The sequence below is a fragment of the Daejeonella sp. genome, from assembly GCF_030695525.1.
In the GTDB taxonomy this organism is placed as follows: domain Bacteria; phylum Bacteroidota; class Bacteroidia; order Sphingobacteriales; family Sphingobacteriaceae; genus Daejeonella.
In genome coordinates this window covers 1-49,868 of sequence record NZ_JAUYSS010000030.1, presented here as the reverse complement: position 1 = coordinate 49,868, position 49,868 = coordinate 1, and the positions used below count along the sequence as shown (strand labels likewise).

The window sequence follows — 49,868 nt, the reverse complement described above, 5'->3', positions numbered from 1 at the left end:
TTTGGCTCTTTTTATAAGCTGTATTTTGGTTGGATATCCCATATCTAGTCTTTTAACTAGATACTAAGGTCATAAAAAAAGACTTCAAATCCAATTATGAAGCCTTTTTTTTTTGTTATCTAGTAAATAGCCAAAGTCGAGACCCCAGCTAAAGCTGGGGCCTATGAGCAATCGAATTGGTCTCATATAACAATAGTATTATTCTATATTTCACGGGCTTCTAGTGCGTTTTTTTGAAACTTCTGCAGTATTGCAGCAATAAGCATCACAAGCACACAACCCACTACATTCAGCCATAAAAAAGCCATAATATCCATCATCCAGCAGCTAAATACTATGATTTCGGTAATGATAGCCGCGGTGAAGGTTGCTGATCCCCCGATCTTTTTAAGGTAAAAGGCAACTATGAAAATACCGAGAATCGTTCCATAGAATAATGATCCCAGAATATTAACCGCCTCAATTAAATTGCCCATTTTACTTGCGTAGAGGGCCATCATGATACAAAATATCCCCCAGATTATGGTTGTCCATCTGGATACAGAAAGATATTTTTCATCTGATGCATTCGAATTGACCAGCCTTTTATAGATATCAATAACAGTGGTTGAAGCCAGTGAATTTAATGCACTTGAAGTAGATCCCATTGAAGCCAGGAAAATGATCGCGATAAGCAAACCAATAAGTCCCTGAGGGAGATATTTAGTAACAAAGCTGAGAAAGACATAATTATTATCATTGGTTTCAGCTTCAGGATCATTCTTTTTCATCAGGTCTACTGCCTGCTGCCGGATTGCTTTGGTTTTTTTATCAGCAATTTCCAGAATAGTACGCTGGGAATTTATAGCAGCCTCATCCTCTGCATCCATTGCCTGTTCCAGGCGATTGATTTCGGCCTGTTTCTCTGTAAATGCATTGGAATAGTCAGTTTTTATCTGTTCCAGTTCCTTGTTATAGGGACTCTTTTCCAGCTTGCCGAGTTCATAACTATTAAAAAAAATAGGGGGTTGATGATATTGGTAAAACGTAAAAACAAGCACTCCAATCAAAAGGATCAAAAATTGCATAGGAATCTTTAAAAGACCGTTCATCAATAATCCGAGCCTGCTTTGTCCAATAGATGAACCGGTTAGATATCGTCCCACCTGACTCTGATCAGTTCCGAAATAGGATAACTGAAGAAAAAACCCTCCAATCAGTCCGCTCCAAACGGTATATTGATTATTCCAGTCAAAGGAAAAATCTATCGCATTTGTCCGCCCCATTTTACCAGCTATCTGTAAGGCTTTTCCAAATCCCACACTTTCCGGAAGCATTTTTACGACCAGAATTCCTGCGACCAGAATACCCGAAAATATGACAGCCATTTGAAGCATTTGAGTATAGGAAACCGCTTTGGTACCCCCATAAACCGTATAGCTGATTACAAGTCCGCCGATAAATAGTGTAGTTATTGTGGTGTCAATATCAAGAATAGTAGAGAGTATGATCGATGGTGCATAAATGGTAATCCCGGTTGAGAGTCCTCGCTGTACCAGGAATAATAAGGCAGTCAATGCCCTTGTTTTGAGGTCAAATCGATTTTCCAGGAACTCATATGCCGTATAAACTTTGAGTTTATGAAAAATGGGAACAAAGGTGATACTGAGTACGATCATGGCCAGTGGAAGGCCGAAGTAAAACTGAACAAAGGCCATTCCCGACGAAAATGCAAGTCCGGGAGCCGAAAGGAATGTGATTGCACTGGCCTGGGTGGCCATAACCGAAAGGGTTACACTATACCATGGAAATGCGTGATTTCCAAGCAGATAGCCTTCAATATTTTCTGTCCCGCGGCTCTTATAAATGCCATATACGACAATTATGAGCAGGGTAGTAAATAGCACTATCCAGTCAATCCCGCTCATTCATACGTTTTAGTGAACAGATAAAACAAGACAATAAGTAGTACCAGCCATACAATCAGAAGATAGTAGAACTGGTTCCATGTCTTTACAAAAGGTGGAAGATCCTGATCAGGCTTCTTCTCCATGCTGAACAACATTCATCCAGAAGCCTGCGGTTAGAAGACCCAATATTGCTCCCAGCACCATATAGCCAAAAGATCCTGTTACCACACAGGCAGTAAGGATGCCACATAATACGGCTGGAACGATGTAATAAGCACTATTAGATTTTGCAGAGTTTTCAGTTTTCATCTTAATTATTCTTTTTGTTTTGTGATCAAATTTACAAATAATCTATATGCACCGGGTATTCCGGCAGGTAATTCCCTGAAAAAAACCAGGGAAGTATATACAAATCTTCCTTTGCCATAATCAGCAACCAGCAGGGATCCGTCTTTAGGTGTTTCTCCCGGATCATTCATGCTTAAGATACGACTATATTTTGGATCGGCCTCCGCCAGGAAATACAATCCTCTTTCCTGAATCCATCCCTCAAAATCTTTAGCTGTGATCTTGTTCGGATAGTTTAACACCGGATGATCTTTTTCAAGAAATCTAACACTGGCATTCTCATCACTTACCCTGTCACGCGTGATTTTAAATGGATAAGGCCCAATATTCTGTACCAGTAACGGATTGCTAACATTGTATTGAATCAGCAAGGTCCCACCTTTGCTGACATATTCCATCAGTTTAGGCTGCATAACAGCTAATCTTTCATTTACATTATATGCCCGCACCCCTGTAATGATTGCATTGTATTGTGCTAGATCAGTATTCATAATCTCTGTTTCTGTCAGGCTAATTACCTGATAACCGATCTGTTGTAATGATTCTGGAATCAGATCGCCCGCACCTGCAATATATCCGATCTTTCTACCTCCCGTTTTAATTTCAACCCGTTCGATTTTTGATTCGGCCAGGGGAAATAGATTTTGGATTGGAATGTGTTCATAATTAATAATCCGGCTTCCCCGATTATAGGTCTGCCCCCCCGAATTAATACTTACTGTGAATTTTCCTGATACAGCCTGATTGCTGGGAATTATTGTAAACTGAACTGTTTTTTCATCTCCTTTTTTGGGCAAATTAAACTCAATTTTCTGGGGTTCAATTTTCCATCCGGAGGGTACCTGAGGAATCAGGCTGCCTTCGGTTTTTTCACGAAAGCTTTTCAGGAGGACAGTTATTGTTTTGGGGGTATTTTCGGAAAAGACATAGGCTTTATCAGCGATGCTGGCCGTAACAGCCGGTGCAACGATTAATGGCTGATATACTTCCCCCCGAACCTGATCGGTATATTTATAAATGGGAGGACGCTGGAATGAAATTACCTGATCTGAGATCCTGAAACTGAACTCAATTGGGGCTGAAGATGGTTTCTCCGGATGTCCAATTAATTGCTGATCATCAATTGTGAATATGCCTATCGGATGATTTTCGAACAGCCAGTAAGGTTCTGTGATTTCTTTTGCGAATACACTGCCCGGAATACTTTTTACGATACCTTCTTTCAGATCAAATTCCTGTTTTTGTCCATTGACACTCAGTAATTTAACAGGGATTTTGGATTGAAGTACGATATCAGACCGGAGTCTGATACTGTCACCCAATGCCTGAATTGGCTGCAAGGTGTACGACTCGAACCAAAGTCCGGAGGCTGCAGCAATCAAATCTTTCAATTCAGCGGTTTTTTGTTCCTTCCAATAGCCCTTAGGTAAGCCGTCAATTCCCTTTAGGATATTGATCAATATCGGAACAGAAGCCGATGGTTCATCCGTTTTAAAATTCTGCTCCGCGGCACTTATCATTCTACCGATTTCTTCTCCTCCCGGGATTCGGTTCCATGTTGAATTTATCCCCTCAAAAATGTCTTTTTTAGATAAAATACCTGCTGTATGTATAAAATATTCGACTGCCTGTCCGCGCTGTCTGGCACTTCCAAATCCCTGACTTTTATGATGGGTACGGCTCTCGGCAGCGATTTCGCCATAGCCTTTACCGAGCAAAGGATTATAAATTCCAACATCCAGTTTTAACTGATCTTCGGCAGTAGTATTCATTGATCCGAAATTGTAGGTATTCCAAACTATTCGTCTGGCTTGCCAGATGTCTACATATTTTAATTGTTTAGGGAAACGTTTAGGATCAGCTGCGGCGATAAATGCCTCGCGGGCAATAATTGCAGATGCGGCATGCTGACCATGGCCCGCACGTTCATCTTCAGGGAAGCGGGTGATGATTACATCCGGTTTGAACTTCCTGATTACCCAAACTGCATCAGCCAGGATTTGTTCTTTATCCCAGATTCGGAATGTCTCATCCGAATTTTTTGAATAACCAAAATCGATGGCCCTCGAAAAGAATTGTTCTGCACCATCCGTACGTCTTGCTGCAAGTAATTCCTGGGTACGTATGAGTCCGAGCAATTCTGACTGCTCATTTCCGATCAGGTTTTGGCCTCCGTCACCTCGGGTCAGGGATAGGTAACCTGTTCTGAACTTCTTTTCCTTAGCGAGAAAGGCCAGTAAACGGGTGTTTTCATCATCAGGATGTGCCGCAATATATAGTGCAGAACCCAGAGTATTCAATTTTTTGAGCCCAAGCTTAATTTCTGATGAATTGAGTTGAATAGAGCTTTGCCCGGAAACAAAAAACGGAAAAAACAGAAAGAGGATAAATCCTATTTTACGAAAGTTCATAATTTACGGTCGATAATATCCGAAAATATGGAAAAAAGTATGCCGGGAGGTGATGACACAAAAAATTTACCTTGAAAAGGATAAGATTCAGTTTTGCTTTTTGAAGTGCTTAAGCCAATAGAAGGAGAGGGTATTAATGAAAAAAACGGTCAGATATTGAATATCTGACCGTTTCCCCAAAAATTACAATTAAAAACTTGTAGATCCTTAAAGCTATTCCCCACCCCTCAGAGTACAATCACTGCATGTCTGAACTGCGTTTTTACTTTCGTAAGACAAATAGCCTTAAGGTTGATTAACCTTTATTTTATAAAATTACACTTTTTCATTATTTATCTAAAATAAGTTTTCCACATTTTTTACAAATGAAAAATACTAAAATCATTCATTTACAGGCTTTTAGCTATCTGTGCCGATTATTTCAGTATTTTTTCAAATAATTTCAGGGCTGGTTTATTCTCACCAGTCTTGCTTAAAGGCTCCAGGAATGCACTGTATATACAGGAATAAGAGTTCCTGGTTTCTTTCATAAGTTCAATTGGTTAGGCCAGTAAAAAGTAAATTAAGGTTAGAATTTCTTCCAGGGTTCGATATAAAATCAAGCTGGACTAAATCTAGATTCAATAATTTCTCTTGTTTTAGAAAGCAGGGTTTGTGCTTCTTCGGTCCTTAATGCTAGCGCACGCGTGTGTTTCTATATTTGATTCCTGGAACGCGCGTACCAGCGGGGACAGGCAGCCCGTTCCATTGGAAAAACAGTTTTGGTAAAATAAACCTTGCCGGAGGAGGTAGCTTCCGGCTATTTCCCTGTGGTTGGAGTCATCACCGGCCAATGATATGATCGTGCTTGGTACGGTGAGAACACCGACCAGAGGAGAACGCGATTTCTTGCCGGAAAACCCCGGAGGAAAGGGCTGAACTAGCTGCGTCTTAGCGAGAGCCGTTTTTAAACTTATTACCTGCTATCTAAATTGAATTCTGCTTTGAAACGGAGCTCAGTATTTCGTTCAAGTATGTAATATAATTTCTTTTTATCGGGACTAAACTCCATGATCCATCGGTTTGTTCTGGCTGCCGGAATTAAATTTGAGGTAAATTCATCTGCAGGAAAATACTGTGCTAGTCTGTTACTGATCTTTTGGTCAGAATCCCCACCATAGTTGGTAATACTATCAGGGCTACCATCGGTATGCCGATGGTCATGCTTCAGGCGGATTCCATCTTTCGTTTTTGTAAGCACCCAGGTTCTTGTTTGGTTTTCTCCAACATTAAAGGGTAGCTTTAATTCATTTCTCTTGCTTTTGTTAACCTTAAAACTCAGTACTCTGCCCCAAAAATCATTTGCTCTTGTTGTATCAGGCATATAAATGGCCTTACCATAAAAGGTTTTGCCTTCCAGGTTCCGCAGGACTTTAAAAAATTCCCTGTCCCCCTGTCCGAAAAGAAGATTGCTAAAAAGGAGCAGACCAATTGTACTGAAGAGCAGTTTCATAACTATTTTGATCTACTTACAATTCCACCCTTTTTACTGTCAACCTGCACCAGGTATTTCGCTGCATTCTGGATTATCCATCTGACAGTAACTGTTCCGTTTCCCGGGATATTGGGCACTTTTATGTTTTCAGGATCATTTTTTTGTTCTTCAGCAATGTTCAGATCACGGTTTGTAACGATCATGCCTGCCATCACTTTTGCTCCTTTTAGACTAACCAGATCAGGAACCTCAATCTTATACTTCAGATCCTGACTGGAATGTGTGGGCATTAAGCGCTTATTGGCAATGACGGCAGTCACTTCTTTTAATCCGGCACCTAAATCCTTTTCAGAGATTTCTTCGACAGAAAGTTTAGGGGTATGATAGGCATGATATAAGGTGAAAGCCATGTTTCGGTGGGCATCGCTTTCCAATAAAAATCCGGGATGCAGACGGCCAAAAGACTTCTTAAAACCACCAATTTCTATATCACCGTATTGTGGGTGTTTGAACGCTTTCCAATTGACAAAGGCATCATTAAAAAGCAGATGCCGGTCGAAAGAATACTGCTCAGATTGGGCATTTCTTTCGATAGTTTTGTTATACAACAGAAACTGTGTCCACAGCTCATTTGAAAAGGTATAAATCCCCCTTCCGCCGTAAAACCAGTCCAGTTCCCCTCCAAAAACAGAGTACAGATCTTTATAAACAACCAGATATTTATATCCCGGAATGAGTTCCTCACCTTTTTTGCCAAGGGCATCATAAACCTGAACATCCTGGGCATTATAAGTGTTTAAATCCTCCAATGCACCGGGTCCACGTAGAATCATTCCGCCATTATTATGGTATGACTGCCCTGCAGCAATGTTGGGATGTTTCATCACAAACTCAGAAATCGCGCGATTTTCAGGTAATGAGAATGGGTATTTATAGGCACCGTTTTGTATATGATTTGGCTGCCAGTTCCAAGCCCAGTCACGATTCGGGTCATAAAAACCTTCTCCGTCTTCATTAACCTCACCATCCCCGTCATTATCAATTCCCTCATAACCCAGTAATTCATATTCTCCCTGCTGATCAACTCCAATAGTAATCATTCTTCTTGGATCTTCAGGATCAGGCTTTAAACGACCATTCGGATTTTTCCGGCGCATGAAAACGATATGCCCGTCACCATCAAGGTCATCATAGCCATCTTCATTCAGTTCACCGTCGCGGTCATTGTCTATGGGGATCATCCCCGAGCGGGGAGAATGGGCAGTATTTGCCTTGTGGATAAAATTATCTCTGGCATCAGGGTTGATCGTGGGTGCGATGTAAAAAGTTTTATCTTCCAATAAGTCCTGAATATGCTTTGTATCTGCAAATGATTCAGCAAGATACCAGGCTGTGTATAGTGCGAATTCGCTACCCTGAATTTCATTGGAATGGATGTTCCCATCAATGTACATAGCAGGTTTTCTTGCAGGATCACCTTTTTTAAAATCAGAGATTGTCAGTACCCACATTTCTTTTCCAAGGTGTGATTTTCCCATTGATTCAAGCTTTACCAGATCAGGGTAGGCTTTTGCGAGCTTTTTACAGATCTCAGTAATTGCAGAGTAGTCATTATAACGGTTCCAGCTTACCTGAACTTTCGGGTTTGCGGGACTTCCCGAAGCCTTTAGGATTTGTTCAGGTTGCTGTGCCTGCAAAGCAATTGCCAGAGCAAGCTGGGGGAGGGTAAACAATATTTTTTTTATGATTGCTTTCATTATTTCTTTTTTTATCAAAACAAAGCCAGGGATTATAATGGGATTTCTACATTCTTTGTTCCGCTCGTCGGACTGCCAGCATTAATTGTCATCTTACCTGAACCTTTGATCAGCCAGGATAGGCTTTGATATCCCTGGCCCTGTATGGCATCAATGGTCTGGTTTTTGCGTCCACTGATAAGGGTTTGATTCGATTCAGTAATAATTTTAACGGATAGCTTCTTTACCCAATAACTTCGTTCTCCAACCTTTGTTTGGGTTGGTAAAATTCCTTTATTAATAAGACTGACGGTAACTCTTGTCAGGTCATTACCTAATTTCTCTTTTTTTATGTTTGTAATATCGATGTAGGGAGTATACTTGCTCAGTGCCAGAATAAAATCACTGTGCTTTTTCACCAAATCCTCAACCATTTTAAACGGTGGATTGTTTAAAACAAAAGGATCGATTCCTCCAAGTTCTACTGTTTGTCCGGGGAAATCAGGGTGTTCAATTTTTTTCCACTCTGTAAAATTATCTTTTAGTCCCTGACTATCCGCCCAACGAAGGTAATTGGCTACCGGATCATCAATTTTCAGCTCCTTAACTTTCTTTATTGTATCGGCTTTCGCTTTTGGTACCCACCATCCCGGGGTACTGAAACTATGACGTCCATAGTGAAAATAAGCCCATTGAGCAAAATCGCCACCTTCTGATGCACTTTTGGGAGCATCTTTTAAGCCAACTGTTTTATTATAAAGTTCAGAAACCAGGGTATTTGCCTTTGCATCAGCTTCAAAATAGCCGGTAATGATGCGCTTGGAAACAGCCTGTGCATTAAAAGCTACCGGTACTGAAAGGTTGTTATAGGGCCCGAAAGTTATTACCGAATAAATATTGAACATTTCAAACAGATTGTCGAGTAAAGTCCTGTTTTCAATTTCTGAGACCATATGCTCGCCTGATCCGGGGATAAAATTCGGGTAGTCATAACTCATATTCTTATTAAAATGAACTCCACCTTCAGCGTCTTCATTAAAACTTCCATCCTTATCATTGTCGGTACCTTCAGAAAAAAGCAGGTATTTGCCGGTTTCGCCTTTAGTTGGATCGGCAAGAATCATGGAACGGGGTTCTTCAGGGTTGATCCGGTACTTTCCTGTCGGATCTTCAATCCTGATCCAGCTTATTTTTCCATCTTTATTCAGATCATCAAACCCATCTTCATTCAGCTTTCCATCACGGTCGTCATCTGTAGGTTTTGCATTTCCACTTCTGGCATAGCGAATCTGTGCGAAGTATTGTTCAGTAGCATCAGGACTCATGTTAGGAAAAACATAAAATGTATTTTTCCCGAGAATTGCCATAATACTATCCTGGGCAGAATCTTTGAGTATTTTTTCTGCAAATCCTAAAGCCAGCTCGGTGCCCAGAAGGTGTGAACCCTCAACGCCTCCTACGATAGCAATGGCGGGTTTTTGCTCAGTATTGCCCTTGCCAATGCTTAGCATCCAGATATCTTTCCCCCCGAGTGTTTTAGTAAGGGATTTAACTTTTACCAGGGATGGATAGGTTTTAGCGAGTGAATTTATCCGCTCCGAAACCCGGGAGTTATTGCTGTAATCCTGTGCACTCAATTCTCCGAAAAAGAGAAAAATGCCCCACAGTACAACTGAGGTTTTGTAAATTATATTCATGTAAGAAATCGGTTAGTTTAGGCAGATAAATATAAACACAATTTCATTCTCAATTGGTTGCACAATTAAAGAATGAAAATAATTAAAAATTGCAATTACAAGGGACAAAAAGCAAATGGGTATCCGCCAATAAAATGGTTGGTTTTCAATTAGTATAAAATTTTATACTGACTTTAATTATATAAACTTTCAAATTAATTATGTAACAATATCAGCTATTTTGATAGGTACCTTTGATTTGTCAATACTTCTTTGGGAACTATTCCCCTTTTTTATTATTCACACTATTCTGATGATTTATGAAAACAAACACTTTAGTAATTACTGCACTTGCAATTACACTTGGTTTTTCAGCATGCCAAAATAATGCATCTAAAACTGGAACAGATCATTCTTCTATGGATAGTAATGAAATGGATATGGGTTCAATGTCGATGAATTCGGGCATGCAGACTGGAATGGACAAAATGATGACGGAAATGCATCAAATGGAAATGACCGGGAATATAGACAAGGACTTTGCAATGATGATGAAAAGCCACCATCAGGCCGCAGTTGACATGTCGGAGGTAGAACTTGAATCTGGGAAAGATGATGAATTGAAGAAAATGGCTCAAAAAATCATTGATTCTCAAAAATCTGAAATCAATGAGCTACAGTCTTTTATTGATAATCATAAAAATATTGAAAAAAATTATGATCCCTCAATGAAGGAACAGGGATTTTCGAAAGTGATGAATCAGAGCATGAAGATGATGATGGATATGGGTAAAATTGACGAAAATTCTTCAACTGACAAGCAGTTTACAATGATGATGATTCCACACCATCAAAGTGCTGTGAAGATGGCAGAAGGATTTGTTCAGTTTGGTAAAGATTCAAGATTAATCTCAATGGCGACAAAAATGATAGTGGACCAGAAAATGGAAATTGAGCAGTTTAAAAAATGGTCCGAGTAGTATTTATCTCTGATTTGCTATTGAGAATACCCATAAAGCTGATTAAACAGTAATTTAAATGTTCCATGTGTTTGAGCCCTGAATGTAATTTCAGGACCGAAGGCATAGAGTTTTCCCCTGCCAAGCTGCGCTTCGAATGCAGTTACCCCATCACGCAGGTAGGCCTGGCCCCATGCCCAGCCGCTTCGCAGTGGTGCCGGGTTTGAAAACCATAAGATGGGCTTAATTTTTCCACTGGCAATTGCTTCTGTTGAGATTTTGAATACCGGACTTCTATCAAAATAGATATCTGATTTTGCAGGCATTCCCCAGGCTGCTGCAATTTTATTATCTGTATCAGCCCTTAGAATACTCCCCGGAATATAATATTTTTCTGCAGGCAGACTTCGTTCCAGACCGTTTGCTCCCAGTTCAACCATTGCATTCCTTACCGGAAGGTTCAGGTGATAGGCTAGATTCGTACTGCTTCCAATGCTCACAATTTTTCCGCCAAGCTCTATGAATTTTTTTAATTCAGGGATTGATTTTTCGGCACTGATCCTTCCAAGCTGTTCTCTGAACTCCACTGGAATTGTTTCGGGATCAGGTCCAGGATTTGTAGTAATCCCTGTCCCAGGTCCAGGGAATGCTGGTATTGCCCCCGGAACAAAAATGATCACATCGTATTTTTCATTCAGATTTCCGGCGTCAATATCTTTCGCATAGACCAGTGATGCTTTAAACCTGAATTGCTCCATTAATAAACGTATCCATCCGGATGGCATGGAGCCACCATAGCTATCCCAAAGCCCGATCCGTAGTTTTGAAAGTTTCGTCAGATTTTCCGGTGCTATTGAACTTTCCCTTATTTCCAATCCTGCATCATTTTTTACTTTGTTCAATAAATTTTTTGTTTTTGGATTTCCGGGAATAAAGAAATCCCCGCGTTCATCTCCCCTGTTTATCCTGTAAACTTTTTCTCCCGCTTTTAATACTTCATTAACTGCGATAAATGCATTGTTAGATTCCGCATTGATCAGGTAAGCTTTTGCAGAAGCAAGTATTCCAGGTTCAGGCCTTTGAATTTCGCCATATTCAATAGGCTGAAATGGACCAATGAAATCATCCTGAAGTCTGTCGAATTGCACATGCATCATGTAAGCCAGAGTCCAGCCTGCAGCATCGTATGGAGCAACGGGAGGGCCTCCTTCGTATTTAAAATCATTCGGATGGTCCTGTGGTTCAAACATATCCAGCACATGCGGCCTGAAAGCCTGATTCGTTTTAATAACAAAGGAACCTTTCGGATAGTTTTTCCCTGCTACATTGAAATCAACTGTGGCTTTATGTACTAAAATTCCAGAGCGGATCAGTGCATTTACAAATTTTACAGCAGTCTGGAAATCAGCCTGATCTGCAGGTATGATATATCCTCTGGCATCCCGCGAAGCGGGATTATTCATTACCGTATCAAAGTATTTTTTTGGAAGGATTTGCTGATTAGAAATTTTTGCTCCGGGCTGATCTTTAAGATAAGCCTGATTGATGGCTTCTACCTTATTAGGGGAAAGCCCCCAGGTATCTTTACTTCCACGTTCAATGGAGTTTTTACCCATCCGGTAAATATTAAACAATAATTCATCACGATATCTCACAGCGTAATTCAGTACCGCATAATTCAAAGAAACTGAATAATCTATTGACTGCCGGAAATGCCATTTTTGAGGGGTTACCGGGAAGGTTGTTCCGCCATTTGGAATCAGGCGTTGCGGAACAAGGGATATTTCAGTAGGTGTTGGTCCACCAATAGTTTCAGTCAGCAGTCCTATAATATTATGAAAGTAGGTGGTAGTACGCAGGCCTCCGTTATACCAGGTAGAAAACACGGAACCATATTTTTGGGTATAGCCCGGTTTATTCTCAACGTTAAGTCTTGAATTCATGGCTGCCCCAAGGGCATCCAGACTGGTCATCAGTATCGGGTCAAAAACATAATTAAAGGGATCCCGATAAGGTGCACCCGCAACAACAGAGCCCTCCGGGCCTCTCTGGTGATGATTATACATAATCTGGGGCAACCATTCAACAAATAATTGTCTGCTTATATTCTGCGTTTCCTTCAGATTCATCATAAAGAAGTCGCGGTTATTATCATGGCCGGCATATTTTTCATATAAACGCGGTAAGTGTTGCAGCGAACGTTTTTCGGGCTTACTTTCACGCATGTACCAGTTGCTGACAAGTTCATGGCCATCAGGATTGGCATGTGTCATTAAAATAATCGTGTTGTCAAGAATGCGGATGGTCTCAGCATCATTTCGGCTGACCAGGTTCCATAAGGTTTCGATGAGCTGATGAATACCCAGAGTTTCTGTCGAATGTAATCCTCCATCAATCCAGACAATTGCTTTCCCTTTCTCTGCGAGCTCCCTTGCATCAGATTCTGATAAATTTTCAGCCCTGGCCAGCTTTTGAGATATTTCTTTGTAGTCCTCTAATTTTTTTAAGTTTTCTGGGGAAGACACGATCAGCATAGGTTGTGTTCTTCCTTCTTCTGTCTCCCCGATTCCTACAAGTTTCACTCGCTCAGATTGTTCGGACAGCTTTTTGAAGTAGTCAGCTGTCTGGCTGAAGTTGGCTAATTGATAATCGTCCCCTATTGTAAATCCGAAATGTTCTTTTGGGGATATTTGGGCAAATAAATTGTTTAAAAGAAAAATGCCGGCCAGGAGCAGGGAAAACTTACGCATATTAATTTGTTTGAATAAGCAAGTTAAGAGTAATAGGAATACGAACAAATTCAGGTATTCTGAAATTATTATTAGGTATCTTGTGAAGATGGCTTATTTTTTCAAATAGGTCTAACTAATTATGCTCCCATACGAAGAACAGGCCTACAAAGAACTCGAACTCTGGAAAAAGAAGACCCTGAAAAAGCCAGGTTTTTTTGATCTTGCTTCGAAGGGAATTCAGAACCGTTTGAACAAACTTATCCCGGAGAAAGTTCATAATGCGATCACGGTAGCTATTGAAAAGATGATCAAAGCGGTGCTTTTTGGCGCCAAATATGTTACCAAAAAACCGAGGGTAGATAGTTCATTGCAACTTAGGGAGGCTTTTGTTAAAGAAAGAATACAGTTTTACAGGAAAACAGCATCTGCTGAAGGTGCGGTGACAGGAGCAGGGGGCTTTCTGCTTGGTTTAGCCGAATTTCCCGTTCTGATCGGGATTAAGATGAAACTGCTTTTTGATATTGCGGCCCTGTATGGATATGATGTTAAAGATTACAGAGAGCGTCTTTACATATTATATATTTTTCAGCTTGCATTTTCGAGCCAGCAAGGCAGGATTAGAGTTTTTAAACAAATTTCAGACTGGAATTCTTATATAGGTTCCCTGCCGGAGGATGTCGATCAGTTTGATTGGCGTACTTTTCAGCAGGAATACCGCGATTATATTGATCTGGCAAAAATGGCACAATTAATTCCTGTGATTGGAGCTGTCGTAGGGGCAATAGTGAATTATAAACTGATTGATAAACTGGGTGAAACAGCCATGAATTGTTACAGGATGAGGAAAATCAGCTCTCTAAAAATTATAAATCAGGTCAAAAAGTCTAAGTTCTGATCAGAAAAGTCTTTCATTCGGTGGTTTTACTCCCTTCAAACGAAGATATATTGTTGTCTGGGCGCGATGATGTGTCTGATGCTCAAATGCTTTATTCAGCCATCCAAACTGGTCAGTTTCATAATTCCCCCGTTTAATCAGACTATCCATTTTTGAAGCATCCATATTACGTAATGATTGAATCGCGAAGTCGTAACATTCCATCACTACTTTGGTAAGTGCGTCCTTATTCTTGAATTCATCTGATTTTTCGAGTACTTTGCCCTGGTAAATAGGGCTTACCCCAGTAGCATTTGCAACCAATCTGACAGTTCCCTGCGACATATGCAGCATCTGCTCTGCAAAACTACGGATATCTGGAACGGGTTTAAAATTAACTCCATCATCTGGCATTGCATCCAGATACTCCCTGGTATAAATTTTTGCCCTTTCCCAGTCAACTATCATGTTCGCTTTGACTACTTCATTGTTCAGCCCCTGAGCAATAATGGAATTGCTCATCATTAGTAAGCTACTGATAACCAATAGTGATTTTAAATTTTTCATTATTGCTGTAATTGGTTAATTGAATTAGCGTTGTAAATTCCCTGCCGGATCTACCCTGACATTAAAAGGCTGAAGATACCGGTCAGCAAGAATCCCGAATTCTTTTCTTGTGATATTTCTATTCAGATCAAATATGCTGTTGAATTTGAAACTTACTTTCCAACCTTCCTCTATTTCTTTTTTTAATTCCTCCCCACGTGTTGCTGTGAACATTAACAGACTGATTACATCTCCGATGGTTAAGGTATCTGCTTTATTATCTGCAAACCAAATCTGACTTCTTGTATAAAATTCTTTCATAGGTGCCCTTAATTCTTCAGCAGTAATGGTAGAGGCAGTATCAAACTTGATTTTGTTAATATTTCCTTCTTTTACCACAATTGATTTCATCAACCCGCTGAGGCCTAATTGCTGAAAGGCTTTAAAATTTGGATCTTTAAGGTCAATGTCAGAATATGGTATCAGCACAGCATCAAAGGCCAGTAATTCGCCCTGTACTACCCTGATATTAATTGCTTTGGTAGAAGTTTTAAAAAATGCACAATAAGCCGCAATAGTTCCTGCAGCCTGGCCCAGCTCCATCCTTTCGGGTTTTACTTGTCCGATTTGTTTAGGAACAACAACAAAATTTTCAAAACCTGCCGGAATTAAAGCACTTGGAGGAATTGAAGCAATTGCACGTTCATTATTAGTCAGTTCCAGGTAACCAGTAGCCATTCCACTTCTGCTTAGTTTGCTGTCAAATGGATTTTCATTATTTATCGGAATAGTCACTGCTTTTTTTACATCTATTCTGAGTATAGACGCTAAAAAAAGGTTTTCAGTTGCATCTACTATTACATCTGCTTTGATTTTCTGGCCACCTTTGAGCTTCACTTCCCAGCCTTTGCCGTCTTTCTTTATATCATCTACCACATTATTGTGGTTGAGATTCAGATTTTTGACCGTATCTGCAATATTTTTAATCAGACTGGTGGCTTGATCAAGATTAATTTTTAAAGCTATGATCGAATCAGTGGCTTGAGTTTTTTTTCTCTCCTTCAAAAGGTAGTGGTTTCTGATGTTCCTTAAATAGGGAAGATCTTCCTCCGCAAATACCGGATTTACAGATAAGGATTGTGTCAAATAGGTTGTTTTTGCACCGGATCGTGCTGATTGAATGGCTGCAGAAGCACCTGCAGCTGTGTTTCCAACAACCAGAACTCCCGTTTTTATTGTTTGTGCCTGTAAATAAATGCTAAACAGCATTAGAAATAAGAATAAAGAATTATGCTTGATCATAATTATAAATATCAAAGGGCTTAAATTACTGTTTCTTTCATTAAATTTATTCAGATCGACAAATCAGCAATTATGAAACTTCATTTACATAGAAATAGTATCCTTTTAATTCTTTGCATCCTAAGTTTTACACTGGGAGGGTTTATTACCCAAAAAATTGATGAAGAGAAAATTACTGTAGCACTGATAAAGCATGCGCAGAAAATTATCGGATTGAATTTTACAGATGCAGAGGCGGATACTATGATTCAGGATTTGGAAGGAAAGCGGAAAAGTTATGCAGCTCTGCGAAAGCTCAATATTTCAAATTCGGTTTCGCCTGTTTTAAACTTTAATCCCCTTCCAACCGGGTACCGATTCCCTGATCAGTCCAACTATTTTAAGGTTTCTAGCCAGCATATTAAGCTTCCTGCCGACAGAGAGAATCTTGCTTTTTTTACCATTACTCAGCTCGCCGGATTGATACAAAGCAAACAGATCACGTCTGTAGAACTGACCCGATTTTTCATTGATCGGCTTAAGAAATATGATCCGGAATTGTTATATGTGGTAAGTATAACTGAGGAGAGGGCGATGAAACAGGCCAGGGAGGCTGATGCAGAGATCGCCACCGGAAAATACAGGGGATTGCTGCATGGAATTCCATTTGGAGTCAAAGACCTGCTGGCCACCAAAGATTACAAAACTACCTGGGGATCAGTTATTTATAAGGATCAAAATCTCAACATGGATGCAACGGTTATTACACGACTCGAGAATGCAGGTGCGGTATTAATCGCTAAAATGACTCTTGGTGAGCTGGCGATGGGTGATGTTTGGTTTGGTGGTAAAACAAAAAATCCATGGGATATAAAGCGTGGTTCAAGTGGTTCATCTGCGGGTTCAGCATCTGCAGTTGCTGCAGGCTGTCTGCCATTTGCCATTGGATCCGAAACGCTGGGGTCAATCGTTTCTCCTTCCACAGAATGCGGTACCACCGGACTTCGCCCGAGTTTTGGCCGCGTAAGTAAACACGGAGCCATGGCTTTAAGCTGGAGTATGGATAAATTAGGTCCAATCGCCCGGAGTGTTGAAGATTGTACGATTGTGTTTAACGCGATTCAGGGTGTTGACGGGAAGGATCTTAGTGCAATCGCAGCACCCTTCAATTATACTAGTCCGGTTGGTTCAAGCCTTAAGGGTACACGTATTGGCTATATCAAGTCTGAATTCAAGCTTAAATATTCAAATTCATCCAACGATAGTATTACACTGATTAAGTTAAAGGAATTAGGTGCAGAACTAATTCCCTTCGAGCTTCCTGAATTTCCTTATAGTGATATGCTCATCGTTTTATCAGCCGAATCGGGTGCCGCGTTTCAGGAGCTAAGCCTATCAAACCGCGACGATTTAATGGTGAGACAGAATAAAAATGCCTGGCCAAGTGGATTTCGTTCTGCGCAATTCATACCTGCTGTAGAATATATTCAGGCAAACCGGGCAAGAGCATTACTGATCGAGCAGATGAACCAGAAAATGAAGAATATTGACCTGTTTGTTGCACCTGCTTTTGGGATGAATTTACGCGCTACTAATTTAAGTGGTCATCCCTGCGTAGTTTTACCAAATGGGTTTAGAAACGGTCTTCCGGGTAGTATTACCTTTACCGGACAATTATTTGGTGAAGGAAAACTATTGAAAGTGGCCCAGGCCTATCAAAAAGCCACGGACTTTAATCAGCAACATCCGCCATTAAATTTTTAGAAATTCCTGAGTTTCTGTCATAAAAAGATCTATATGCAAAAAAGTATCAACGAAATTTTTGAGCTGCAAAAGGTTCATAGCATTCTACTGCGCAGTACTGGTGCAGCAGAGCGAAAGGAAAAGTTGAGGAAGCTCAAAATGATAATTCAGGAAAATGAGGGGCTGATATTTGAGGCACTTCAAATTGATCTTCGGAAATCTGAGTTTGAGGCGGCATTGACGGAAGTTTATTTTGTTTATGCCGAAATAGATTTTGCAATTAAAAATCTGTCATCCTGGTTAAATCCCCGAAAGGTAGCAGCGGGTTTGAGTAGTTTTTTCACTAAAAATAGAATATTTTATGAACCTAAGGGGGTGTCTCTGATCATTTCACCCTGGAATTACCCTTTTCAACTACTGATTGCACCGCTTGTTTCGGCAATTGCTGCAGGTAACTGTGCTATGCTCAAGCCTTCTGAATTAAGTCCGGCAACTACTTCAGTTCTATTAAAATTGATAAATGATAGTTTTGATTCAAAGGAAATAGCCTGTTTTGAAGGCGGTGTTGAGGTATCAGAAGCTTTACTTGAATTGCCTTTTGATCATATTTTCTTCACCGGAAGCCCGAAGATTGGAAAGGTAATTATGGCCGCAGCAGCCAGGCACCTGAGTTCTGTAACTCTCGAACTTGGGGGTAAATCGCCTGCATTAATTGCTGAGGATGCTGACCTTCAAAAGGCAGCAGAAAAAATCGTCTGGGGCAAGTTTATGAATTCCGGTCAGACTTGTATCGCTCCTGATTATGTTTTTATCCATGCAAGCAAGGAGCAGGAGTTTTTACGACTGGCTTCCCTAAAAATTGCCCAGTTGTTCTATAATAATGATGTGCTGGATAAAAGCAGCTATGGTAAGATCATAAGTACAGGCCATTATCAGCGATTGAAAGCCCTTAGGGATAAGGCCGTGGATGATGGCGCACAAATCATAAAAGGCGGTACTGATAGTGATGAAGACCAAACAATTGAACCGGTTTTGTTGAGTAAGGTTTCGGTATCTTCTGCAATTATGCAGGAAGAGATATTTGGACCCCTGCTTCCAGTGATTACTTATGAATCAATAAGCAAGGCCATAGATTTTATTAACCAGATGCCAAAACCACTCGCACTATATATTTTTTCCGGTTCAGATGCTATAGTCAGGAATACTATAAAACAAACCTCAGCCGGAGGTACCTGTGTGAATGATGTGGTAATCCATATTTCAAATCCTAACCTTCCTTTTGGAGGGATTGGAAACAGTGGTTCGGGCAGTTGTCATGGATTTTTTGGCTTCAGGGCTTTTTCCCATGAACGTGCAGTGATGTTTCAATCTAAAATAGATTTCAGTAAGATTGCATATCCGCCTTATCCTAAGAAGCAAAGTCTGTTAAAATGGCTTAAAAAGATTATGTGATGATTGATGTATTGCATTTGTTTCCAGCACTTAATTCCTCTCTGATTGAGGTATTGACCGGATTAGATAGGCGGCAATGGAATAATGATACCGTATGCAGACAATGGAAAGTAAAGGATATAGCAGCTCATTTACTGGATATTTCGCTGAGACGTTTATCCATTGGCCGTGATGCTTACCAAATTGAAAATCCAGAAATCAAATCGTATCAGGACCTTCTAAATTATCTGAATGACCTGAATGCTGATTGGGTGAATGCCTACAAAAGGGTAAGTCCCAAAATTATTTTAGATCAATTAATTTTGGCTCAAAGACAGATGCATCAATATCTTGAAAGCCTTGATCCTGATGCAAAAGCCATGTTTCCGGTTTCATGGGCAGGTGAAGATGTTTCTACAAACCGTTTTGATATCGCCAGGGAATATACTGAAAGATGGCATCATCAGCAGCAGATCAGGCAGGCGGTAGGAGCAAAATCTATTATGGACAGGGAATTTTATAATCCTTTTCTTCAAATCTGTATGCAGGCATTGCCCTATCATTACAGAAACTTTGAATCGCCCGAAGGTACTATCATCAGGGTGGAGGTAGTTGGAGATGCAGGAGGTGTATGGTCGATCATTAGAAAAGGGCATAATTGGGAATTCAGCAATGAGCCCGGTGAATTTACATCCCAAATATATATTGACCAGAATATAGCCTGGATGCTATTTTCGAAAGGAATAGAAATTAGTCAGGCTAAACAATATTGGCAGGTGATTGGTGATCAGGAGCTGGGGATGCATGCTCTGGCAATGCCTGCGTTTATGGTATAAAATCAAAAAATTATTATGAACAATGACTTAGAAAAACTAAAGTTTCCAATTGGGAAATATAAAATTGAGCCTGTTGAGGAGCAGGACTATCCGAAGTTAATAGATCAGTTAGAGACATTGCCAGGGATGGTCAGGAAAGCGGTTGCGGGTTTGACCGATGAACAGTTAGACACACCTTACCGGGAAGGTGGCTGGACATTAAGGCAGGTGGTTCATCATTTGCCGGATAGTCATTTAAATGCCTATATGCGGTTTAAACTGGCATTAACTGAAGATACCCCAATTATAAAACCCTATGAAGAGGGTCTGTGGGCCGAAAGCACAGAAGCAAAACATGGGCCTGTGAATGATTCTTTGGATTTGCTCGATAGTTTGCACAGAAGATGGGTGGCTTTTTTGAGGACCCTGAAGCCTGAAGATTTTCTTCGCAAATATTATCATCCGGCACAGCAGAGGAATTATGTATTAGGCAATGTGTTAAGTTTATATGTTTGGCATGGAAATCACCATCTTGCCCATATTACTGAGACAAAAAAAGCAAATGGATGGAAATAATAAAACCCTCATCAGTCGAGACTAATGAGGGTCTTTTTAAGATTTTGTTTTGATTATTGAGCGCTTGACTTAGCTTCCTGTTTCATTGTCTCGTTGGCAACGATCACAATTTCAACACGACGATTTTGTGCTTTACCATCTTCCGTTGTATTATCGGCAATTGGCTCACTTTCGCCTCTGCCTTCAGTGCTTAAACGGCTTGAGCTGATACCCTGACTTAGAGCATATGTTTTAACTGATTCAGCACGTCGTTCTGATAAACGTCTGTTATACTCATCTGAACCACTTGAATCGGTATGTCCAACAATCAGGATGGTAGTTTCCGGATTATTTTTCAAGGAGACCGCAAGGTTTTCGATGTTTGTACGTGCAGCTGATTTAAGTGCATACTGATTAACATCAAACAAAATACCTGAATCAAATTTTACGATGATACCTTCACCTTCACGAATAACCTCAGCATTAGGAACCGTATTTTTGATTTCTTCAGCCTGACGATCCATTTTACGGCCAATGATAGCACCTGCAGTACCACCAATTGCTCCGCCAAGGATTGCTCCAACCGCAGTATTGCCTGCCTTTTTACCAATAATTGCACCAAGTGTACCACCAGCAGCAGCACCAATAACTGTACCTTTTTGTGTTTTTGTTGCGGTAGCGCAACTTTGAAATAACATTGCAGAAGCGGCAATGGCTAATCCTAGTGTTGCTATTTTAATCTTTGTATTTTTCATGATTATTTTTTTAGGTTCTTTCATGATATCTTCAAACCAAGTGCCAAAATTAGATTTAATTTTGAAGGATGTACTTTTGTATAAATATACATGAAAAATAAAAAAGATATAAATTTATTGGGATGCGGCTGGCTGGGCTTTCCATTAGCTCTTGACTTAATTTCAAGGGGTTTTACTGTAAAAGGTAGTACAACCAGTCCGGAAAAAATGCCAGTATTAAAAAATGCAGGGATTGACCCAATTTTAGTACAATTTGATCAATCTCTGCCTGATCCTGATCTTACTGAGCTCTTAGATGCTGATATTCTTATTGTTTCTGTCCCTCCCGGTAGAAGAAGCTCTGAAGGACCGGAGAATTATAAAAGAATGGGTGAAATCCTGTCTGCGCAAATACCCGGAAGCAGGATATCCAAACTAATTTTTATCAGTTCCACCTCCGTTTACTCAGAAAGTAATAGGGTATTAACAGAAAGCTCTGAGATCTCACCTGTAACTGTATCCGGAAAAGTAATTGCAGGAGTTGAAAAGAGTATGTTATCGCTTCCTATACAGGTAATAATTATAAGACTTGCCGGATTATTTGGGCCGGGAAGGTCTCCTGGAAGATTTTTTGCAGGTAAAACTAATATTCCCAATGGCTTGGCACCGGTCAACATGATTCATCAGGAGGATGTGATTGCCCTGATTTGGGCCCTTATTGATTCGGATACTGCTGAAGGGGTATACATCGGATCTACTCCATCACATCCCACAAAAGAAGAATTTTATACTCTGGCAGCCCGGCTTGACAAGCTACCGGAGCCGGATTTTATTCCAGAGATGCTAAACTGGAAAATTGTTGAGAGTGAACGGGTAGAGAAGGAATTGGGTTTTTCATACAAATTCCCTAACCTGATGGACAGGCTTAATCAAGCCTGAGGGTCTAATTGTTAATTAAAATTTGAATTAGATAAGAATTTCGTATAAAGAAAGCCACTAGTTAAATATTCGTCTTACCCGATTTTTTATACATCTTTCATATTCTTTGCTTAAATTTATACCTTAACCAATTATAAAGGAGCGCAGGAGATTTGATTTCCCCTCTGCATTTCCCGTTTGTTAATTATATGAAGAAGTTTTTTTCCTTTCTTGGTCTTATTTTATTTGTTTGTACTTATTCTGAGGCAGCTCAGCCTGATTCTTCTGTAATTAAGCGGGTCAATGAATTGTCAACCATCATTCAAAAGAAGTACGCACCCGATAGAAGAGTAGAATTTTATCAGCTAAAACAGCAAAATGCGGTTCCTTTAACGTATAAACTCGAAATCAGCAAGCCGGAAGCGGCAACTGAACTAAAGGCATTACTGAATTCTGAAAATCTTCCTGTTCAAATTAATGAGGAGGTTCTTCCTTCCAGGGATCTTGGAGAGAAGGTCTATGGAATTGCCAATTTATCAGTCATAAATACCAGGTATGGCCCTGATCATGCCGCAGAAATGGCCACTCAGGCGGGTTTGGGAACGCCACTGAAAGTATTAAAAAAGGAGAGAGGGCACTATTTTGTACGAACACCCGATAATTACCTTTCCTGGACTGAGTCGGCAGGTGTAAGCCTGATGACTAAAACAGAATTTGAAAATTGGCAAACGGCAGAAAAGCTTATTTATACTGATTTATTTGGACAGGCCTATTCAGAGGCATCAGAAACGTCACTTCCGGTTTCAGATTTAGTTGCAGGCAATATCATACAGTTAATCAGTGAATCTAATGGGTTCTATAAAATTTCCTTTCCGGATAAAAGGATAGCTTATATTCCCATAAATAAGGCCCGCTTATTTGATCAGTGGAAAGAACTTCCCGATCCCGGTGCTGATCAGATTCTGAGAACAGCCCGTAATTTTTTGGGTATCCCTTATTTATGGGGTGGTACTTCAGTAAAAGGCATGGACTGCTCCGGTTTCACAAAAACAAGTTATTTTCTGAATGGAATTGTACTTCCAAGGGATGCTTCTCAGCAGGCATTGGTTGGAGAGAACGTAGATATTCAGGAGGGCGATTCTGTGAGTATTGAAAAATCCTTGAAAGCCCTGAAGTCGGGTGATCTTTTGTTTTTCGCTGCCAACAAACAAACCAGGCGCGTTACTCATACTGCTATTTACATTGGCAATGGTGAATTTATTCAGGCTGCCGGATTGGTCCGGATTAACAGCATGATCAAAGGCGCAAAAAATTATGACGACTTTCAATCAAGAACGATGGTAGGGGCTCGCCGGATGCTTACAGCAATTGGTGAACCTGAAGTTACACGTGTAAATAAACATCCTTATTATCAAAGGATAATTAACCAATAATTAGAAACTAATCAAAAAAAGAATATGAATATTTTCGTTGGAGGACTTCCTTTTAAAGTAGATGAAAGTGAGCTAAGAGAAATTTTTGAAAAATACGGTGAATTAACTTCCGTGAAGCTGATCATTGATAAGCAAAGTGGCCGGAGTAAAGGCTTTGGTTTTGTAGAGATGGCAGATGATGAAGCGGGTCAAAAGGCCATTGATGCCCTTGATGGGACCGAATTGTATGGCCGTACAATAGGTGTCAGGGTCTCTGAAGATAAAAAACCGGACAGAAGATATTGATCTATTCAAGGCAGAGCAGTCCTAATAGCTTGATGTCAATATTGTGGAACGGAAATTGTTACTGTTAAGAAAGGTCTGCATTTTTAAAGCTCTGAATTGTCGGATGTTGCTATTTATGAGCTTTGGGTCATATTTAAGGTAACATTTGAATAACATTTGGCAGTATTACGAATTCAAACCGAGTAATTTATTATTTTTGATTAGCAGGCTTTAGATTTTATAAAATAATCGGAGTTCTGTTTAATTGACAAACAATTATAAAAAAAACTGTTTAACCATTATGAAAAAATTAATCATTCTTTGCAGCGTTGTATTTTTATTTGCAACAGTAACAGCATTTAATGTTGTCGATCAAGCTGAATTTAAATTCGAGAAAGAAACACATGATTTTGGTAAAATTCCTCAGGGTAAGCCGGTAAGTGTTGAATTCAAATTTACAAATACTGGCGATGAGCCTTTAATAATAAGCAATATAGAAAGTGTTTGTGGCTGTACTGTACCAAAATATACCAATACACCGGTTTTGAAAGGTCAATCAGGAACAATTACTGTTACCTATAATGCAGCAGCACTTGCTCCATTCAGCAAGGGCTTGACTATCAGGTCGAATGCAAAAACTCCGATAAAAGTGATTTATATTAAAGGTGAGGTTGTTGCTGCTTCTGCAGAATAAATTCAAAGGTGTTAATATTTTAAAGAAGCCCGGATCATCCGGGCTTCTTTTGTTTCAAATAATCTCTGGCAGGTTTTCTTAGATACCTCTTACATTCATCTTAAGAGTATATACTGCCTTACTGGCAGTAATGAACAAAATATCCCTATTTTTTCCACCAAAACAAACATTAGCAGTTGAAGCAGGAATCGCAATATGCTCAATTTGCTTACCCTCCGGATTGAATACCGTAATGCCGCCTCTACCTGTCAGATAAAGATTTCCCCGATTATCAAGAGTCATTCCGTCTGATCCCATATCTGTAAACAGACGCCTGTTATATAATCTCCCCTGCTTACCGATATCATATTTATAGGTTTTTTTATCACCTATATCCGCAACAAACAGGTTTTTTCCATCTGCTGATCCTACGATTCCGTTAGGTCTCACAAAATTGCTGTCAACAACAAATGCGGCCTTAGATCCTTTGGGAAAGTAGTAAACACTTTGGCTACTCAAGTCAGGTTTTTTTCGTTCCCAATACGGGCGTTGGTAATAAGGATCTGTAAAATATATTCCTCCTTTAGCATCAATCCAAAGATCATTCGGGCCATTAAACCGTTTACCTTCAAAATTATCAAGTAATACTTTTACTTTTTTATCCGGACTGATTTGCCAGATTTCATTTTTTTCATCAGCTGCAGTGATCAGGTTTCCCTTTTTATCGAAATACATTCCGTCAGAGTATCCTGTTTTATCCATAAAAAGACTTAATTCACCTTCATTACTGTATTTCCAGATTTTCCCCTCAACAATGTCAGTGAAGAAAACATCCCCTTTTTTATTAACTGCGGGGCCTTCAGTGAATTTGAACTGATCAGAAATAAGAACAGGTTTTGCATTTTCTGCAATTATACCTGACTTCTCATTTTGAGTTTTTTTTGGAGTTGAAGCGCTTAAATTCAAGATTGTAAGCGGAAGGAGCATGCATAGGATTAAGAATTTCATATCTTATAATTTTGGTTTACAATGATGGCGTTTTACCACCATCTACAGGTAAATTGATGCCATTGATATATGATGCAGCCGGACTTGCTAAAAATGCAATAGCTGCTGCTACTTCATGCGGATCAGCTATTCGTCCCGCAGGAATTGTACTTATCATGTCATTGATCACATCCTCCCTGCTTTTGTTTTCACGTTCAGCAATTGCTGATATGAGGGATTCAAGTCTGCCGGTCATCGTAAAGCCGGGTAATATATTATTCACTGTTATACCAAATGGGCCAAGTTCAAGGGCAAGTGTTTTAGCCCAGCTTGCCACTGCTCCTCGAATGGTATTGGATACTCCCAGTCCTTTTAATGGGGTTTTTACTGAAGTGGAAATAATATTAATGATACGCCCGAAATTATGTTTTTTCATCCCGGTCGAAACAGCCTGTACCAGAATCTGGTTACAAATCAGATGCATATTAAAAGCATTGATAAATTCAGCTGTCCTGGCATCAATTGCCTGTCCTCCGGCAGGGCCACCAGTATTATTAATTAATATGTCAATTCGATTTTTGAGCACATACTCATTAATAATTAGATACAATTGATCCTGATCGTTGAAATCAGCAACTAAGTAATGATGCTTTTGCTTTTGTTTTGTCGACAGACCCTGAAGAACTTCCTTAAGCTTATCTTCATTTCTGGCCATTAGCGTAATATCAGCACCCAATAATGCAAGCTCAGTAGCACTGGATTTACCAATTCCCTGAGTGCTTCCGCAAACTAAGGCTCTTTTTCCGGTCAAATCTAAATTCATATAGGATAATAGCGTTATAAACAGGCTTAAGATAAAACCGAAAAATACTGCTCCAACTCCTGAAGTGTATTTGAATTGGTAGCAATATCCTTGATAATCTTCCCTTTTTCCATTAATAAAATGCGTTCACATACTTCCGTAACATGATTCAGGTCATGGCTGGATATGATGGTTGTAATATGCTTCTCTCTGCTGATATCTTTTACCATATTCTTCAATCGTATCTGGGTACTTGGATCTATATTAGCAAATGGTTCATCGAGCATCAGTATTTGAGGGTCCTGAATCAGACAGGCAGCTACCCCAACTTTGGTCTGGTTGCCTTTAGAAAGGTCGCGGATATATTTACCCTTCTTTAAAATCTCCCCGTTAAAAAATTCTGAAAAAGCAGGTAGTTCAGAGTCAACCTGAGCTTTACTTTTGTTGTGGAGTCCACCAATAAAATGAAAATATTCTTCAGGTGTCAAGTAATCGATCAGAAAGCCCTCATCAAGGTAAGAGGCAGTATAGTCTTTCCATGCTTCACTTTCTGCGACATTTTTTTCATCTGAAAGCACCTCGCCTGAATCTGGCCTGATCAGATCCAGCATCATTCGGAAAAGTGTGGTTTTACCGGCGCCATTATTTCCTACCAGCCCGATCGTTTCTCCTCTTTTAATAATTAGTTCAGGAATATTGACAACTGTTACTCCGTTATATTTCTTTTTTAAATTACTTATCCCAATCATATTATTTATTTCTAAATCCTTCTGCAATTAAATATCTTTTCTCCTGAAATCCCTTTACAAGTTTGTTAAGCCAGAATTCCCTGCTTATCATAAACACCAGCCCAATCAATGCAATAAATGCCAGACCTGCTTCAGGATAACCTAAAAGGTTAAGAGGGTAATATATTATAAACGGAGCCAGTAAGAGCGGGATACTCAGGATCCATTGAGATGCTCCAACACCCTCCCAGTTAAATGTGGCTCCCTTGCTAAGGTCAATCCTGCGGTAATTTTTGTTTGCAAAGTAAAGCACCAGTAGTGTGTTTACTCCCAGATTCCAGATTAACATAATGAAATGTACTATCAGAACCTTCCAGCCAAAATAAACATATGGAATGGTCAATATAAAACATAAAGAGGAAAAGAAAGTGAATAACAGGAATTTTGATCTGAAAAAATCTATCGCACTCACCTTGCTTACCAAAATACCATCGAAATGCGCACTCTGCCAGCTAAACATAAACTGCCCATAATTGATTATGAAAATACCGGTCATGAACATCCCGCAAAATACGATTCCTGAATATCCTGAAAAGCTAGGGTTAGTATAAAAAATCAGTCCGTAAAACATAAACAGCAGACTCATTGTGATAACTGAGCGCGGTCGTTTATTTCTGAGTATTAGTTTTAACTCATTAGCAACCAGGTCTCCTGCTTTCCCAAATCTGTTCAGATAAGGAATTTCAGTGCTTGATTTATGTGTAGTATCTGCTGTGTGTAGTTCCTCCAGGTAGAGGTTTATCCTAAGGTAGCGGTAATTGACTATGTAAACCAGGAGGGCCAGCAACAAAAAGATGAGACAATACAGCGGATTAGCCACTACGGTATTGAATAATCCTCCAGAAACAGCTGAGATTGAAAAAAGTTTAAAGTAAAAATCAAGTGAAAGGGAAAGGATTAAAGTACCGAAGAAAATTAACATCCAGATAGCATTTAGATTTACCTTTCTTTTAATCCATTGACTAAAAAAATGATTAGAAAGGGTAAGCCCAACTATGGATATCAGTAAACTCCAGAATTGAGCAAGTCCATGTTCCGGTAAAACTACTTTAATGAGCAGCGGCAATGACAATAAAATTGGCGTTAGGTTAAAAGTTGTCCACAGAGAGGTTAGTGAAAGATAGTTTATGAGTTGATTCTTCTTAATTCTGAGATGCAGATAGGGCCTCACACTCAGGGTTGGTAATTCCTGCATTTGAAAACGAAGAAGAAGATCCATTAAAAAATAGTACAGAATATAGCTATTGAATGAGTAAAGTATATCCTGACCCGGATGGGTCTTCTTTAGTATCCGGTCAAGAAAAAAAGCAACAACAAGTACATTTAGCAGGATATATAAAATGAGTATTGCCATCACCACTCTCATAATAACACTTTTTCCTGTGTTTTTTGAACGCCAGAATGCTTTTGACTGGTGAATTAGAAAGGTTATAGTCATCTTTGAAATTAAAAAAAATAATGCAAACCTAGTATTTATACTTTTCCTTCCACAGGGATTTAAGGCGTTCCCGAAGTTTTTCTTCAGCAGCATTCTTACCCGGATCATACAGCAGGGTTCCACTCAGATTTTCGGGCAGGTATTCCTGGGCCGTAAAATTGTCTTTATAGGTATGGGAATATTCGTATTCTTTGCCATAACCTATATTTTTCATGAGTTTGGTTGGCGCATTTCTCAGGTGTAAGGGTACCGACTGGTCGCCGGTTCTTGCCACAAGTTCCTGAGCTTTACTTATAGCCTCATAGCTTGCATTACTCTTTGGGGAAGAGGCCAGATAGGTAACGGTTTGTGAGAGAATAATCCTTGACTCCGGCCAGCCGATTACATTGACGGCCTGGAAACAGGTATTGGCCAGAAGCAGTGCATTAGGATTGGCATTACCTATATCTTCAGATGCAAGAATCAGCAAACGGCGGGCTATAAATGAAGGATCCTCACCTCCGGCAATCATACGTGCCAGCCAGTATACAGCCGCATTAGGGTCGCTTCCGCGAATGGATTTTATGAAAGCGGAGATAATATCGTAATGCTGCTCTCCGGCTTTATCATACATGGCCATATTTTGCTGGACAAGTTTCAGTACCAGATCATTGGTGATATTCACTTCTTGTTGATTCACAGCATTGACCACCAGTTCCAGTACATTAAGGAGCTTTCGCGCATCGCCGCCAGAAAGGCGGAGCAGGGCTTCATGTTCTTTGATTTGGATATTTTTATTTTTCAGATAGCTGTCTTCCTTGATGGCTTTATTCAATAATTCCACCAGATCTTCTTCCGGCAGATTTTGGAGAATATATACCTGACTTCTGGATAAAAGCGCTGAAATAACCTCGAAGGAAGGATTTTCAGTTGTCGCACCAATTAAAGTAACCAGACCCCTTTCCACCGCACCGAGCAATGAATCCTGTTGGGATTTCGAAAAACGATGGATTTCATCTATGAAAAGTATTGGGAGATTCTCATTTTCATCTTTTAAGCGTGTTGCCTGTTCAATCACATCCCGAATATCTTTAACCCCCGAATTTATTGCGCTCAGACCAAAAAATGGACGATTTAACTGTCTGGAAATAATTAATGCCAGAGTGGTTTTGCCAACACCCGGAGGCCCCCACAGTATCAGGGATGGCAGCATACCGCTTTCGATTGCAAGGCGCAAAATCGCATCCTTGCCAATCAGATGCTTCTGCCCAACATAGTCATCCAGTGTTGCCGGGCGCATTCGTTCTGCCAGTGGAGGAATTGTTGCCATTAATTTAAAGTATTAATTCATTCGGGTAATTGTAGAGATCTAAAGGCCGATTTCTTCATCCTGAAAGTTTTGAACCAACTCGACTGCATTACTAACCGAATCGCCTATAATCGTTATGAATGAGCCATCCTGAATATGTTCAATTGCATACTCAAAGGCTTCCTTACCTTTATGAATGATCTGTATATCAATTTCTGGCTTCACTTCCTTCAGTCCTTCTATAAGTAAGGAGATGATTTCTTCCCTGTTTCGGCCTCTCAGGTACTTTTCCTGACAGATGATTACATCGTCGAACATCTGCGCTGAAATCCGTCCAATTTCCCGAAGATCTTCATCCCGTCGGTCGCCGGTACCGGAAATGATTCCGGTGCTTTGTTTAATATCCAGTGTGGATAGAAAATCCTTAATGCCTCTCAATCCGTCGGGATTGTGGGCAAAGTCAACCATTATTTTACAATCCTTCAGTTCGAAAATATTCATCCGGCCAGGTGTCTGGGCAACAGATGGAATAAACGTTGTAAGGGAAAGACGAATATCTTCAGTTTTAAAACCCCATACAAATGTTGCAAGGCTGGCTGCCAACACATTTTGTGTCATAAAACTTACAGTGCCGTTAAAAGTGATGGGAACATGTGTCACCTTCTCTATTCTTATTTTCCAGTCTCCCTTTTTGATTGTAATAAAGCCGTTTTCATAAATTGCAGCTATTCCGCCTTTTTGGCAATGGTCCTTAATAACCGGATTTTTTTCATCCAGCGAAAAATAGGCCACATTGCAGCGAACATCTTTAGCTATTTTAACAGAATGTTTGTTGTCTGCATTTAATATAGCCCAGCCATCATTTTTCACTGAATTTATTACAACCGCTTTAACTCGCGCAAGGTCATCGAGTGTGTGAATATCTGAAATTCCCAGATGATCTTCCTGAATATTGGTAATAACGGCAATATCACAATGCCTGAAGCCAAGACCGGATCTTAAAATCCCTCCTCTGGCGGTTTCGAGAACAGCAAATTCGACCGTTGGATCTTTCAATACAAATTCAGCACTTATCGGGCCGGTTGTATCGCCTTTTAATAACATGGAGTTTTGAATATACACACCATCGGAAGTGGTAAAACCTACCCTAAAGCCATTATTTTTTACAATATGGGCAATTAGCCGCGTAGTGGTTGTTTTTCCATTTGTACCCGTAACCGCAATGATTGGAATTCGTGCTGACTTTCCCGGCGGATAAAGCATGTCTAATACCGGAGCTGCCACATTCCTTGGGAGCCCTTCGCTTGGAGCAAGGTGCATTCTGAAGCCCGGAGCGGCATTCACCTCCAGTACAACCCCTCCGTTTTCAGTGAGGAGCTCAGTTAAATTATTTGCCATGATGTCAATTCCGCAAATATCCAGGCCAATTACTCTGGCTATCCGCTCACACATAAATATATTCTGCGGGTGTACCAGGTCTGTAACATCAATTGAGGAGCCGCCTGTACTCAAATTTGCAGTAGATTTTAAGTAAACTATCTCTGATTTTTTCGGTATAGTAGCCAGTGTATAACCTTTTTTATCGAGCAGGTCGAGGGTATCGCGGTCAATTCCGATCTCGGTCAGAACATTTTCGTGTCCATAGCCACGGCGCGGATCACTGTTTTCAATCTCAATTAATTTATCTATCGTATTTAAGCCATCACCTATAATGTGGGCCGGTACGCGCTGGGCGGCTGCCACCATACGATTATCAATTACCAGGACCCTGAAATCATGACCGCTTATGAATCTCTCGACAATTACACGGTGTGAGTATTTCTGAGCGTAAGCAAATGCTTCAATAGCCTCCTTTCTGGTTTTTACATTGATTGTTGCTCCTTTTCCATGATTAGCATTCAGAGGTTTAAATACAAGGGGAAATCCAATTTTATCGAGGGCAATTTCCAGATCCTCATCTGTAGAAATGGTTAAACCCTTGGCAACCGGAATTGCTTGTTCCTGTAAAATGCGCTTGGTTTCATCTTTATTTCCGGCGAGGTCAACAGCAATACTGCTGGTTTTATCGGTCATTGTAGCCCTGAACCGAACCTGGTTTACACCATATCCCAGCTGAACCAGGGAACTTCTGTTGAGACGGATAAAAGGGATCTTTCTGGACACAGCTTCCTCAACGATTGAAGCAGTACTTGGACCAAAACGCTCACGTTGCCGCATTTTTTTCATTGTCATGATATCGTTTTCGATATCATAATCTCCACCGGAAATTAATTTCTCTGCAATGCGTACGGAGGCTTCGGCAGCATATACACCTACAGTTTCTTCAATATAACTAAATACGACATTATATATTCCCGGGGTTTTTGTCTCACGAGTACGGCCAAAGCCGGTTTCCATCCCTGCTAAGGATTGCAGCTCAAGTGCAATATGCTCAATAACATGACCCATCCAGGTACCTTTGTCTACCCGTTCAAAAAAACCACCCTCATGTCCGGGTGAACAACGGTGTGAATATAAACTCGGTATCAGCTCTTCAATCCGCTCCCTGAAACCATCAATTTTATTGGTTGGTCTTTGCTCCAGGTCCTCAAGATCAAGACGCATCTGGATCAGTTTTATACGATTTGTTGACCAGATATTCGGTCCCTTCAAAACCTGTATGCCCAATATTTTCATAGAATATTCTTTAATTTTTTTGGTTTTTATTACCCTTAAAGAACAGTTCTTTGGGGGTTTAGATGAACTTGCATTCGCTAAATTTATGCCAAACATATTCGGATACACTTAAAGGTCTCTTCAAAAGTTTAACAATCTAATAAAGTAACTGATTTTACACTAAATAGATATAACGCGCTAAAATATTAAAATTTAAGCCGATAATTTATGGAAGAATGTGTGAACAGTATATACTGTATACAGCCTTCATCTAATTTGATATGTTGAAAAGTTTAGTAAGTAATGTCTGAACATATACTACTGGTAATATATATTTGATTTTAAAGTAACGAAATTTTAATATTAACTATGGTTCCAAAGGGCAAACTTCTTATAATTGGCGGTGCGGTTGATCTGGGAAGTTCACTAAGTTATAATGAAAATGTCAGCCACCCGCATTATGTAAAATTCTTTGAACTGGGGATTCTCAAGCGGATTATCAGCGAATCAGCAAAAGCTGAAAACTCTGTCATAGAAGTTATTACTACGGCATCGAAAATACCCGAAATAGTGGGCGAGGAATACATTAATTCATTTAAACAGTTGCAGGTTAATAATGTCAATGTAATGGATATCAGGTCCAGAACTGATGTAATGATCCCTGAATATCTGGAACGCATAGCCAAAGCAGATGTAGTGATGTTTACAGGTGGATACCAACTCCGTTTGAGTTCCATATTCGGAGGCACTCCCTTTCTGCAGTTATTGAAAAAGCGTTACCATGAGGATAAATTTCTGATTGCCGGTACTTCTGCCGGGGCAGCCGCAGCCTCTACAAATATGATCTATCGCGGCAGCAGCAGTGAAGCTTTGATCAAGGGTGAAGTTCAGATCACTGCTGGTTTAGGTTTTATTGACTCAGTAATCGTAGATACTCATTTTGTTCAGCGTGGGCGGATAGGTCGCTTATTTTATGCTGTTGCCAGTAATCCGGGAATGTTAGGTATCGGACTTGGAGAGGATGCCGGATTATTGATCACTGAAGGAAATTGTTTGGAAGCCATTGGCTCAGGCCTGACAATATTGGTCGACGGCCGATATATTAGTGAAACGAGTATTTATGAAGTGGAAATAGGTTCTCCTGTTTCTATTGATGGCCTGAAAGTACATGTGATGTCTATATTTGATAGATATGATCTAGAAAAGCATGAGCTTATAATTAAAAAATCCATTAAAGTGGAAGAAGGGGTATTTTTGAAGGATAAAAGTGAAGACAATTAATGGAGCATAAATTAATTATTCACGGTGGTTTTTTTAGTGAATCGAATACAAATTCGGAAATAAAATTAGCCAAACAACAAGCCCTTTCTGATATTGTAAAGATGTCATACGACTATTTAAATTCCCATTCCGCTTTAGAAACTGCAGTTTTTGCAGTTGCCCTTCTGGAGGATTGTGAGCTATTTAATGCGGGTACCGGATCACAAATCCAGAGTGATGGGAAGATCAGACTTAGTGCCGGTTTAATGGATGGTAGTAAGAGTAAATTTTCTGGGGTTATAAATATTGAGGATGTCAGAAATCCGATATTAATTGCGCAGAAGTTAATGTCATTGGATGATCGTGTTCTGAGTGGTACGGGTGCGCTGGATTATGCACGAATCAATGGATTCGGATATTATAATCCGGAAACTCAGCAACGCAGAGAAGAATACGATAGAAAATTGAATGCATCCCTGGGTCTTGGAACCGTTGGATGTGTAGCTTTAGATAGAAAGAGGAATATTGCAGCAGCAACATCAACCGGCGGCAAGGGCTTTGAAATTCCAGGCCGGGTTAGTGACTCGGCTACTGCAGCAGGAAATTTTGCTAATCAGGATGCCGGCATATCCTGTACAGGTGTTGGTGAAGATATTGTAAGCTCAGGGCTTGCCGTTAAAATAGTTACGCGTGTTAGTGATGGGATGAGTCTGGCAGCAGCTTCACAAAAATCATTTCAGGAACTTAAACTTAGTGATGGTTTTGCCGGAATAATAGGAATTTCGGCAAGTGGAGAGCTATATCATTGCGACTCTCATCCGTATATGGTATGGGCGGCTTATGATTCCGAACTTTCGGTTTTTTCCTGAACTTATTGTTAAAAGTAATTTTAAATATCTTTGTACGTTTGAGCTTAACAGCAATATTATATGTGAAGGGATTGAGGAATCTATTTACTCAAACCCATTAGCAGGCAATTTTAAATGAATCTCAGTTCAATTCTATTTTCCATACTCTTACTGGGTATTTCGCTCAGCAGAGGTATTTCAGGGTCTGCTAAATCGGCTGATAGGGTCATTGGCTTAAGCCAATTGAGTATCATATCAAAAAGTTTAAAGTCTGACTCCCTCAATCAGACGATGAATAAGCAAACATCTTCAGGAGTCAGGGAGGTAAAAGATTACCTCATTACACTTCAGTTTCGTGAACATTTGAAGGCCTCTGATGATTTGCCTTTAGTTTTTCCTACATCAGCAGGAGTTTATAATGGAACCCTTCAGTCCGACTCATTAAGCGCATTTGATCAGCTCCTTTTTCTATCCAGAAATCTTGGGGACAGGAAGGCCGAAGCAGGGGTACTGAATTCCTATGCTGTAAGTCATGCTTTGAATGGAAAGATGGATGATGCGGTACTTTTATTAAATGAAGCAATACTTTTGAACCTGGAAGTCAACAATAAGTTTGCCGTAAGAAACAATTATTTAACGCTACAGCGGATCAACAGATACAGAGGAAATCTAAGTGAAGCTTTAAAGTACAATGAGGCTGTTTTAATGATTGATATGGGTACAAAAAATAGCAGATTAATTGCAGAAGCCTATATGGATCAGGCAGAGATTCTGACAAGTCAGAGAAATTATTCGGAAGCTGAAACCCTGGTATTGCGAAAGGCTTTGCCTTTGTATTATTATGGTTTGAAAGATAAGGCCGGTACAATCCGGTGTTATGATCAGCTGGCAGACAACTATCATCGCCAGAAAAAATTTACAGAGGCGAAATGGTTTTATATTCAGTCGAATATGCTTGCCAGAAAGATTAACAGCCCTTCAGGAATTGTGAACTCACTCATCAATCTTGCACATGTCAAAATGTCAATAGGGGATTATCAGCTAGCGCTGCTGGATTATAAAGAGGCAGAACAATTATCGGTTAAAAACAAGTTCACGAATAAGCTGATTGAAATAAAAAGTGACCTTGCTGATGTATATAGCAAACTCGGTAACGCAGGTGCCTCAAGTTCTGCATTTTCAGAGTTTAAAGTCATGAAAGAGACATTTTTGAGAACAATCCGATAATAGCGACAGGGTATTCTATTCGCAGATTCCATTTTTTAGGTATATTGAGAACCTATAATGTAAAACTACATAAACATGTTACATGGATTAACCTTCTATTCAGGGCTTTCCATAATTATATTTATTTTTTGGTACCAAATTAGATACGGTATATTCTGAAATGAAGTTAAAATCAGTTAAAGAAATGTTAAAGAGTTTTTGTCTGGCCTTATTTATTGTATCAGCCTTAGCTTGTCAGGCCGACCCGAGGGTTAGTATAATTGTTTCAGAAAGTGATCTGAAGCCGGAGCTTCAGCAATCTGTTGTGGCGAAGTCGCTGGTTGAGCTTTTGGAAAATTTTCACTATCAGAAAGTGGTTGTGGATGATGCTTTTTCGTCAATAGTGTTTGATGAGTACTTAAAAGCACTGGATAATGGAAAAAGCTATTTCCTTCAAAGTGATATTACAGATTTTGAAAAATATCGTTTAACGATGGATGATGATTTACGTGCCGGTGATTTGAGTGTAGCCTTTTATATCTTCAACGTTTATCAGAAAAGATATAATGATCGTGTGGCTTTTGCTTTAAAAGAAATTGATAAGAAGTTCGATTTTACCAGCAATGAAACTTATACTTACGACAGGGAGAAACTTCCCTGGCTTAAATCAGAAACTGAATCAAATAACCTCTGGTCTAAACGTGTTAAATATGAGATGCTAAACCTAAAGGTTACTGGTACTGACGAGTCAAAAATTAAGGAGACATTAAAAAAGCGATATGAGAATCTGGTTTCTCAATCTACAAAGTTTAATAATCAGGATGTCTTTGGGATCTTTATGAACTCTTTTACCGGAACCGTCGATCCGCATACTAATTACTTTGTACCTAACAGGGCGCAGGAATTCAATGAAGACCTTGCCCGAACTTTTGAAGGGATTGGTGCAAGGCTACAGCTCGAAAATGAGGTTGTTAAGATTGCAGAGATCATTCCTGGCGGGCCAGCATTTAAAGCTAAAACACTTGAAGTGAATGATCGAATTGTTGCAGTTGCGCAGGGTAAGGATGGCGAATTTGTGGATGTAATTGGATGGCGGCTGGATGTTACGGTTACCAAAATAAAGGGTCCCAAGGGAACGATCGTCCGTTTGAAAGTAATCCCTGCTGGTCAGGAATTATCTGCTACTCCTAAAATAGTGGAACTGGTTCGGGATAAGGTTGTGCTTGAAGAAGGGTCGGCAAAGAGAACTATCAAAACAGTTACACAAGATGGTAAAACGTATAAGATCGGAATTATCCAGATACCTGCCTTTTATGCTGATTTTAAGGCTATGCAGGCAAGGGATCCTAATTATAAGAGCACCACACGTGACGTGAAACTTCTGCTCGATACTTTAAAACGGGAAAATGTGGACGCTGTTGTGATTGATTTAAGAAGTAATGGAGGCGGATCTCTTCCTGAAGCAATTAGTCTGAGTGGTTTATTTATAAAATCAGGCCCTATTGTACAGGTACGCGACAGAAGAAATAATATTGAAATTGAAGAAGATGAAGATCCGGCTATTGCCTGGACGGGTCCATTAGGTGTATTACAGGATCGCTTTAGTGCTTCAGCTTCCGAAATTTTTGCAGGTGCCATTCAGGACTACGGACGAGGAATAATTATTGGTAACCAGTCTTATGGTAAAGGGACTGTTCAGCAGGGAATAGATATGGGAAGGGTCATTGGCACGGCTGATAAATTAATGCTTAAGGCATCTCAGCAGTCTTCCGGAAATAAGTCGGGCGCGTCTGTCGGCTCCAATGCACCTCAATTTGGGCAGATCAATTTAACTATGGCGAAGTTTTACAGGGTTAATGGCAGTACAACCCAGCATAAAGGAGTGGTTCCTGATATTGAGCTGCCAACAGTTTTCCCTAAGGATAAATATGGAGAAAGTTCCGAGCCACGGGCACTTCCCTGGGATACCATAGCTCCAAGCAAGTATTCATTGGTTGCAAATCTTGACGATGTAAGACTCAAATTGCTAAACATGCATAATGAACGTATGAAAACCTCCCCTGGCTATAAATATTTGCAGCAGGATATTGCTGATTTTGCAAAGCGTGAGGCTGAAACTACAATTACCCTGAATGAAGAACAGCTGAAAAAGGAAAGGGATGAACAGGAAGCAAAGGTTATGGAAAGAGAAAATCAGCGCCGTGCTGCCAAAGGACTGCCACCATTGAAAAAGGGTGAAGCCAGAGCTAAAGATGATGTCGATTTTATTCGGGATGAAGGTCTGCAGATTATGGCAGACTACATTAAGATTAAATAAGGAAGCCCCGGTTATTATGCCGGGGTGAATATTTAGTTTAAAAGGAGGTATCTTCCGGCTATTGGCAATTCCCTGTGCTTGTTGTTATCACCGACCAATGATATGATTGTGCTTGGTACGAGAACACCGACCAGAGGGGAATGCGATTTCTTGCCGGAAATACTCCGGAGGAAAGGGCTGAACTAAGCTATAACATACAGGTATTGCTTTCAAAAATCAATTATTGCGGCTTCATAGCTCTATAAGATCAATTATAACCGTATTTTTTACCCTTCCTTATACCGAACTCAGGGTAGTTTATTGGATATAGAAGATTAATTGTGTAGTATTCCCTTAAGCTTTCTTCATGTTCTCGGTTTCCATAATATTAATACTCATCATCTGTTCCATAGTACGCTTCATACCATCAGGAGAACCGTCGAGGAAAATAACATTCCCTTTGCCGTTCTCGGCAAAATGTTTGACGGCTTCAGTCCACATGGTGAATAGGATAACAGAGGTATCAAGATCGGCGGTTTGCATTTCTTTAGCAGCATGGGTCATACCCTTTGCTACTTCTTCCCTGAAAAGTGCGATACCTTGTCCACGTAGCTGAGCAGCTTCACGTTCGGCATTTGCCGCAATCTTAATGGCATTACCATCTGCCTCAGCAGCCTTGGTTTTGGTAATCAATAATGCCTGCCCCTCATTTTCTGCGGCGGCTTTAAGGTTATGTGAAGCTACCACCCGGCTCATAGAAGTAAGGATCACTTCATCAAAAGTAATATCGTTAATTTGGAGATCCTGAAGGTGGTAACCCCAGCTTTCGAGTACGGTGTCAATCTGTTCTTTTACGTGGTCTACAATATCCTTGCGTAGGCCTAAAACCTCCGATTGTTTTTTGCTCGCAACAAATGAACGGATTGTTCCCTCAATAGTACGAATGAGGGCCTGCATCAGATTCTGCTCATTGATGAATTTAAAAGCTACGTTTTTTATAGTGTCTTCATCAGGATTATTCACTGAATAAAGAACCATGGCTTTGAAATATACATTAGCCTGGTCTATTGTAACCGCCTGAAATTCAAGCTCAACCGAACGATTTTGTATCGAAATTCTGGAATGAATAACTTCAATGAGCGGAATTTTAAAATTCAGTCCCGGTTTAAGAAGCCTTCTGTACTTTCCAAATATGGTTATTACACCAATAGTTCCCTGTTTAACCGTTACAAACGAACTAAATAAGATAACTATGGCAATAAATAATAAAATATAACTTGTATACATGGCGATAAAATTTAAGGAAGATACGGAACTAATTTTGCATTAATACTGAAGCTTCTCGATTGTGCAGACAAAACAGTACAGTAGAACTCTTTAATAATCAGCCGTAAATAATATTTGGCAGATTTATTGCATGAATCTAATAAATTAAACAGATGAATTTAAAAAGAGTTTTCGGAACGATATTAACTGTATTGGGAATAATAGGACTAATCTACGCGGCAATTGGCTTTGTGCAGAACTCAGAGGGTTATAAAATGCTGATTGTTTTCGCTATATTAGGAATAGTGTTTTTCATTACAGGAATTGGATTGGTTAAAAGTACTACAGATCAGGCAAAATAAAAATAAAAGCACCGTACTGTTTATAGTACGGTGCTTCATATTATTTTTAGGAATGACCTAATTTATTGGAGTTAGTCTCGAAGGGATGCGAGTAATCGCCCGCCTTTATAATAATATTTTCTCCAGTATGCCTCATCAAGATCGCTGATCATGACACCTTTGCTCGTTGAGGCATGGGCAAATTTATTATTTCCCATGTATACGCCCATGTGAGTAATAGATCGGCTTCCAATTTTGAAGAATACCAAATCACCTTCTTTTAACTCTGATTTACTTATCGGGTTAACGTTACTGAAGATATTTCTTGAATTATTACCTATTAAAGTGCTGAAAACCTTATTGTATAACTCAAAAGCAAAACCAGAACAATCAATCCCTTTTTTAGTACCACCACCTAATCTGTACGGAGTACCAATCCAGTCATATACAAATTGATAAAGTTTAAGGTTTGATGTGGCAGAAAGGGCTACACCCATGATTTGTGAGAAGTATTCAGAAGCAAGATTATCAGGATCTGCGATTTTTTCTAATGTTTTCTGATCTTTTCCAAGAGTTTGTGCCTGAACCGACACAAAAGAAATCACAAATAGTAAAACAATAATTACTCTTTTCCCTATCATTATTGATCTTTCGTTTTTAAGTAAACAGTGCTTGATGAACGTGTGTTTACTGATTATATTCTAAGAATGTTACAAAAATATAAATAAATTGTATAACAACAAGTCATTTAATTTTGTTTAATTAATTTTTTAGGCAAATTCAGTCATTAAAACGTGTTAACAAAACAAATGGTATTCTTTTTTTAGGAAGTTATGGTTAGATTTGTCATCCCTTGTAAAGGATTAATTTGTTTAACTGAAACGATTACGAATGAGTTCAATTGAAATTACGAAAGACACTTATCTTCAATGGTATGAGTCAATGCTGCTGATGCGAAAGTTTGAAGAAAAAGCCGGTCAACTTTACGGGCAACAAAAAATCAGAGGTTTTTGCCATTTGTATATAGGTCAGGAAGCGGTAATGGCAGGTACAATGTCAGTTATCCGTCCGGAAGATTCACTCATCACTGCCTACCGTGATCATGCCCATGCACTTGCAAAAGGCATGAGTGCTAATGAGGTTATGGCTGAATTATTTGGTAAGGCAACCGGATGCTCTAAAGGAAAGGGTGGGTCAATGCACATGTTTAGTAAGGAAAAGAAATTTTTCGGAGGCCATGGTATTGTTGGAGGTCAGATCCCACTGGGTGCTGGAATAGCCTTTGCAGAACAGTATAATGGAACCGATAATGTTTGCATTTGTTATATGGGTGATGGCGCCGTTCGTCAGGGAGCATTGCATGAAACTTTTAATATGGCTATGCTTTGGAAGCTACCTGTGATATTTGTGTGCGAGAACAATGGCTATGCGATGGGTACTTCGGTTTCGAGAACAACAAATATGGTTGACATTTACAAAATCGGTTTAGGATTTGATATGCCATGTGCACCTGTTGACGGTATGGATCCTGCTGCGGTCCATAATGCATTAGATGAGGCTGTTCAGCGGGCCCGACGCGGTGATGGCCCTACATTTTTAGAGGCAAGAACCTATCGTTATAAAGGACATTCTATGTCTGATCCTGCAAAATACCGTACGAAAGAAGAAGTTGAGGGTTATAAAGCCAAAGACCCTATTGAGGTGGTTAGAGCGACTATTGAAGATAAAAAGTATGCTGACAAAGACTGGTTTGATTCAATTAATGATAAAATTAAAGCCATTGTTGACGAATCGGTAAAATTTTCTGAAGAATCACCATGGCCGGATCCGTCTGAACTATACACAGATGTTTATATCCAACCGGATTATCCATACATCCGCGACTAAATTTAAATTCTAAAATTCTAATCTGGAAATAAAATGGCTGAAGTAGTGAAAATGCCTAAGATGAGCGATACGATGACGGAGGGAGTTATCGCTAAGTGGCATAAAAAAGTTGGTGACAAAGTAAGTTCAGGGGATCTGATTGCTGAAGTGGAAACAGACAAGGCAACCATGGACTTTGAGTCTTTTCAGGATGGAACTTTACTATATATAGGGGCCAAAGAGGGGGAAGCAGCAGCAGTTGATGCTGTGATAGCAATTCTTGGTGCTGAAGGAGAGGATTATCAGGCGCTTTTAAGTGATTCCGGAAGTCAGAAGGAAACTTCTGAACCTGCCAAAGCACCGAAAGAAGCCGAAAAAGCACCAGAAGAAGCTGAAAAAGCACCGAAAGAAACTGAAAAAGCACCAGAAGAAGCTGAAAAGGAGAGTGCACCTGTTGTATTAAATGAAGAACCTAAGTCTTCCGGAAGCAGTGATGCAGATGCAGAAGCAATGGGTGCTACCATTATCCGGATGCCTTTATTAAGTGATACTATGACTGAAGGTGTAATAGCTGAATGGCATAAAAAAGTTGGAGATCAGGTTAAAAGTGATGATGCATTAGCAGATGTTGAAACCGACAAAGCAACAATGGAAGTGACCGGTTACGCCGATGGCACACTTTTATATGTTGGCGTTGAAAAGGGACAGGCAGCTAAAGTAAATGAGATCATTGCTATAGTTGGTAAAGAAGGTACAGATGTATCAGCATTATTAAAATCGGGTTCAAAACCGGCAGCTGCAGTAGAATTAAAGGCTGAAGCGCAGCCGGATAAAGCAAAGCCTGCGGTTGAGTCTAAAGTAATTGCTGAAGCACAGCATGTTGAAAGTGATTCAACGTCACGTTTAAAAGCATCTCCATTGGCCCGCAAGATTGCAAAGGATAAGGGAATTGACATTTCTCAGGTAAAAGGCAGTGCCGAAGGTGGCCGGATCGTGAAAAAAGATATAGAAAGCTTTAAACCTACTGAACAGACACAGAGTCCGAAAGTAAGTCAGGCTGCTGCAACAACATCTGCAAGTCACTCAGCTCCAGCAGCTCCAGCCGCAGCCTCGGCACCGGCAGTTATACCTCAATTTATCGGGGAGGAGAAATACACGGAGAAACCAGTTTCTCAAATGCGTAAAGTTATTGCAAAACGACTTGCAGAAAGTTTGTTCACATCGCCGCACTTTTATCTGACCATGTCAATTGATATGGATAGCGCGATGCAGGCCCGCACCAAAATCAATGAATTTGCATCTGTGAAAATATCATTCAATGATATGGTTCTTAAGGCTGTTGCAGTTGCTTTAAAACAGCACCCAAATGTTAATTCATCCTGGTTAGGTGATCGGATTCGATATAATGAGCACATAAATATTGGGGTCGCCGTAGCAGTTGAAGATGGTTTACTGGTACCGGTAGTTCGTTTTGCCGATGGAAAATCACTTTCACATATTTCTGCAGAGGTTAAAGATTTTGCCCAACGTGCAAAATCAAAGAAATTACAGCCAGCAGACTGGGAAGGTTCAACTTTTACGATCTCTAACCTGGGAATGTTCGGTATCGATGAGTTTACAGCAATCATTAATCCGCCAGATGCCTGCATCCTTGCCGTAGGTGGAATCCAGCAAGTTCCCGTTGTTAAAAACGGAGCAGTTGTTCCGGGAAATGTCATGAAAGTTACCTTAAGTTGTGACCATCGTGTGGTAGATGGAGCCACAGGAGCAGCATTCCTGCAAACTTTAAAAGCATTGCTGGAAGAGCCGGTAAGATTGCTGGTTTAAGCAGTATCATTATGAAATACGATGAGGCTGTCCATTAACAAAATGGTCAGCCTCTTTTGTAAGATGCGAGAAATAAGACAAGAGCTGTTCCCTGTTTGCTGATTTGCTCATTCCCTGTTTTCATTTCCCAAAAACCCCCATTTCAATACAATTGAACGTAAAACCACTATACCTTAAGCGGTTCTCAGGTATACCTAAGCCCTCTGCTGAACGTCCGTTTCCCTCTGGTGGCTGTTCTCAACTACCATGAGGAGCCGGGAGCTGGCCATAGTGTCAGGATTTAACCCTGTGCTATTGATAAACTCAATATTTTTCCTTAAATTCAGGTATGTGATTTTAAAAATGGCTATTCAAACCTCAGTACTTTTTAAGGGCTTCAGTGGAAGCGTTAACCACCAGCTGGTATTCAGACAGTGCGGGGGAAAGACTATTGTTTCCAGATTCCCGGACAGGAGTACTGTAATCTATTCAGAGAGGCAGAAAAGGGAGCAAAGACGCTTTGCAGATGCGGTTTCTTTTGCACGGGTGGTGATTTCCGACGAAGGGCTGAAACAGGAGTACAGCATTAAAGCAGCTTTACTGCGTTTCCGCTCTGCCTGGAATGTAGCTATTGCGGAGTATATGAGTGATCAGCCTCTGAGTGTCAAAAAGAAGAAGATCCCTTTTGATAAATCTCTGATCAGAAATCCGCTGGGTAGAAACATCCATGTGAAATTGTATAAAACGATTGAAGAAGTTCCGGTTCTTGTTAAGCTGCCGAAACGAGGGCTCATATTCAGGAATATTGCAAAGTGCCGGCGAGATCCCTACCGGAAAAAACAGAAAGATCTTGTTGCAGAGATAGAATGTTAAAAATGATCTTTCTGATAAGGGGGATGTAGTTTATTTTGACGGCTTAGTTGATTGTAATTCCGTTCTTTTTTTTGTCCGCATAACCAAATACTTTTTTTAGCAGTGGACTGCTACGGATGCCTGAATTTTCACGAATTTTTAATTCTTCCTGAGCTATTTCCAGAAATAACCCATCTATTGCTTTCTGTGTTGCGTAGGCAACAAGGTCTGTATTTACCTTGCCGGCTAGCGGTATTTGATTGTATGAGGTACTCAGGTCAGTCCAGTACTTTGTTGCCTGAGTTTTATCCAGGGAGCTTTGAATAACCGGGTTAAATTTGGCCTCCAGCGCCTTACTGGTTACTCGCTGAAAATAGCTGGTCGCAGCATTTTTCTGATCGCTCAGCAATATATTAGAAGCATCCTGAATACTCATTTCTTTTATTGCAGAAATAAAAATTGGCTTTGCTTCTTTTGCGGCAAGTTCGGCTGCCCGGTTCAGGCTGAGAATAAAGTCATCACAAACTTTATTCATGCCTATTCCACGCAGGGCTTTTTCAACTTTTCTTGCTTCTGGTGGAAAAAGGAGCTTGATTGCAGAATTTCCAAGGAATCCATTTTGAAGGGATAATCGGTCGGTACCTGCAGACACTCCGATTTCAAGGGCCTCCTTTAGCGCATCCCCAATTTCGGTCTGACTCGGACTACCAGGTCTGATTGCATTTGCTGCTTCTCTTAAAACCTGTGGCAATTTAATCTGCGCAAATGAAGTGACAGAGCAGGATAGAAAAATACAAAAGATTGCAATTATGAATTTCATCTGTTTAAAGTTATTTTATTCCAGTCGGATTAATAATTTGAATTTCCCAAATTAACGGTTAAAATGATAAGAAATTATTCCATTTGCCACCAACAGACTTATATACGATAAATTCTGGATTCGAATTTATGCCTGCCTAACTCCTGTTCCGGTCTGCATAAGCAAAGACTTTTTGCAATAATGGACTTGTTCTTGCTGAAAGTCTTGAGCGTATTTTCAATTCTTCCTGTGCAATTTCAAAAAAGATTCCTGCAATTGCCTTTTGTGCAACATATGCACTAAGATCAGGATTTACCTTTCCAACAAGCGGGATGCTGTTATAAGCAGTGATAGCATCTGTCCAGTATTTTGTAGCGCCAACTTTGCTTAAACTATTCTGAATGATGGGTTGAAATTTCTGGAGCAGTTGATCAGTTGTGACCCGCTGAAAATATAATGTAGCTGCATCCTGTTGCCCGCTTAATAAAATATTTGATGCATCATTGAAGGTCATCCCTTTTATTGCGGAAATAAATATGGGTTTTGCTTCAATAGCAGCCGCTTCAGCAGCCCTGTTTACACTTAATATGACATTATCTGCCAGTTGGTTTAAGCCTACACTCCGGAGGGTACGCTCAACCTTCTGAGCTTCCTCAGGAAAAAGTATTTTTATAGCCGCATTGGCAAAAAAACCATCCGTTTGGGATAATCTTTCAGATCCTGCAGATGTCCCAAGCTCCAATGCCTGCTTAAGCCCAAGGGAAATTTCGGTGGCAGTCGGATTTCCAAGCCCACTTTGAGAAAGGATCTGGCCTGCCTGATTTAAAGTATCGCATGATGAAAGCAGGAATAAACCTGTTGATAAAGCAAATATTTTAAAGAATCTCATAATTATAATTATTTCTGTTAAGTAAAGAGAAGGAGCAAAGACGAATTCCTAACAAATTATAACAGGGTTCTTTGATCCTTGCTCTTTGTTCCTGGTTCCTTTTTATAAGTTATCAAAACTCCTGCCAAATTCACAAATAATAATTATACTTGATCAGCTTAAATAAAGGCAACTTGAGAATTAAAAAGAATTCATCCGGCAATTCTACCATTAATGAGTTTGAACTGCTTACCGCGTACCGCAGTACCGGGGACCTGGAACTGCTCGGGAAGCTTTATGAACAGTATATGCCTCTGGTATTCGGCTTGTGTCTGAAGTACTTCAGAGATGAAGAACAAAGTAAAGATGCCGTGATGCAGATTTTTGAGGAACTGGTGAAAAAACTAAAGGTTCACGAAGTATCAAATTTCAAAAGCTGGCTTTATACCCTGACCCGAAATCATTGCCTGATGATTCTTCGTTCATCATCAAAGCACGAAATGCTAAGTATTGATGAAAATTTTATGGAAAATGAAGCATTTGTGCATCTTAACCTTGAGGATGATACCGAAGAGAAGCTGGCCATAATGGCAAAATGTATAGATGATTTGCCATCAGAACAGAAAATAAGCATAAATCTGTTTTATTTAGAGCAGAGATGCTATAAAGAAGTTGCAGATGTAACCGGCTTTGATCTGAGCAAAGTTAAAAGCTATATACAGAATGGTAAACGAAATCTGAAAATTTGTATAGAGAAAAACAGTGAACACTAAGTATCCCGATAATTTGATGATCAGTAAGTACCTGGAAGGGAAGCTGGATCATGAAGATATGCACAGGCTTGAAAAACAAGCCTTGAGTGATCCTTTCCTTTGGGAAGCATTGGAAGGATATGCACATACATCCAATCCCGGCACAGAACTGAGTATTTTGCAAAGGCAGTTGAATCAGCGGATTGTTCATTTACAGGAAAATAAAAAGGTTTTTGATTTTACCTGGCAGCGTTTGAGTGTGGCGGCATCAGCATCTGTATTGTTCATTACTGCCGGAATCCTGTTCTGGATGAATATTAGCAGGCCGGGAGCCATTACAGAAAAGCAGGTGCAAGTGTCTCTTATCGACCGTGATTCATTGAATACTGAAATTCATGGTTCTACGGGCCGTCCGGTAATCAGTGAGAAGAAATATCCTGTTTCATCAGATGAGACCAGAATTGCGGCTTATAGCTCTACTTTGAAAGAAAACAATGAGCCTGAGGTTATTAACCCGGCACCATCTTCAAACAATGAGGCTTTAGTGGCCAGCAAAAGTAATCAGGCTAGCAAACTCCGCATTCAAGAACCAGAAACAGGGGTTTTGGCTTCCTCCGAAGGTATAAGTGCTTCTCAACAGGCTGTTCAACCAGTTACAGGATGGGATATCTACCGTAAATACATGGAAGACAATATTCGCAAACCAGCTGATTCGAAAGTGAGCGGCTCAGTACTTTTATCCTTTGAGCTTGACGGGAACGGAAAACCGGCAAACTTCCAAATACTGAAAGGATTAACTGCTGATTGTAATGCAGAGGCAATTCGTCTCATCAGGGATGGTCCCGCCTGGAGAACCCGTGATGGGAGTAAGATCAATACCGGAAGGATTGAAGTCCGCTTTTGACCTTTAAAGAATACTGCTGATTGGGCAGTTTTAATGGTCTAATTTTGTAAATATAACTGAGACAAATGAACAGATTACTAACGCTGATTTTATTGACATTTATCTATTCAGGCTGTAATCAGCCCGATGCCCGAAAGATTGTAGATAAAAGTATTGCCTTTTACAATATGGATAAGCTGACTAATGCGACTCTGGAATTTAAATTCAGGACTGCAAGTTTTAAGGTTATGCAGAATGGAGGTCAGTTTAAGTATGAACGGTTTTTTAGTGATTCTACAGGCAATGTTCATGATATATTAAGCAATGAAGGCTTTAAACGCATATTGGACGGTAAAGAATTGCTGCTTGATCAGAAGGAATCAGATAAACACCGGCAGTCACTAAATGCTGTCATATATTTTCTATACTTACCGCTTAAATTAAATGATGCATCTGTAGTAAAAAAATATCTTGGCAAAACTCAGATCAAAGGTAAAAATTATCATAAGATTGAGATTTCATTCGAAAATTCAGAAGAAGCGGGTGATCATAGTGATGTGTTTTATTACTGGTTCGATACAGAAGACTATAGCATGGATCATTTCGCTTATAGCGCGGGTGGTAACCGCTTCCGGGAAGTACTCAGAACCCATGAGACAGGTGGTGTAATTTTTCAGGACTATGTTAATTACCAGATGCCGCTTGATGATTCGCTTACAACGGTTGACAAGTATGATAGTTTGTATGAAGCTGGCAGACTAAGGGTATTATCTCAAATTGAACTGAAGGATATTGTCCTTAAGTAGAAACTCTGCTTTTAGCTAAATATTTTCGAAATTTTATAGTTTGAAGTTCAACGCATTCCAACCATCAAATTATAGGAACAAACTAAGTATAAAATAAAGTAATGCTGCCAATGTTGCAGAGACAGGTATTGTAAGTATCCATGCCCATAAGAGGCTTATAGTAATTCCCCAGCGTACTGCTGATACGCGTTTGCTTAATCCAACCCCGATAATTGCACCTGTAATGGTATGTGTTGTTGAAACCGGAATTTTAAAATGTTCAGTCATGAACAAAGTTATAGCTCCGGCAGTTTCTGCTGCAACACCTTCCAATGGAGTAACCTTAGTGATTTTGGTACCCATGGTCTTTACGATTTTCCAGCCGCCACTCATTGTACCAGCCGCTATAGCTGTGTAACATGCCAAAGGAATCCATTCTGGAATATGGTTGATTTTTACCTTACCATTTAGAACAGTATAGTCAACATGAAGCCAGGCTGACATGGTGTCAACACTTAGGTTAGCATCTTTTAGATAAACAATAACCGCTGCTGCAATTATACCCATTACTTTTTGGGCGTCATTTCCACCGTGACCAAGACTGAATAAAGCGGAAGAAACTAGCTGTAGCTTTTTAAACCACCATTCAGCCTTTGAAGGGTTGGCATAGCGACAGATATTTACGATGATGACAGTTATAAAATACGCCATGACCATACCAATAATCGGAGCCAGAACGATAAACGCGGCAACTTTGCCGATCACGCTGAGGTTGACCACATCCAGGCCGCCATGAGCTATAGCTGCACCGGCAAATCCACCGATTAGCGTATGTGATGAACTTGAAGGAATTCCATACCACCAGGTTAGTAAATTCCAGCATATTGCTGCTATTACGCCCGCCAGAATGACCACAAGGTTAATGTTCATTGTATCAGCAGTCTTCGCCACTGTATCAGCTACATTTAAATTGAATATCCAATAAGCTAGGAAATTAAAAAAGGCCGCCCAAACTACTGCCTGAAAAGGTGTTAATACCTTAGTGGATACAACAGTTGCAATAGAATTTGCAGCATCATGAAAGCCATTGATATAATCGAATACCAATGCTAAAATAATGATTACAATTAACAGTGTAAAACCCATATAACTGGTGTAATATCTTTAATGATGTAATTAAGCGTTTTTCACCAGGATAGATTCCAGCACGTTCGCTGCATCCTCACACATATCAGTAGCGGTCTCAAGTCCGGAAAGAACTTCCTTATATTTGATCAGGTTTACCGCATCTTTCTCATTATCGAAGAGCTCACCAACTGCTTTATCAAAAATATAATCAGCCTGATTTTCAATACTGTTAATACGAACACAGCAATCTGCAATCAAACGGATATTTTTTAAATCCCTTAATTCGTGAATAGCTTTATGAAGATCCTGACATGCCTGCAATATCAGGTTGGCAAGTTCTTTGATTGGAGGTGTAATAATTGTAACATTATAAAGATCCATACGACTTGCAGAACCATGGATGTAATCGGCAATATCATCGATCGCACTTGCCAGTCTGTGAATGTCTTCGCGGTCGAACGG

At 40.0% G+C, this 49,868-nt stretch carries 43 protein-coding genes; 21 read left to right on the top strand and 22 right to left on the bottom strand.

Annotated features, from left to right (window positions below):
• Positions 1-203 precede the first annotated feature (203 nt).
• From Q8S11_RS06985 to Q8S11_RS06960, 6 genes are all read right to left on the bottom strand, one after another.
• Positions 204-1,907: a sodium:solute symporter gene (locus Q8S11_RS06985; RefSeq protein WP_305661367.1), complete on the bottom strand. Its 1,704-nt coding sequence runs from the start codon at positions 1,905-1,907 to the stop codon at positions 204-206.
• Between the two features lie 108 nt (positions 1,908-2,015).
• Positions 2,016-2,198: a hypothetical protein gene (locus tag Q8S11_RS06980; protein WP_305661366.1), complete on the bottom strand. Its 183-nt coding sequence runs from the start codon at positions 2,196-2,198 to the stop codon at positions 2,016-2,018.
• A 5-nt stretch (positions 2,199-2,203) separates the two neighbouring features.
• A complete protein-coding gene (locus Q8S11_RS06975; RefSeq protein WP_305661365.1) occupies positions 2,204-4,648 on the bottom strand; it encodes a PIG-L family deacetylase in 2,445 nt (814 codons plus the stop codon).
• 955 nt (positions 4,649-5,603) lie between these two features.
• Positions 5,604-6,140: a hypothetical protein gene (locus tag Q8S11_RS06970; RefSeq protein WP_305661364.1), complete on the bottom strand. Its 537-nt coding sequence runs from the start codon at positions 6,138-6,140 to the stop codon at positions 5,604-5,606.
• 2 nt (positions 6,141-6,142) lie between these two features.
• Positions 6,143-7,879 carry a M14 family metallopeptidase gene (locus Q8S11_RS06965; protein ID WP_305661363.1) on the bottom strand — a complete coding sequence of 579 codons (1,737 nt, stop codon included), beginning with the start codon at positions 7,877-7,879 and terminating at the stop codon, positions 6,143-6,145.
• A 32-nt stretch (positions 7,880-7,911) separates the two neighbouring features.
• On the bottom strand, positions 7,912-9,555 hold the full coding sequence (locus tag Q8S11_RS06960) for a M14 family metallopeptidase (protein ID WP_305661362.1): 1,644 nt from the start codon (positions 9,553-9,555) through the stop codon (positions 7,912-7,914).
• Between the two features lie 299 nt (positions 9,556-9,854).
• Between Q8S11_RS06960 and Q8S11_RS06955 the strand changes: the two genes are divergently transcribed.
• Positions 9,855-10,514 (top strand): DUF305 domain-containing protein, encoded by a 660-nt coding sequence (locus Q8S11_RS06955; protein WP_305661361.1) that lies wholly within the window; start codon positions 9,855-9,857, stop codon positions 10,512-10,514.
• A gap of 17 nt (positions 10,515-10,531) precedes the next feature.
• Here the strand turns inward: Q8S11_RS06955 and Q8S11_RS06950 are convergent, their stop codons facing one another.
• Entirely contained in the window at positions 10,532-13,243 is a 2,712-nt protein-coding gene (locus tag Q8S11_RS06950) for a M14 metallopeptidase family protein (RefSeq protein WP_305661360.1), read from the bottom strand.
• Positions 13,244-13,364: 121 nt separating this feature from the next.
• On the opposite strand from Q8S11_RS06950, the gene Q8S11_RS06945 reads away from it, so the two are divergent.
• Positions 13,365-14,120, top strand: coding sequence for an EcsC family protein (locus Q8S11_RS06945; protein WP_305661359.1), 756 nt, complete (start codon positions 13,365-13,367; stop codon positions 14,118-14,120).
• Here Q8S11_RS06945 and Q8S11_RS06940 read toward each other — a convergent pair whose 3' ends face one another.
• The gene (locus Q8S11_RS06940) at positions 14,121-14,666 is read right to left on the bottom strand and encodes a DinB family protein (RefSeq protein WP_305661358.1); all 546 of its coding nucleotides are present in this window, start codon (positions 14,664-14,666) and stop codon (positions 14,121-14,123) included.
• Positions 14,667-14,690: 24 nt separating this feature from the next.
• Positions 14,691-15,947, bottom strand: coding sequence for a hypothetical protein (locus Q8S11_RS06935; protein ID WP_305661357.1), 1,257 nt, complete (start codon positions 15,945-15,947; stop codon positions 14,691-14,693).
• A 72-nt stretch (positions 15,948-16,019) separates the two neighbouring features.
• On the opposite strand from Q8S11_RS06935, the gene Q8S11_RS06930 reads away from it, so the two are divergent.
• The 4 genes from Q8S11_RS06930 to Q8S11_RS06915 are packed head-to-tail and all read left to right on the top strand — an operon-like array spanning position 16,020 to position 20,491.
• On the top strand, positions 16,020-17,690 hold the full coding sequence (locus Q8S11_RS06930; protein ID WP_305661356.1) for an amidase: 1,671 nt from the start codon (positions 16,020-16,022) through the stop codon (positions 17,688-17,690).
• A gap of 33 nt (positions 17,691-17,723) precedes the next feature.
• The gene (locus Q8S11_RS06925) at positions 17,724-19,121 is read left to right on the top strand and encodes an aldehyde dehydrogenase family protein (protein WP_305661355.1); all 1,398 of its coding nucleotides are present in this window, start codon (positions 17,724-17,726) and stop codon (positions 19,119-19,121) included.
• Complete coding sequence (locus tag Q8S11_RS06920; protein ID WP_305661354.1) at positions 19,121-19,936, top strand: maleylpyruvate isomerase N-terminal domain-containing protein; 816 nt, start codon at positions 19,121-19,123, stop codon at positions 19,934-19,936. Before Q8S11_RS06925 ends, Q8S11_RS06920 begins: the two co-directional genes overlap by 1 nt.
• Before the next feature lie 15 nt (positions 19,937-19,951).
• Positions 19,952-20,491: a YfiT family bacillithiol transferase gene (locus Q8S11_RS06915; RefSeq protein ID WP_305661353.1), complete on the top strand. Its 540-nt coding sequence runs from the start codon at positions 19,952-19,954 to the stop codon at positions 20,489-20,491.
• A 53-nt stretch (positions 20,492-20,544) separates the two neighbouring features.
• On the opposite strand, the gene Q8S11_RS06910 is transcribed toward Q8S11_RS06915, so the two are convergent.
• The gene (locus Q8S11_RS06910) at positions 20,545-21,225 is read right to left on the bottom strand and encodes an OmpA family protein (RefSeq protein ID WP_305661352.1); all 681 of its coding nucleotides are present in this window, start codon (positions 21,223-21,225) and stop codon (positions 20,545-20,547) included.
• Positions 21,226-21,315: 90 nt separating this feature from the next.
• Between Q8S11_RS06910 and Q8S11_RS06905 the strand changes: the two genes are divergently transcribed.
• From Q8S11_RS06905 to Q8S11_RS06890, 4 genes are all read left to right on the top strand, one after another.
• Entirely contained in the window at positions 21,316-22,143 is an 828-nt protein-coding gene (locus Q8S11_RS06905; protein ID WP_305661351.1) for an SDR family oxidoreductase, read from the top strand.
• Positions 22,144-22,331: 188 nt separating this feature from the next.
• Positions 22,332-23,555 carry a C40 family peptidase gene (locus Q8S11_RS06900; RefSeq protein WP_305661350.1) on the top strand — a complete coding sequence of 408 codons (1,224 nt, stop codon included), beginning with the start codon at positions 22,332-22,334 and terminating at the stop codon, positions 23,553-23,555.
• 24 nt (positions 23,556-23,579) lie between these two features.
• A complete protein-coding gene (locus Q8S11_RS06895) occupies positions 23,580-23,840 on the top strand; it encodes an RNA-binding protein (protein ID WP_305661349.1) in 261 nt (86 codons plus the stop codon).
• Between the two features lie 280 nt (positions 23,841-24,120).
• Positions 24,121-24,513, top strand: a complete 393-nt coding sequence (locus Q8S11_RS06890; RefSeq protein WP_305661348.1) for a DUF1573 domain-containing protein — start codon at positions 24,121-24,123, stop codon at positions 24,511-24,513.
• A 78-nt stretch (positions 24,514-24,591) separates the two neighbouring features.
• Here the strand turns inward: Q8S11_RS06890 and Q8S11_RS06885 are convergent, their stop codons facing one another.
• The 6 genes from Q8S11_RS06885 to cphA are packed head-to-tail and all read right to left on the bottom strand — an operon-like array spanning position 24,592 to position 32,471.
• Positions 24,592-25,500, bottom strand: coding sequence for an SMP-30/gluconolactonase/LRE family protein (locus Q8S11_RS06885; protein WP_305661347.1), 909 nt, complete (start codon positions 25,498-25,500; stop codon positions 24,592-24,594).
• A 16-nt stretch (positions 25,501-25,516) separates the two neighbouring features.
• A complete protein-coding gene (locus Q8S11_RS06880) occupies positions 25,517-26,302 on the bottom strand; it encodes an SDR family oxidoreductase (protein ID WP_305661346.1) in 786 nt (261 codons plus the stop codon).
• Between the two features lie 26 nt (positions 26,303-26,328).
• The gene (locus Q8S11_RS06875) at positions 26,329-27,030 is read right to left on the bottom strand and encodes an ABC transporter ATP-binding protein (protein ID WP_305661345.1); all 702 of its coding nucleotides are present in this window, start codon (positions 27,028-27,030) and stop codon (positions 26,329-26,331) included.
• A 1-nt stretch (position 27,031) separates the two neighbouring features.
• The gene (locus Q8S11_RS06870) at positions 27,032-28,507 is read right to left on the bottom strand and encodes a DUF5687 family protein (RefSeq protein WP_305661344.1); all 1,476 of its coding nucleotides are present in this window, start codon (positions 28,505-28,507) and stop codon (positions 27,032-27,034) included.
• Positions 28,508-28,535: 28 nt separating this feature from the next.
• Positions 28,536-29,816 carry a replication-associated recombination protein A gene (locus tag Q8S11_RS06865; protein ID WP_305661343.1) on the bottom strand — a complete coding sequence of 427 codons (1,281 nt, stop codon included), beginning with the start codon at positions 29,814-29,816 and terminating at the stop codon, positions 28,536-28,538.
• A gap of 39 nt (positions 29,817-29,855) precedes the next feature.
• Positions 29,856-32,471, bottom strand: a complete 2,616-nt coding sequence (gene cphA / locus Q8S11_RS06860) for a cyanophycin synthetase (RefSeq protein ID WP_305661342.1) — start codon at positions 32,469-32,471, stop codon at positions 29,856-29,858.
• Between the two features lie 348 nt (positions 32,472-32,819).
• Here cphA and Q8S11_RS06855 point away from each other — a divergent pair, with 348 nt between their 5' ends.
• From Q8S11_RS06855 to Q8S11_RS06840, 4 genes are all read left to right on the top strand, one after another.
• Entirely contained in the window at positions 32,820-33,731 is a 912-nt protein-coding gene (locus tag Q8S11_RS06855; RefSeq protein ID WP_305661341.1) for a cyanophycinase, read from the top strand.
• The gene (locus Q8S11_RS06850; protein WP_305661340.1) at positions 33,731-34,579 is read left to right on the top strand and encodes an isoaspartyl peptidase/L-asparaginase; all 849 of its coding nucleotides are present in this window, start codon (positions 33,731-33,733) and stop codon (positions 34,577-34,579) included. Before Q8S11_RS06855 ends, Q8S11_RS06850 begins: the two co-directional genes overlap by 1 nt.
• A gap of 270 nt (positions 34,580-34,849) precedes the next feature.
• Complete coding sequence (locus Q8S11_RS06845; protein ID WP_305661339.1) at positions 34,850-35,785, top strand: tetratricopeptide repeat protein; 936 nt, start codon at positions 34,850-34,852, stop codon at positions 35,783-35,785.
• Between the two features lie 160 nt (positions 35,786-35,945).
• Positions 35,946-38,081 (top strand): carboxy terminal-processing peptidase, encoded by a 2,136-nt coding sequence (locus tag Q8S11_RS06840; RefSeq protein ID WP_305661338.1) that lies wholly within the window; start codon positions 35,946-35,948, stop codon positions 38,079-38,081.
• Between the two features lie 333 nt (positions 38,082-38,414).
• Here the strand turns inward: Q8S11_RS06840 and Q8S11_RS06835 are convergent, their stop codons facing one another.
• Positions 38,415-39,347, bottom strand: coding sequence for an SPFH domain-containing protein (locus tag Q8S11_RS06835; protein WP_305661337.1), 933 nt, complete (start codon positions 39,345-39,347; stop codon positions 38,415-38,417).
• 152 nt (positions 39,348-39,499) lie between these two features.
• On the opposite strand from Q8S11_RS06835, the gene Q8S11_RS06830 reads away from it, so the two are divergent.
• On the top strand, positions 39,500-39,688 hold the full coding sequence (locus tag Q8S11_RS06830; RefSeq protein ID WP_305661336.1) for a hypothetical protein: 189 nt from the start codon (positions 39,500-39,502) through the stop codon (positions 39,686-39,688).
• A 71-nt stretch (positions 39,689-39,759) separates the two neighbouring features.
• On the opposite strand, the gene Q8S11_RS06825 is transcribed toward Q8S11_RS06830, so the two are convergent.
• On the bottom strand, positions 39,760-40,308 hold the full coding sequence (locus Q8S11_RS06825) for a C40 family peptidase (protein ID WP_305661335.1): 549 nt from the start codon (positions 40,306-40,308) through the stop codon (positions 39,760-39,762).
• A gap of 250 nt (positions 40,309-40,558) precedes the next feature.
• Between Q8S11_RS06825 and pdhA the strand changes: the two genes are divergently transcribed.
• The 3 genes from pdhA to Q8S11_RS06810 all read left to right on the top strand — a co-directional run bounded on the left by pdhA (position 40,559) and on the right by Q8S11_RS06810 (position 44,212).
• The gene (pdhA, locus tag Q8S11_RS06820) at positions 40,559-41,554 is read left to right on the top strand and encodes a pyruvate dehydrogenase (acetyl-transferring) E1 component subunit alpha (RefSeq protein ID WP_305661334.1); all 996 of its coding nucleotides are present in this window, start codon (positions 40,559-40,561) and stop codon (positions 41,552-41,554) included.
• A gap of 33 nt (positions 41,555-41,587) precedes the next feature.
• On the top strand, positions 41,588-43,360 hold the full coding sequence (locus Q8S11_RS06815) for a pyruvate dehydrogenase complex dihydrolipoamide acetyltransferase (protein WP_305661333.1): 1,773 nt from the start codon (positions 41,588-41,590) through the stop codon (positions 43,358-43,360).
• Between the two features lie 342 nt (positions 43,361-43,702).
• Positions 43,703-44,212: a hypothetical protein gene (locus Q8S11_RS06810; protein WP_305661332.1), complete on the top strand. Its 510-nt coding sequence runs from the start codon at positions 43,703-43,705 to the stop codon at positions 44,210-44,212.
• 43 nt (positions 44,213-44,255) lie between these two features.
• Here the strand turns inward: Q8S11_RS06810 and Q8S11_RS06805 are convergent, their stop codons facing one another.
• A complete protein-coding gene (locus Q8S11_RS06805; protein ID WP_305661331.1) occupies positions 44,256-45,011 on the bottom strand; it encodes a DUF4197 domain-containing protein in 756 nt (251 codons plus the stop codon).
• Positions 45,012-45,147: 136 nt separating this feature from the next.
• Entirely contained in the window at positions 45,148-45,879 is a 732-nt protein-coding gene (locus Q8S11_RS06800) for a DUF4197 domain-containing protein (RefSeq protein ID WP_305661330.1), read from the bottom strand.
• 173 nt (positions 45,880-46,052) lie between these two features.
• Between Q8S11_RS06800 and Q8S11_RS06795 the strand changes: the two genes are divergently transcribed.
• The 3 genes from Q8S11_RS06795 (at position 46,053) to Q8S11_RS06785 (ending at position 48,299) form a co-directional block, all read left to right on the top strand.
• Positions 46,053-46,631 carry an RNA polymerase sigma factor gene (locus Q8S11_RS06795; RefSeq protein ID WP_305661329.1) on the top strand — a complete coding sequence of 193 codons (579 nt, stop codon included), beginning with the start codon at positions 46,053-46,055 and terminating at the stop codon, positions 46,629-46,631.
• Positions 46,621-47,514, top strand: a complete 894-nt coding sequence (locus Q8S11_RS06790) for an energy transducer TonB (protein ID WP_305661328.1) — start codon at positions 46,621-46,623, stop codon at positions 47,512-47,514. Before Q8S11_RS06795 ends, Q8S11_RS06790 begins: the two co-directional genes overlap by 11 nt.
• A 65-nt stretch (positions 47,515-47,579) precedes the next feature.
• The gene (locus Q8S11_RS06785) at positions 47,580-48,299 is read left to right on the top strand and encodes a DUF6503 family protein (protein ID WP_305661327.1); all 720 of its coding nucleotides are present in this window, start codon (positions 47,580-47,582) and stop codon (positions 48,297-48,299) included.
• A 69-nt stretch (positions 48,300-48,368) separates the two neighbouring features.
• Here the strand turns inward: Q8S11_RS06785 and Q8S11_RS06780 are convergent, their stop codons facing one another.
• Positions 48,369-49,424 carry an inorganic phosphate transporter gene (locus tag Q8S11_RS06780; RefSeq protein ID WP_305661326.1) on the bottom strand — a complete coding sequence of 352 codons (1,056 nt, stop codon included), beginning with the start codon at positions 49,422-49,424 and terminating at the stop codon, positions 48,369-48,371.
• A 30-nt stretch (positions 49,425-49,454) separates the two neighbouring features.
• A partial coding sequence (locus tag Q8S11_RS06775) for a DUF47 domain-containing protein (protein ID WP_305661325.1) occupies positions 49,455-49,868 on the bottom strand: 414 nt, incomplete at its 5' end.

Excerpts from the sequence above, each read along its gene's own strand:
- Q8S11_RS06865 (WP_305661343.1), bottom strand. The coding sequence starts at position 29,816 with ATGGCAACAATTCCTCCACTGGCAGAACGAATGCGCCCGGCAACACTG.
- Q8S11_RS06855 (WP_305661341.1), top strand. The coding sequence starts at position 32,820 with ATGGTTCCAAAGGGCAAACTTCTTATAATTGGCGGTGCGGTTGATCTG.
- Q8S11_RS06955 (WP_305661361.1), top strand. The coding sequence starts at position 9,855 with ATGAAAACAAACACTTTAGTAATTACTGCACTTGCAATTACACTTGGT.
- Q8S11_RS06815 (WP_305661333.1), top strand. The coding sequence starts at position 41,588 with ATGGCTGAAGTAGTGAAAATGCCTAAGATGAGCGATACGATGACGGAG.
- Q8S11_RS06845 (WP_305661339.1), top strand. The coding sequence starts at position 34,850 with ATGAATAAGCAAACATCTTCAGGAGTCAGGGAGGTAAAAGATTACCTC.
- Q8S11_RS06800 (WP_305661330.1), bottom strand. The coding sequence starts at position 45,879 with ATGAGATTCTTTAAAATATTTGCTTTATCAACAGGTTTATTCCTGCTT.
- Q8S11_RS06985 (WP_305661367.1), bottom strand. The coding sequence starts at position 1,907 with ATGAGCGGGATTGACTGGATAGTGCTATTTACTACCCTGCTCATAATT.
- Q8S11_RS06880 (WP_305661346.1), bottom strand. The coding sequence starts at position 26,302 with ATGAATTTAGATTTGACCGGAAAAAGAGCCTTAGTTTGCGGAAGCACT.
- Q8S11_RS06810 (WP_305661332.1), top strand. The coding sequence starts at position 43,703 with ATGGCTATTCAAACCTCAGTACTTTTTAAGGGCTTCAGTGGAAGCGTT.
- Q8S11_RS06835 (WP_305661337.1), bottom strand. The coding sequence starts at position 39,347 with ATGTATACAAGTTATATTTTATTATTTATTGCCATAGTTATCTTATTT.
- Q8S11_RS06780 (WP_305661326.1), bottom strand. The coding sequence starts at position 49,424 with ATGGGTTTTACACTGTTAATTGTAATCATTATTTTAGCATTGGTATTC.
- Q8S11_RS06940 (WP_305661358.1), bottom strand. The coding sequence starts at position 14,666 with ATGAAAAATTTAAAATCACTATTGGTTATCAGTAGCTTACTAATGATG.
- Q8S11_RS06850 (WP_305661340.1), top strand. The coding sequence starts at position 33,731 with ATGGAGCATAAATTAATTATTCACGGTGGTTTTTTTAGTGAATCGAAT.
- Q8S11_RS06920 (WP_305661354.1), top strand. The coding sequence starts at position 19,121 with ATGATTGATGTATTGCATTTGTTTCCAGCACTTAATTCCTCTCTGATT.
- cphA (WP_305661342.1), bottom strand. The coding sequence starts at position 32,471 with ATGAAAATATTGGGCATACAGGTTTTGAAGGGACCGAATATCTGGTCA.
- Q8S11_RS06805 (WP_305661331.1), bottom strand. The coding sequence starts at position 45,011 with ATGAAATTCATAATTGCAATCTTTTGTATTTTTCTATCCTGCTCTGTC.
- Q8S11_RS06885 (WP_305661347.1), bottom strand. The coding sequence starts at position 25,500 with ATGAAATTCTTAATCCTATGCATGCTCCTTCCGCTTACAATCTTGAAT.
- Q8S11_RS06950 (WP_305661360.1), bottom strand. The coding sequence starts at position 13,243 with ATGCGTAAGTTTTCCCTGCTCCTGGCCGGCATTTTTCTTTTAAACAAT.
- Q8S11_RS06975 (WP_305661365.1), bottom strand. The coding sequence starts at position 4,648 with ATGAACTTTCGTAAAATAGGATTTATCCTCTTTCTGTTTTTTCCGTTT.
- Q8S11_RS06785 (WP_305661327.1), top strand. The coding sequence starts at position 47,580 with ATGAACAGATTACTAACGCTGATTTTATTGACATTTATCTATTCAGGC.
- Q8S11_RS06930 (WP_305661356.1), top strand. The coding sequence starts at position 16,020 with ATGAAACTTCATTTACATAGAAATAGTATCCTTTTAATTCTTTGCATC.
- Q8S11_RS06980 (WP_305661366.1), bottom strand. The coding sequence starts at position 2,198 with ATGAAAACTGAAAACTCTGCAAAATCTAATAGTGCTTATTACATCGTT.
- Q8S11_RS06965 (WP_305661363.1), bottom strand. The coding sequence starts at position 7,879 with ATGAAAGCAATCATAAAAAAAATATTGTTTACCCTCCCCCAGCTTGCT.
- Q8S11_RS06915 (WP_305661353.1), top strand. The coding sequence starts at position 19,952 with ATGAACAATGACTTAGAAAAACTAAAGTTTCCAATTGGGAAATATAAA.
- Q8S11_RS06970 (WP_305661364.1), bottom strand. The coding sequence starts at position 6,140 with ATGAAACTGCTCTTCAGTACAATTGGTCTGCTCCTTTTTAGCAATCTT.
- Q8S11_RS06935 (WP_305661357.1), bottom strand. The coding sequence starts at position 15,947 with ATGATCAAGCATAATTCTTTATTCTTATTTCTAATGCTGTTTAGCATT.
- Q8S11_RS06925 (WP_305661355.1), top strand. The coding sequence starts at position 17,724 with ATGCAAAAAAGTATCAACGAAATTTTTGAGCTGCAAAAGGTTCATAGC.
- Q8S11_RS06900 (WP_305661350.1), top strand. The coding sequence starts at position 22,332 with ATGAAGAAGTTTTTTTCCTTTCTTGGTCTTATTTTATTTGTTTGTACT.
- pdhA (WP_305661334.1), top strand. The coding sequence starts at position 40,559 with ATGAGTTCAATTGAAATTACGAAAGACACTTATCTTCAATGGTATGAG.
- Q8S11_RS06870 (WP_305661344.1), bottom strand. The coding sequence starts at position 28,507 with ATGACTATAACCTTTCTAATTCACCAGTCAAAAGCATTCTGGCGTTCA.
- Q8S11_RS06945 (WP_305661359.1), top strand. The coding sequence starts at position 13,365 with ATGCTCCCATACGAAGAACAGGCCTACAAAGAACTCGAACTCTGGAAA.
- Q8S11_RS06895 (WP_305661349.1), top strand. The coding sequence starts at position 23,580 with ATGAATATTTTCGTTGGAGGACTTCCTTTTAAAGTAGATGAAAGTGAG.
- Q8S11_RS06910 (WP_305661352.1), bottom strand. The coding sequence starts at position 21,225 with ATGAAAAATACAAAGATTAAAATAGCAACACTAGGATTAGCCATTGCC.
- Q8S11_RS06830 (WP_305661336.1), top strand. The coding sequence starts at position 39,500 with ATGAATTTAAAAAGAGTTTTCGGAACGATATTAACTGTATTGGGAATA.
- Q8S11_RS06840 (WP_305661338.1), top strand. The coding sequence starts at position 35,946 with ATGAAGTTAAAATCAGTTAAAGAAATGTTAAAGAGTTTTTGTCTGGCC.
- Q8S11_RS06875 (WP_305661345.1), bottom strand. The coding sequence starts at position 27,030 with ATGATTGGGATAAGTAATTTAAAAAAGAAATATAACGGAGTAACAGTT.
- Q8S11_RS06905 (WP_305661351.1), top strand. The coding sequence starts at position 21,316 with ATGAAAAATAAAAAAGATATAAATTTATTGGGATGCGGCTGGCTGGGC.
- Q8S11_RS06890 (WP_305661348.1), top strand. The coding sequence starts at position 24,121 with ATGAAAAAATTAATCATTCTTTGCAGCGTTGTATTTTTATTTGCAACA.
- Q8S11_RS06960 (WP_305661362.1), bottom strand. The coding sequence starts at position 9,555 with ATGAATATAATTTACAAAACCTCAGTTGTACTGTGGGGCATTTTTCTC.
- Q8S11_RS06825 (WP_305661335.1), bottom strand. The coding sequence starts at position 40,308 with ATGATAGGGAAAAGAGTAATTATTGTTTTACTATTTGTGATTTCTTTT.